This window comes from Phycicoccus endophyticus (genome assembly GCF_011326735.1).
GTDB classification, from domain to species: Bacteria; Actinomycetota; Actinomycetes; order Actinomycetales; family Dermatophilaceae; genus Phycicoccus; species Phycicoccus endophyticus.
This window is the reverse complement of record NZ_JAANCN010000006.1, coordinates 56,178-111,511: the sequence shown is the minus strand read 5'-3', so window position 1 is coordinate 111,511 and position 55,334 is coordinate 56,178. Positions and strand designations below refer to the sequence as shown.

The window sequence follows — 55,334 nt, the reverse complement described above, 5'->3', positions numbered from 1 at the left end:
GGACGTCGTCGAAGAGCACCTCGCGCACGGTGTCGCAGTGCAGGCCCATCTTCCGCTCCGGAGCGCCGAAGGAGAGCCCCTCGGCGTCGGCCGGGACGAGGAGACAGGTGAGGCCGCGGCCGCCGTCGTCGGAGGTGCGCACGAAGGTCGTGTAGTAGTCGGCGTGGCCCGCATGGCTGATCCACGCCTTGCGCCCCCGCACGACGTACCCGTCGCGCTCGCGCGTCGCCCGGGTCGTCATCGCCGCGATGTCCGAGCCGGCGAGCGGCTCGGAGAGGCAGTACGCGCCGAGCTGGCTGCCCGAGAGCATGCCGGGCAGCAGTGCGGCGCGCTGCTCGTCGGTGCCGTGGTGCACCAGCGGGTAGGTGCTCAGGGCGTGGACCGACACCCCGACGGCCACGCTCATCCAGACGCTCGCGAGCTCCTCGACGACCTGGAGGTAGACCTCCGCGGGCTGGTCGTGGCCCCCGTACTCCTCCGGCTGCGGGAGGGCGAGCAGGCCGGCGTCCCCGAGGGTGGCGAAGACCTCCGTCGGGAAGGACTCGCCGGTGGCCGCCGCACGCTCGGCGTCGTCGACGCGGGGTGCGAGCTCCTTGGTGCAGATCTCCCGGGTGAGGTCGATCAGCTCCCGGCCCTCCTCGGTCGGCATGAGCCTCGTCGCTGGCATGCCTGTGAGGGTAGCGAGGTAGTTGGACGTCCAACAATCGGCGGCACGTGAGGGGCAGCCCGCGTGGCCGGCTCACGAGGGGTAGGCGGTCACCTCGGTGGCCTTGACCCCGGCCCACAGCCGCGAGCCCGGCTGGAGGCGCAGGGTGGCGACCGACCCGGCGGTCACCTCGGCGAGCAGGGCCTCCCCGCCGACGTCGAGCCGGACCCGCGCCGACTGGCCGGCAAGCTCGACCGCCACGACCCGCGCCGGCCAGACGTTGCGGGTCGACCCGTGCGGCTCCTGGGGGTAGAGCGCGACGGCCGTGGGGGCGAAGGAGACCCACGAGGCCCCCCGGTGCTCGTGCCCGCCGGTGACCACCGGGCCGACGCCGGTCTCGACGCGGGTGCCGTCCGGTGCCGTGCCCGCGAAGAGGTTGAGGCCGACGACGTGGGCGACGTACGGAGTGCGCGGCCGGGCCACGACCTCGCTCGGCGGGCCGACCTGGACGACCGCCCCGTCCTCGACGAAGACGAGCTGGTCGGCGAGGGTCAGCGCGTCCAGCGGGTCGTGGGTGACGACGACGGTCACGCCGTCGTAGTCGCGCAGGCGGGCGGCCAGGCCGGCGCGCACCTGCGGGCGGGTCGAGGGGTCGAGGGCCGAGAGCGGCTCGTCGAGCAGCAGCAGGCGCGGGTCGGTGGCCAGGGCGCGGGCGAGGGCCACCCGCTGGGCCTGGCCGTGCGAGAGCTGCCCCGGCCGGCGCTCGGCGAGCTCGCGCACGCCGAGGGCGGCCAGCTCGGCCTCGGCCCGGGCGTGGGCCGCCTCCCGGCTCGCCCCGCGGCTGCGGGGCCCGAAGGCCACGTTGCCCCGGGCACTGAGGTGGGGGAAGAGGAGATGGTCGGCCGCGAGCAGGCCGACCGCCCGCCGGGCCGGCTCGAGGTGCAGACGGCCCTCGGCCCACGCCTGCCCGTCCACCCGCACGTGGCCCTCGTCGAGCCGCAGCAGGCCGGCGAGGGCGTGCAGCAGCGTCGTCTTGCCGGCACCGTTGGGCCCGAGCACGGCGACGACGGCCCGGTCCGCGGCCTCGAGGGCGACGTCGACCGCGAAGCCGCCGCGGTGCGCGCGGACCCGGGCGTCGAGCGTCACCGCAGCCACCGCCCGCGCAGCAGGCCGAGGACGAGGAGGGAGACGAGGAGCATCGCGAGGCTGAGGGCGATCGCCGCCTGGGGGTCGTTCTGCAGGGCGACGTACACGGCGAGCGGCGCGGTCTGCGTCGTCCCGGCGAAGTTGCCGGCGAAGGTGATCGTCGCGCCGAACTCCCCGAGCGCCCGGGCCCAGGCCAGCGCCGCGCCGGAGAGGATGCCGGGCCCGGCGAGCGGGAGGGCGACCCGGGTGAAGATCCGCAGCGGCGAGGCCCCCAGCGTCGCCGCGACCGCGTCGTAGCGCTCGTCGACCGAGCGCATCGCCCCCTCGACGGCGAGGACGAAGAAGGGCATCGAGACGAACAGCTGCGCGAGCACGACGGCCGTCGGCGTGAACGGGAGACTGACGCCGAAGGCCTCGAACACCGGCCGGCCGACGACGCCGCGCCGGCCGAAGGCCATGAGCAGGGCGACGCCGCCCACGACGGGGGGTAGCACGACGGGCACCGTCATCAGGGCCCGCAGCCAGGTCGCGACCGCCCCCCGGGCCCGCGAGAGCAGCCAGGCGAGCGGGGTGCCGAGGACGAAGCACAGCGCCACGGTGACGAGCGTGGTGAGGACCGAGAGCCGGATGGCGGGCCACACGACGGGAGCCCGCAGGTGGGTGCCGAGCGCGCCCCAGTCGGTGCGGGCGAGCAGCCCGAGCATCGGCAGCACGACGAGCGCGACCGCGAGCGCGGCGGGGGCGAGGAGGGCCAGGCGGGTCGGCCCGGGCCGGCGCGGCGTCACGGGGCGAGGAAGCCGGCCTTCTCCAGTGCCGCCCGGCCGGCGTCGCCGGTGACGTACTGGGCGAAGCCGACGACGTCGGGGTCGGTGCTGAACCACAGGAGGGGGTAGGTGAGGGTGACGTTGTCGGCGTCGGGGATCTCGACGCCGGTGACGTCGCTGCCGGCGCTCACGACGTCGGAGTGGTACACCATCGCGGCGTCGGCCTCGCCGAGCGTCACCTTGGTCAGGGTCGCCTTGACGTCGACCTCGCGCGAGACGACGTGCGGGCTGATGCCGGCCCGCTCGAGCACCTCGTCGGCCGCCTTGCCGCAGGGCACCGTCTCGGCGCACAGGACGACGTCCAGGTCTCGGTCCGCGAGGTCCTGCAGGCCGGCGACGCCACCGGGGTTGTCCGGCGGGGTGGCGATCTCGACGGTGTTGCGGGCGATCGTGGCCCGCCCGCCGTCCTGCGCCGCGTCGGCCGGCAGCAGGTCGAGGGCGGACTCGCCCGCGCTGGCGTAGACGTCGACCGGCGCGCCCTCGGCGATCTGCTGGGCCAGGGTCGTGCTCGAGCCGAAGCTCAGGGCGACCCGCACGCCGTCGTGGTCCTGCTCGTAGGCCTCGGCGAGCGCGGTGAGCGGCTCGGTGAGCGACGCCGCGGCGAGCACCGTGACGGTGCCACCGGACCCCGCGGAGCCGGTGCCCGAGGCGCCCGTGTCCTCACTCGTCGCGGGCGAGCAGGCGGCGAGCGCCACGACCGCGAGGGCCGGGAGCAGCGTGCGCATGCTCCAGCGGCGGGGGCTCATCGGGAGACCCCGACGACGACGTTGGTCGACTTGATCGTCGCGACGGCCACCGTGCCGGGCTCGAGCCCGAGGTCGCGCACCGCCTCGCTCGACATGAGCGAGACGATGCGGAAGGGCCCGCACTGCAGCTCGACCTGGGCCATGACGGTGTCGGTGAGGACGCGGGTGACGATGCCCTGCATCCGGTTGCGCGCCGACTCCCCGGTGACCGCCCCGACGGGGGCGGGGTTGGCGACCTCCTGCGCGACCGCCGCGAGGTCGGCGCCCTCGACGACGAGCCGGCCGGCGTCGTCGTGCTCGGCGGTCAGGCGTCCGGAGTCGACCATCCGGCGCACGGTGTCGTCGGAGACCCCGAGGAGGCCCGCCGCCTCCGCGATCCGCAGCTGCGTCATGTCGGGGACTATAGCGCCGCATCTGCGACACGGCAGGCGGAACGGCCCCGCGGCTCCGGCGACGGACGTCAGTGGTCGGGCAGCTGCTGACCGCCCGGCGGGCGGTCCGGGTCGCGCAGGCGCTGCAGGGTGGGCCGCTTCGCCGCGCGGGCGTCCCCGGAGGAGGTGCCGCGCAGGCGGCGCTCGACCCACGGCGCGGCGTGCGTGCGCACCCACGCGGCGTGGCCGCGCAGCTCCTCGGCGCGGGTGGCCCGGTCGGCGGGCGGCAGCGGGGTGGCCCACTGCTCGGCGTCGGTCTCCTGGCCGAGTGCGGCGAGCGCCGCGAGGGCCACCCGGCGGTGCCCCTCGCTCGTCAGGTGGATGCGGTCCTCGGCCCACATCCGCCAGTCGCGCAGGGCGCGCATCCCCCAGAGGTTGAGGACGTGGCAGCCGTGGTCCTGGGCGATGGTGAACAGGTTGGCCGTGTGTACGGCGTGCCGCGCACGCAGCGCCCGGAACAGCCCGGCGTCCCGGGTGTCGGTCGGGGTCGCGAGGAGCACGTCGGCGCCGGTCGCCCGGATGCGGACCACGGCCTGCTCGAGGCGGGTGGCGAGGGCGTCGAGGTCGACGGTGGGGCGCAGCAGGTCGTTGCCCCCGCCGACCATGGAGACCAGGTCGGGCGTCATCGTCATCGCCGCGTCGAGCTGCGGGCCGACGACGTCGGAGAGCGTGCGGCCCCGGACGGCGAGGTTGGCGTAGCCGAAGGGCAGGTGCTCGGCCTCGGCGAGCGCGTCCAGGGCGGTGGCCAGCCGGTCGGCCCAGCCGACGTAGGCGTCCGGGTGGGCGGGGTCGGCGTCGGCCATCCCCTCGGTGAAGGAGTCGCCGATCGCGACGTACCGGGTCCACGTCCGGCGGCTCTCGGGGCGGGTCGCGGTCACGGCAGGCGCCAGTCGACCGGGTCGGCCCCGGCCTCGGCGAGCAGGGCGTCGGCCCGCGAGAACGGCCGGGAGCCGAAGAAGCCGTGCTGCGCCGAGAGCGGGCTCGGGTGCGGCGACTCGATGCACGGGACGCCGCGCAGGTGCGGCGCGAGCGAGCGGGCGTCACGTCCCCACAGGATGGCGACGAGCGGGCCCCCACGCTCCACGAGCGCCTCGATGGCCCGCCCGGTCACCTCCTCCCATCCCCGTCCGCGGTGGCTCGCCGGCTTGCCCGGGGCGACGGTGAGGACGCGGTTGAGCAGGAGGACCCCCTGGTCCGCCCACGGCGTGAGGTCGCCGGTCCGGGGGGTGGGCAGGCCGAGGTCGTCGTGCAGCTCGGTGTAGATGTTCGCGAGGCTCCGGGGGACGGGCGAGACGTCGGGGTTGACCGAGAACGACAGGCCCATCGGGTGGCCCGGGGTCGGGTAGGGGTCCTGACCGACGATGAGCACGCGGACGGCGTCCAGCGGCTGCTGGAAGGCGCGCAGGACGTGCGGACCTCCCGGCAGGTAGCCCCGGCCGGCGGCGACCTCGGCGCGCAGGAACTCCCCGAGGCGCGCGACGGTGCCCTCGACGGGGGCGAGGGCGTCGGCCCAGCTCGGGTGCACGAGCTCTCGCAGCGGCTTGGCGGTCGTCGGGGCCGGTGGGGAGGACATCGGCTCCACCGTAGTACGCGCGGGTCGGGGTGGGCCGGCCCGGCGCCGGGTCAGGCGAGCGTCGCGCGGGCGTCCGCGAGGCGCTCCGGGACGACACGGAACCAGGCCCACGTCCCGCGGCGCTCGCGCTCGAGGAGGCCGGCGCCGACGAGGACCTTGAGGTGGTGGGAGACCGTCGGCTGGGCGAGGCCGACGAGCGCGGTCAGGTCGCAGACGCAGGCCTCGCCGGCGGGGGTGGCCCGGATCGCGCTGAGCAGCCGGAGGCGCACCGGGTCGGCGACCGCCTTGAGCAGGGTCGCGCTGCGCTCGGCCTCCTCGGCACTCAGGCCGGCGTCGACCCCGGTGCACGACGTGCCGGCCGCGGGGTCGGGCACGAGCGGGAGCTCTCGGACGGGCATCGGACCCCCTCGGTGAATAGATAGACGTCTATATTGACACATGCCGATGCGTGTGGTCTGCTCGACCCGTCACATCGACGCCCGTCGATCTTCTCATCCGGAGGTGCTCCCGTGCCCGAGCCGTCCAGCCGCGTCCAGCTCGCGCTCAACGTCGCCGACCTCGAGGCGTCGGTGGCCTTCTACTCCACGATGTTCGGCGTGCCGCCCCACAAGCGTCGGCCCGGGTACGCCAACTTCGAGGTCGCCGAGCCCCCGCTCAAGCTCGTCCTCATCGAGACCGGGGCGCGCGAGCGTGGCACCGGGACGACGGGGGCCCTCAACCACCTGGGCGTCGAGGTCGCCTCGCTCGAGGCGGTGGAGTCGGCCCGCGAGCGCTTCCGGGACGCCGGGCTGGCGGCCTTCGACGAGCGCGACACGACGTGCTGCTGGGCCCGTCAGGACAAGGTCTGGGTCGAGGACCCGCACGGCGCCGGGTGGGAGTTCTACACCGTCACCGACGACGACCCCGCCGACCCGCGCCCGGCGAGCGCGGTGGAGGCCTGCTGCTCGTGACCACCTCCCCCGCCGAGGCCCCCGAGCGCGAGACCGTCGCCGCCCGGCTCTCGACCCTCGACCGCTTCCTGCCGGTGTGGATCGCCGCGGCGATGGTGGCCGGGCTCGTCCTCGGCCGGCTGCTGCCGGGGCTCGGCGAGGGCCTCTCGGCCGTCGAGGTCGACGGCGTCTCGCTGCCCATCGCCCTCGGCCTCCTCGTCATGATGTACCCGGTGCTCGCCAAGGTGCGCTACGACCGGCTCGACACGGTGACCGGCGACCGGCGGATGCTCGGGGCGAGCCTGCTGCTCAACTGGGTCCTCGGGCCGGCGCTGATGTTCGCGCTCGCCTGGCTGCTGCTGCCCGACCTGCCGGAGTACCGCACCGGCCTCGTCGTCGTCGGCCTCGCGCGGTGCATCGCCATGGTCATCATCTGGAACGACCTGGCCTGCGGGGACCGGGAGGCGGCGGCGGTCCTCGTCGCGCTCAACTCCGTCTTCCAGGTCCTCGCCTTCGCGGCCCTCGGCTGGTTCTACCTCTCGGTGCTGCCGGGCTGGCTCGGCCTCGAGCAGGCCGGGCTGCAGGTCTCGCCGTGGGACATCGCGCGCTCCGTCCTCGTCTTCCTCGGGGTCCCCCTCGTCCTCGGCTACCTCTCCCGCCGGCTCGGGGAGCGGCGGTGGGGGCGGGCCGCCTACGAGCGGTCCTTCCTGCCGCGGGTCGGGCCCTTCGCGCTGTACGGCCTGCTGTTCACCATCGTCGTCCTCTTCGCCCTCCAGGGCGAGCAGGTGACCAGCCGGCCCTGGGACGTCGCCCGGATCGCGCTGCCGCTGCTGTGCTACTTCGCCCTGATGTGGGGCGGCGGGTACCTGCTCGGTCGAGGGCTGGGGCTGACCTACGAGCGCACGACGACGCTCGCCTTCACGGCGGCCGGCAACAACTTCGAGCTCGCCATCGCCGTCGCGGTGGCGACGTTCGGGGTGCACTCCGGGCAGGCGCTCGCGGGCGTCGTCGGGCCGCTCATCGAGGTGCCTGTGCTCGTCGCGCTCGTCTACGTCAGCCTCGCCCTGCGCCCCCGCTTCCCCGTGCCGCGCGAGCGACAGGCACCGGCCGCCGGCGGCTGACCGGCGGCGCGGCGCTCGGCGCCCTCTCGCGGACGCTGTGCCGCACGCCGGGCACCTCCCGGGGCCCGGCCGGCCGCCCCGGCGACCGCGGCCCGCCCGGCGCCCGGCAGGATGGCGCCCGTGCCGGCCCCACCCGACCCCCTCTCGCCCGTGCCGCCCTGGCGGACCGTCCTGTTCGACCTCGACGGCACGCTCGCCGACACCATCCCGCTCATCGTGGCGTCCTACCAGCACGCCTTCCGCGCCGTCCTCGGCGAGGAGGTCGAGGAGTCCCGGGCGCGGGCGTGGATCGGCCGGCCCCTCCTGCCGGTGCTGCTCGAGGAGAACCCCGAGCACGGCCACGCGCTCGACGCGGCCTACCGCGAGTGGAACCTCGCCAACACCGCCCGCCTCATCCGCCGCTACGAGGGCGTGCCCGAGCTGCTCGGCCGGCTGGCGCAGGCGGGGGTCGCGACCGCCGTCGTCACCTCGAAGCGGCGGGGGACCGCCGCGCTCGCCCTCGAGGGCGTCGGCGTGGCCGGGCTCGTCGAGGTCGTCGCCGCCCTCGAGGACACCACGCGCCACAAGCCGGCCCCGGACCCGCTGCTCCACGGGGCCGCAGCCCTCGGCGCCGACCCGGGTGACTGCGTCTACGTCGGCGACGCCACGGTCGACGTCCGTGCCGCCCGGGCCGCGGGGATGGCCGCGCTCGCCGTTACCTGGGGCGCCGGCGAGCGCCGGGACCTCGCGGCCGAGGACCCCGACGCCGTCGTCGACGACGTCGCGACCCTCGCGGCGCTGCTCCTCGGCGAGCGGCGTCCGCAGCCGCCGCGCGGCGCCCCACCCGCTGGCTCGCCGGGGCTGGTGTGACTGGTGTGACCGGTGGGTCGAACGGGCCGAGCCGACACGCTCCGGGGGCCGGACGGGGAATGACAGTCGTGTCATTCGGTGGCTAGAGTGGGCCCGCAGCCGTCGAGGAAGGGTCGAGTACACACCGTGAACGCCGCGTCCGAACAGGTCACCCCCGCCGTCGACCGGGAGCTGTCCGAGCGCGACCGGGAGATCCTCGCGTTCGAGCGGCAGTGGTGGAAGTACGCCGGCTCGAAGGAGACGGCCATCAAGGAGCTGTTCGAGATGAGTTCCACCCGCTACTACCAGGTGCTCAACGCCCTCATCGACGACCCGGCGGCGCTCGCCCACGACCCGATGCTCGTCAAGCGGCTGCGTCGGCTGCGCGCCAGCCGCCAGCGCGCCCGCTCGGCCCGGCGGCTCGGCATGCAGCCCTGAGCGGTCGCCACCAGACCAGAGACGCCCGTCCGTGAGGGAAGCCGGACGGGCGTCTTTGTGCCCGCGGGCCTCTCAGGGCAGGTCGGGGTCGGGGAACTCGACCGGCCAGCCCTTCTTCGCCAGCTGGGCCCGCACGCGGCGCACGTCATCCTCGGAGGGCATGTCCTGGGTCACCTTGGAGATGAACTCGCCGATGTCGACGCTCGTCGCGGGGGCGACGTCGGCTTGGCGCAGCGAGCGGGCCACCTGCTTGACCTCCTTGTCGGTGAGGCGGCGACGCAGGAGGGCGATGAGCGGGACGTAGTCGGTGGTCGGGATGCCCTCGGGGTAGCCCTCACGCAGCCAGGCGACGATCCGGGCGAGCACGCTGCCCTCGCCCGGGGGCTCGAAACCCTCGAGCTCGTCCTCGTCCGGCGTGCGTCCCGCGAGCGGCCAGCCCCCGGCGGCCAGCGCCGCGCTGACCCGCCGCACGTCGTCGGCACCGGCGCTCTCGTAGGCGCGCTCCTCGATGATCCGCCGCACGTCCGCCTCGGTCACCGGCTCGCCCGCCCGGGCGTGGGCCGCGAGCTCGGCGGCCACGGAGTCGACCTCGGCGGCGGTCAGGTGGCGATGGAGGACCCCGACGACGGCGGGGTAGTCGGTGAGCGGGATCCCGGCCGGGTACCCCGCCCGCAGCCAGTCCAGCGAGCGTCGGACGAAACCACGGTGCGCAGCCATGCCCTCACTCCTTGTCGGCGAAGGTCGGGTAGCCGTGCCCGAAGCTCAGCTCCTTGCCGAGGCCGGACGCGACGATGAAGGCGATGCCGAGCGCGACGGCGAGGAGCACGACCGCCAGGCAGGCGATGCCGAGCACCCGGGCCGAGGGGTGGGGCCGGGTCCCCGGGGTGGCCTCGGCCTCGCCGCCCTCGGCGAGGGCCAGGGAGCGGACCCCGAGCGCGAAGACGGTGGGCAGGCCGGCGCCGAAGAGCAGGCCGGCGGCGAGCACCTTCCAGATGCCGCTGAGGGCGAGGGCGATCATGCGGCGTGCTCCTTCGACGCGGGCGTGGACGGCGTGCCCTGCCAGTCGTCGTTGACGTTCCCCGCGTGCACCGGCGCCCGGCGCGAGCGCAGCCACATGAACGTCGCCAGGGCGAGCAGGACGAGGAAGACGACCGCCGGGCCGGCGGCGCCCCCGAGGGCGTTGCCGAGGTACCACGTGAGCGCCCCGACCACCCCCGCGGCCGGCAGCGTGATCAGCCACGCGACGACCATCCGGCCCGCGACGCCCCAGCGCACCTCGGCACCCCGCTTGCCGACACCCGTCCCGAGGATCGAGCCGGTCGCGACGTGGGTGGTCGAGAGCGCGAAGCCCAGGTGGCTCGAGGAGAGGATGACCGCGGCGGCGGCGCTCTCGGCGGCCATCCCCTGGGGCGAGGCGATCTCGACGAGCCCCTTGCCGAGGGTGCGGATGACCCGCCACCCGCCGATGTAGGTGCCGGCGGCCATCGCGAGCGCGCAGCTGAGCTTGACCCAGACCGGCACGCTCTCGGTGTCGGACCACTGACCGGAGGCGATGAGCGCCAGGGTGATCACGCCCATCGTCTTCTGCGCGTCGTTCGTGCCGTGGGCGAGGGAGACCAGCGAGGCGCTGCCGACCTGGCCCCAGCGGAAGCCGCGCTCGGCGAACCGCTCGGCCACCCCGCTCGTGACCCGGTAGACCAACCAGGTCCCGACCGCGGCGACGAGGCCGGCGATGACGGGGGAGGCCAGGGCCGGGAGGATCACCTTGCCGAGCACCCCGCCGAGCTCGTCACCGGAGCCGGTCCACTTCACCCCGGCCCAGCCGAGACCCGCGACCGTGGAGCCGATGAGCCCCCCGAAGAGGGCGTGCGAGGAGGACGAGGGCAGCCCGAGCAGCCAGGTGAGCAGGTTCCACACGATGCCGCCGACGAGGCCGCAGAGGATGATGAGCAGCAGGGCGTAGCCGTGGTCGCTCGTCAGCTCCGGCACGGGGGCCCCGGAGTCGTCCTGCACCTTGATGACGGCGTTGGTCACCGTGAGGGCGACCTCGACCGAGAGGAAGGCGCCGACGAGGTTGAGGACCGCCGAGAGCAGGACGGCGACCTTGGGCCGCAGCGCTCCGGTGGCGATCGAGGTCGCCATCGCGTTGCCGGTGTCGTGGAAGCCGTTCGTGAAGTCGAAGGCCAGGGCCGTCACGACGACGAGCACGAGGATGAGCGTGGCGGTCACAGTGCAGAAGTAGAGCACCTCCGCCCCCCGGGCGGGAGGGCGCAGGCATCCCCGGCGGCGGAGTTCATCCCCGGTTCACCTTCGCGGCGGGCCGGGCGCCGGCGTTCGCTACCGTGGCCCGATGAGCGCGCTGGACTGGAGCACCCCGGAGGGGCTCGAGGCCATCCGGGACCACCTCGCCGCCGGGATCGAGGGGTGGCGCCCGCCGGTCGCCCACGCCGTCGGCCTCTCGCCGGCGTCCTCGAGCCCGGAGTGGGTCTTCCCGCACGTCAACGCCCCGGGCGGCCGGCACGGGCTGCCGGCGGTCGTCCTCGCGACCATCCTGCGGCACGACGGCTCGACCGGCACACTCCCGCTGGGCCGCGCCGACCTCGAGGCGGCGGTGGCCTCGCTCGCCCCGGCGCAGGCGTGCACCGCCGTCGAGCACCCCAACCTCGCCGCCTGGCGGAGCGTGCTGCGCGAGCTCGAGGGCAACCCCGCCCGGGAGGCGGTCGCGGTCTTCGTCGCCGACCTGGCCGACCCGGTCTCCTCCGAGGCCGACGCCTCGCTGCGGGTGGCCATCGACGGGGCCGTGCCCGAGCTGTGACCCGGGGGCACCCGTTTGCACTCTCGCCCGGAGAGTGCCAATAATGTGTCTTAGCACTCTCACGTCGAGAGTGATAAGTACCGACCGGTCCGGTGAGGGCAGGTGCGCCGACGGTGACGTGAGCCGCGGCCCCGGTCCGTCCGTCGCGGGCACCGCCCGGTCCCACCTTCGATTCGCGTGGGAGGAACCACCCGAATGGCCAAGATCATCGCTTTCGATGAGGAGGCGCGCCGCGGTCTCGAGCGGGGGATGAACACCCTCGCCGACGCCGTCAAGGTCACCCTCGGCCCCAAGGGCCGCAACGTCGTCCTGGAGAAGAAGTGGGGCGCCCCCACGATCACCAACGACGGTGTCTCCATCGCCAAGGAGATCGAGCTCGACGACCCGTACGAGAAGATCGGCGCCGAGCTCGTCAAGGAGGTCGCCAAGAAGACCGACGACGTCGCCGGTGACGGCACGACGACGGCCACCGTCCTCGCCCAGGCGCTCGTCCGCGAGGGCCTGCGCAACGTCGCCGCCGGCGCCAACCCGATGGCGCTCAAGCGCGGCATCGAGAAGGCCACCCGAGCGGTCTCGGACGAGCTGCTCGCGGGCGCCAAGGACATCGAGACCAAGGACCAGATCGCCGCGACCGCGTCGATCTCCGCTGCCGACAACCAGATCGGCGAGATGATCGCCGAGGCCATGGACAAGGTCGGCAAGGAAGGCGTCATCACCGTCGAGGAGAGCAACACCTTCGGGCTCGAGCTCGAGCTCACCGAGGGCATGCGCTTCGACAAGGGCTACATCAGCCACTACTTCGTCACCGACACCGAGCGCATGGAGGCGGTGCTCGAGGACCCCTACGTCCTCATCGCCAACTCCAAGATCGGCTCGATCAAGGACCTCCTGCCGCTGCTGGAGAAGGTCATGCAGTCGGGCAAGCCGCTGCTCGTCATCTCCGAGGACGTCGAGGGCGAGGCGCTGAGCACGCTCGTCGTCAACAAGATCCGCGGCACGTTCAAGTCGGTCGCGGTCAAGGCCCCCGGCTTCGGCGACCGCCGCAAGGCGATGCTCGGCGACATCGCCATCCTCACCGGTGGCCAGGTCATCTCCGAGGAGGTCGGCCTCAAGCTCGACACCGCGGACCTCTCGCTGCTCGGCCGGGCCCGCAAGGTCGTCGTCACCAAGGACGAGACGACGATCGTCGAGGGTGCCGGTGACAACGACCAGATCCAGGGGCGGGTCAACCAGATCCGCGCCGAGATCGAGAAGTCGGACTCCGACTACGACCGCGAGAAGCTCCAGGAGCGCCTCGCCAAGCTCGCCGGCGGCGTCGCCGTCATCAAGGCGGGTGCGGCCACCGAGGTCGAGCTCAAGGAGCGCAAGCACCGCATCGAGGACGCCGTGCGCAACGCCAAGGCGGCCGTCGAGGAGGGCATCGTCGCCGGTGGTGGCGTGGCCCTCATCCAGGCCGGTGCCAAGGCGTTCGCCAACCTCCAGCTCGAGGGCGACGAGGCCACCGGCGCGAACATCGTCAAGGTGGCCGTCGAGGCTCCGCTGAAGCAGATCGCGGTCAACGCCGGTCTCGAGGGCGGCGTCGTCGCGGAGAAGGTCGGCAACCTCGAGCCGGGCCACGGCCTCAACGCCGCGACCGGCGAGTACGTCGACCTCGTCGCGGCCGGGGTCATCGACCCGGCGAAGGTCACCCGCTCGGCCCTGCAGAACGCGGCGTCCATCGCGGCGCTGTTCCTCACGACCGAGGCGGTCGTCGCCGACAAGCCCGAGAAGGCCGCTCCGGCCATGCCCGGTGGCGGCGACGACATGGGCGGCATGGGCTTCTGAGCCCCACCCCCACCTCCTGACCCGGCAGCCCGCCGGCGCCAGGTGGTGGACGCCAGACGGCAGACGGCAGGCTCCCCTCCTCCCCGTCCCCGATTCGACCAATAGGTCACATCAGGGACGGACCGGGAGGGGCGCCTGCCGTTTCCGTGTCCCCCCGAAGCCGCCCCCGGCGTCACTGATTCGACCAATAGGTCACGTCAGGCACAGTCGGGGTGAGTGGGTACGAAGCCGCTCCGGCGTTACTGATTCGACCAATAGGTCACGTCAGGCACAGTCGGGGGTGCGGATGCCTGGCGTTTCGTGTCGTTGACGTGACCTATTGGTCGATTGGGGGACGGAGGGAGGGGGTGACGCGGGGGGCCGGGTGCTGGGGAAGAGGGGGCCGGGTGCCGGGGAAGAGGTGGCCGGCAGGGGTGTGGGGACGTCCGGGTGTGGGTGCGTCGATAGACTGCCCGGTGCCCGCAGCCCCCTGCCCGATGGAGCATCCGTGACCGTCCAGGCTCTGGACCTCAGCGACACCGAGCACGACGCGTTCGTCCGCGACCACCCCAACGGACACCTCATGCAGACCACCGCGTGGGGGCGGGAGAAGGAGCACACCGGCTGGAGCTGGCGCACCGTCGCGGTGGGGCGCGAGAGCGAGGAGGCCCGGGAGGTCACCGGCGTCGCCCTCCTGCTCTTCCGGCGCCTGCCCGTGCTGCCGTTCGCCCTGTGCTACCTGCCGCGGGGCCCCGTCCTGGACTGGTCGGACGAGGAGACGCTCGACGCGCTGCTCGACGAGGTCCGGCGGGTCGCCGCCGAGCACCGCGGGGTGACCCTGCGCATCGACCCGGCGGTGCGCGCCTCCGACCCGTGCTGCCGGGACGCCCTCGAGCGCCGCGGGTTCGCCCGGACCGACCCCGGGGAGGACGCCGCGCGCACCCTGGCCCAACCGGCCCTGCGGATGGTCACGGACATCTCCGACATCGAGGCCCTCCACCAGGCGCTGCCCCAGGGCACCCGATGGAGCATCCGCAAGTCCGCACGCTCGGGGCTGGTGTACGAGTCGGTCGGCCGGGAGAAGATCCCGGCGTTCTACGAGCTCATGCGGGCCACCGGCGAGCGCGACGGCTTCGGCATCCGCAGCCTGGAGTACTTCACGACGCTCTACGACCTGCTCAGCCCGACCGGGGACATCACCGTCTCGCTCGTGCGCCTCGACCCCGCCCAGGCCGTCGAGGGGGCGCGCGCGACGAAGGCGGAGTCACACAAGCAGCTGGCCGCCCTGGAGAAGAAGCCGGACTCGGACAAGCGGGCCCGTCAGAAGGAGAGCCTGACGCAGAGCATCGCCAACGCCGACGAGCTCATCGACACCTACGAGGCGATGGTCGAGGCCGGGTCCGAGGGGCCCTACCTCGCCGGGTCGGTCTTCGCGACCAACGGCACCCGCGGCAGCTACCTCTACGCGGCCTCCTCCAACGAGCACCGCAACCTGCGGCCGAACTACCTCATGGTGTGGCAGCTCATGCAGGACGCGAGCGCCCGGGGCGTGCGCACCTTCGACTTCGGCGGCATCGACGCCTCGGAGGGGCTCGAGGAGTTCAAGCGGCAGTGGGAGCCCGAGCGGGTCGAGTACGTCGGGGAGTTCACCCAGCGGCTGCGCGGGGCCACCGGATGGCTCGTCGAGCGCGCCGTGTCCCTCTACAAGCGCCGCTGACCCCGAGAGCACCGAGAAGCCCGTGAGCACCCCACTCCTGCCGCCCGAGCTGGCCGACCAGCCCTTCCTGCCCGTCGTCGTCGGCGGCCACGTCGGCGCCTACTCCCTCGTCCGGGCCTTCCACGAGGGCTACGGCGTGCGCTCGGTCGTCGTCGCGAGCGTCGGCACCTGGGTGACCGACCACTCCTCGGTCCTCGAGCTGCTGCCGTGCCGGGACGCCGTCGACCCCGAGGTGCTGCTCGCCACGCTCGAGGAGGCGCTCGGCGCCACCACGCTGCCCAAGCTGCTCCTCGCGACCTCGGACTCGCTCGTCGAGACCGTCGTCGCGCTGCGCGGCCGGCTCGGTGCGGACTGGCGCATCCCGTACGTCGGGACCGGCCCGCTGGAGCGCGCGACCCGCAAGCACACCTTCGACGAGGTGGCTCGGGCCGCGGGCGTCAGCGTGCCGGCCACCCGCTCGCTCGACCTCGCCGACCCCGCGAGCGTCGAGGTCGAGCCCGGCTTCGGCTACCCGCTGGTCGTCAAGCCGACGACCCCCGCCGCCTGGGCGGCGGTGAGCTTCGAGGGCCAGTCCAAGGTGCACACCGTTCGGTCGCACGCCGAGCTGTCCGCGCTGCTGCGGCATATCCGGGATGCCGGCTACCACGACGAGCTGGTCGTCCAGGACCTCATCCCCGGCGACGACACCGGGATGCGCATCCTCACCTGCTACTGCGACCGCAGCTCGCGGGTCCGGTTCGCCGCCTACGGCCGCACGCTCCTCGAGGAGCACTCGCCGGGCCTGCTCGGGGTGCCCGCGGGCATCCTCACCGGACGCGACGGCGAGACCGTCGCCCAGGCCGGGCGGATCCTCGCCGAGCTCGGCTGGGTCGGGTACGCCAACTTCGACCTCAAGTACGACCCGCGGGACGGCTCGACGAAGTTCTTCGAGCTCAACCCGCGCCTCGGACGCTCGAACTACTACGTCACGGGCACCGGGCACAACGCGGTGCGCTACTACGTCCAGGAGTGGGTCGAGGACGCCCTCCCCGACGGCGACGACCTCGTGGAGACCACCGAGGAGACCGTGTACTCGATCGTCCCCGTGCGCACGCTGCGGTGGGCGCTGCGGCCACACCCCGAGCTGTGGTCGCAGGTGCGGCGGGTCATCGACGCCGGCGGCCTGCGCAACCCGCTGCACTACCGTGCCGAGCGCGACCCCCGTCGCTGGGCGAAGGTGCTCGCCGGCGGTCTCAGCTACGACCGCAAGTTCCACCGCTACTACGACCCGCAGGCCGCCGCCCGCTCGGCGGGCTGAGGACGTCCGGCCCGGTCCGCAGGGACGGCCGGCTCAGCGGCGGACGAGCCGGCCGGCGCGCGAGGTGACCGCCCCGACCATGTCGTCGACCTGCCGGATGCGCAGCAGCCGGGCGAGGACGTAGAAGACGAGGACGAGCACCGCCCCCCCGGCGGCCAGGCCGAGCGCCTGCTCCCGCCAGGGCCCGTCCCGGTGCGCCACGAGGGAGGCGACCGCCCACCCGGCGACCCCCGCGAGGCCGGCGGCCACGGTGAGCCGCACCCACAGCCGCAGGACGGGCCGGAAGCCCAGGCCGTGCAGCTGGCGGCGGGCGAGCGCGACGAAGACCACCGCGTTGACCAGGCTGGAGAGGGTCATCCCCAGGGCCACGACGGCGACGACGTAGCGCGGCGGCGTGAGGTACATGGCGACGAGCGCGACGAGGATGTTGCCGCCGGCCATGAGCCCGACGAGCCAGAAGTTGGTCCAGCCGTCGCCCCGGGCGAAGCAGTAGCGCTGCTTGAGCGCGGTGATGCCGAACGGCAGGGTCCCGAGCGCCATGAGGGCCAGGACGAGCGCGACGTCGGCCGGCTCGTCGATCCCGTGGGCGGGGTCGTAGCGCAGGCCCGGGTAGAGCGTCGCCGCCATCGGGCGGGCGAGGGCGACGAGCGCCGCGGTCGCGGGGATGACGAGCACGGCCGGCCCCTCGAGCCCCCGGCGCAGCCAGTGCCGCATCCCGGCCAGGTCGCCGTCGTGGTGGGCGCGCGCCATCTGCGGGTAGAGCGCGGTGACGATCGAGACCGTGATCAGCGAGTGCGGCAGGATGAACAGGCTGTAGGCGTACTGCTGCACCGCGTTGCCCGCGACGTGCTCGGCCTGGCTGGCTCCGACGGTCATCGCCCGCGTCTGGACCAGCCCGGAGACCTGGGAGAGGACGAGCGCGGCGATCGTCCAGCCGGCCATCGTGCCGACCTCCCGGAAGCCGTAGCCCCGCCAGCCGAAGCGTGGCCGGTACCGGAAGCCCATCCGGTACAGCGGCACGGCGAGGGAGACCCCCTGGACGGCGATGCCGAGGGTCGTGGTCCCCGCGAGCACCCAGACCATGGCGGGGGTCCAGGTGCGGATGGAGGCCTGCTGGCCCCACTCCAGGAGGAACCACGCCAGCCCGGCGATCTGGACGACGTTCGCCCACGCCGGCGCCCACGCGAACGCGGTGAAGCGGCCGTAGACGTTGAGCACCTGGCCGAGGACCGAGTACAGCCCGTAGAAGAAGATCTGCGGCAGGCACAGGTAGGCGATGTACGTCGTCAGCGACAGGAACTGCGGGTCCTTGTTCGCGCTGAGCAGGTCGACGATGAGGGGGGCCGCGAGCAGCATGAGGAGGGTCGAGCCGCCGAGCACGAGCAGCGAGAGGGTGATCAGCCGGTCGCTGTAGTCCCGCCCGCGGTCGGCGTGCGACATCGCCCGGGTGAACGCGGGGATGAGGACGGCCGAGAGCAGGCCACCGTTGATCAGGACGTACACCTGGGTCGGCAGCGAGTTGCCCACGGTGAAGGAGTCGGCGGCGAGCGCGCCCCCGACGACGGCCGTGAGCATCGCGGTGCGCACGAACCCGAGCACCCGGGACCCGAAGGTCCCGACGGCCATGACCGTGCTGTTGCGGGCGACGCTGCCCCCGGAGCCCTGCCGGGGCGGCGAGCCGCCGTCCTGCTGGGACATGGACCTCCGAGCCGGCCTCGGCGCGTGCCGTGACCCCGTGACGTGGGCGGTGTGCGGTCGGCCAGTCTAGATCGCCGCACGGGGGGACAGTGCAGGATGGGGGTCATGAGCCATCCCGCCGCCGGCGACGACCATCCGCTCGTCCTCGGGCCCCTCCTGAGGTACGTCGACGCCACCTCGGCGACGGTGTGGGTCCGCACCGCGCGGGCCGCCTCGGTGAGCGTCCGGCGTGCCGGGCGCACGTGGAGCGCCCCGACGTTCGGCGTGCACGGGTCGCACTACGCGCTCGTCGTCTGCGAGGGCCTCGAGCCCGGCAGCGACGACCCCTACGAGGTGCTCGTCGACGAGGAGCCCGAGTGGCCGCTCGAGGGGGCGCCGCCGAGCCGCATCCGCACCCTCGACCCGGGCCGGCTGCCCTCGTTCGCCTTCGGGTCCTGCCGCACGACGGGCAGCCACGACGCGGAGGGGGTCGCCGAGCACGGGGTCGACGCGCTGCGCAGCCTCGGGGTGGCCCTGCGGGACGACCCGGGGGCCGGCTGGCCCGACCTGCTCCTGCTCCTCGGGGACCAGGTCTACGCCGACACCACCCCCAACCCGCAGCTGAAGGAGTTCATGCGCTCGCGGCGCAGCCTCAAGGAGCCGCCCTACGAGGAGATCAAGGACTACCCGGAGTACGACGAGCTCTACCGGCTCACCTGGGCCGAGCCGGTCGTGCGCTGGCTGCTGTCGACCCTCCCGTCGGCGATGATCTTCGACGACCACGACATCCGCGACGACTGGAACACCTCGTGGGCCTGGCGCCGCGACATCCGGGCGACGAGCTGGTGGCAGGAGCGGATCGTCTCCGGGCTGGCGTCGTACTGGGTCCACCAGCACATCGGCAACCTCTCACCGGCCCAGCTCGCCCGCGAGGAGGTCTACCGCGGGGTCCTCGAGCATGCCGCGTCCGGCGCCGCGGGAGAGCTCGACCTCACCGAGGCCCTCGAGGCGCTCGCGACCCGCGCGGACGCCGAGCCCGAGACCTACCGGTGGAGCCACACCCGCGAGCTCGGCGACTGTCTCCTCGTCGTCCTGGACTCGCGGGCCGCCCGCGACCTGCAGCCCGACCACCGCTCGATGCTCGACCCGGTCGAGACCCGCTGGCTCGACGACACCCTCCGTGGCGGCTACCGGCACGTCTTCGTCGGGACCTCGCTGCCCTTCCTGCTGCCGCCGGGGCTGCACGACTTCGAGGCCATCGACGAGGCCGTCGCCCAGGGAGCCTACGGTCGGCCCTTCGCGCATCTCGGCGAGCAGCTGAGACGCAGCGTGGACCTCGAGCACTGGGCGGCGTTCAACTCGGGGTTCGACGAGGTCTTCGAGATGGTCATGGACCTCGCGCGCGGGCACCGCGGCGAGGCGCCGGACAGCATCACGTTCCTCTCCGGCGACGTCCACAACTCCTACTTCGCCGAGGTGAGCGACGTCGGCCAGTACGGTGCGCGCTCCCGGGTGACCCAGGCGGTGTGCTCACCCATCCGCAACCCCATGCCGCGGGGGGTGCGGGTGATGATGTCGATGCTCGCGCGCTCGCTCGTGCGGCCGATGCGATGGCTGCGCGCCCGCTCCGAGCGGGCACCCGACCCGGCCTACCCGTGGACGGTCACCGAGGGGCCGTGGTTCGACAACAACGTCGCGCTGTGCCGGGTGCTGCCCACCGGTCTCGAGCTGACGTGGGTGACGGGCATGGTCGAGGGCACCGACCACGACCACCCCTGGCTGCGGGTGGTGTCCACGGTGCGGCTCGACCCACCGGGCTAGGAGAACATCCGCACCGCCTGGGCCTCGGTCTCCGCGTACTGCGTCCCCGCGGCGCCGAGGACCTGGCCGATCGAGTCCAGCGAGTCGCGCACCTGCTGCTGTGTGGCACGCCACTGCTCGACGACCCCCTGGAACTGGGCCGACGCGGTGCCCGTCCAGGCGTCCTGGAGCCCGGTGAGCCGGGCGAGCATGACCCCCACCTGGCCCTCGATCTCGGCGCTGATGCGCGCGACGTCGCCGGACGCGGCCGCGATGCGGTCGGTGTCGACCTGGAACTGTGCTGCCATGAGGGAACCTCCTGCCCGGCCGGCCCCGGTGGCCGGCCCGTCGCCACGACGCTAGGCGCTGCGCGGCCCGGCGCCGCAGGGTTTTCCACAGGGGGAGGGCGTCTAGGCTCGGTGGGTGGCCATCCTCGTCGACCCGCCCGCGGTCGAGGCGTACGGGCGCCGCTGGTCCCACCTCGTCAGCGACGCCAGCCTCGAGGAGCTGCACGCCTTCGCCCAGGGCTGCGGCCTGCCCCGCCAGGCGTTCGAGGGCGACCACTACGACGTGCCCGAGGAGCGTTACCCGTCCGTCGTCGCGGCGGGCGCCCGGCCGGTCAGTGCCCGTGAGCTGCTCGCCGCGCTGCTCTCCAGCGGGCTGCGCATCCGCAAGCGCCGGGGCGACAAGGGCGTCGCCCGGGTGCTCGGCGTGGGCTTCCCGGACGGCACCCGGGCGGACGTCGACCTCATCCGCTCCCCCCGGGAGGTGCCGCCGGCCCGGGTCTTCGCCGCGATGACCTTCGTGCGGGACGCCGCGGGGCACCATCTCGTCGTGCACTCGGTGCGCCGGGACCAGTGGGGTCCCCCCGGCGGATGGCGGGAACCGCCGGAGACGGTGCGCGAGAACGCCGTCCGTGAGCTGCGGGAGGAGACGGGCCTGGTCGTCGACGTCGGGGAGCTGCGACCGGTGGGGTACGAGCGGTTCCACCACCGGGGCGACGGCCGATGGCGGCCCGGCCAGGACCTCATGCAGCTCTACACGGTGCACCTTCGCGCCGAACGGCCCCCGCTGCTGCCCGGTGCGGCGGACGTCGACGGTCGCCGGTGGGTCACCTGGCCGCAGCTGCGGACCCTGTGCGGCGAGGACTTCTACTGGCCCGTGCTCGAGGCGACGCTCAGCCCGCCAGCCGGGTGAGCTCGCGCGCGAGGTTCTCCCGGGCCGCCGGCTCCCACCTCCCGCGGGCGTACGGGGTGCGGAACACGTGCCGACGGGCCAGGAGCGGTCGCAGCACCCGCGTGCGGCCCGCGGCGTACACGGGCGCCGCGAGGTGGGCGTACTCCGCACGCACCTGCGCGCAGTAGGCGTCGAACCGGGCCACCGGGGCGGCGAGGACCCACAGGTCGGCGTCGTGGAGCACGGGCCGTGCCGGGTCGGGTGGGTCGGCGGGCAGCTCGTGGCGCGCGGTGTCGAGGACGAGGGTGCCGACCCGGCCGACCAGCACGTCCTCGGCGCCGAGACCGGTGAGGACGTGCCCGGCGAGGTCGGCGCTCGCGCGCTCGTTGCCCTCCGGGTCGGTGACCGAGTAGACCGCGTCGTGGAACCAGGCCGCGAGCCGTGCGGCGTCCCGGCCCTCGGGGCCGAGGTGCTCGGCGCGGGCGAGCCGGTCGACCGCGGCGAGGACCTCGCCCAGGTGGGTCACGCCGTGGTAGTGGCGGTGCGGCTCGCGCCAGCGGCGGGCGAGGTCGGCACCGGCGGACGCGACCAGGGTGGCGTCGGCCTCGGGCAGGGCGGCGCGGCAGTCCGCGGCCCAGCGAGCCTCCACGCTGTCCACCGCGCCACTGTGGCACAGCCGCGCGCCGGGGGCGGCTCAGGTGCGCGTGCGGACCCGCTCCCAGGCTCGCGCGTACCGGCTGCCGGTGGCGAGCAGGAGCAGCCCGGCGGCGATGAAGGCGACCGAGCGGACGACGCCGTCGAGGGCGGCCAGGTCGAAGAGGAACAGCTTGGTCACGGCGACGGCGCTGAGCAGCAGGCCGCTGCGCAGCGCGAGGTCACTCGTCGACGGACGGGCCAGCGAGTGCAGGAGGAGGCCGGCGGCGGCGCCCACCCAGGTCACGGTGGCCAGGGCGTGACCCGTCGTGAACCCGGTGCCCGGCCCGCCGAGACGCTCGCCCACGAGGGTCGAGATGCTGACGAGCACGGTTGCGGTGCTGGCCAGCCCGACGACCCACCCGATGACGGTGGCCACCCGGCGGGTCTCGACGGGCAGCTCGGTGGCCCTCGAGGCCGCCCACCACCCGACCGCGACGACACCGGCGGCGAGGACGCTGTCGAGGGCCGCGACCGCCAGGTCGTGGTGGGTCGCGAGCTCGGCCGACACCATGGCGACCGGGTGGCCGAGCCAGCCGAGCAGCGCCACCGCCGAGACGCCGGCACCCAGGCCGAGGGCGACCCGCGAGCGGCTCCCGGCCGCCACCGCGAGATGCCCGAGGGCCAGCGCCAACAGCCCGGTGCCCGCGAAGCCCCGCGGTGCACCGTCGAGCACCGCGAGCACGGCCGCCACCGCGCCGCCGGTGGCGACCGAGACGACGAGGTGGCCGGCGACCGGCCCGGCAGGTGGCCGCGAGAGCGCCGCGGCGGCCAGAAGGAGGACGACGGCGATGACGGCGTAGGCCAGGGTGCGGGTCGAGCCCGGCTGCGCGCTGCCGACGGCGAGCGTGCCGACGGTGACCAGGGCGAGGGCCGCGCTCGCGGCGAGGTCGTCCGCGTCTCCCCGGACCGACACCGCCGAGGTGGCGAGCGTCGTGCCGAGGACGAGAAGGGCCACGAGCAGGAGTGCGCGGTGCTCGGTGGCCCCGGACCCGACACCTGCTCCGGCGAGGAGGGAGAGCGCGACGGGGACGGTGCGTGTGACGGTCAGCCACGGGGCCCGCCGGCCCGCCCCCGCCCACCACCCGACGAGCGCGAGGATGCCGAGGACGGCCGAGAGCAGCCACCCGGGCCTCCCCACCACGACGGGCGCGAGCGAGCCGGCACCGGCGACCATGAGGACCGCCAGCAGCTCGCTGGCCCACCGCCGGGCGACCGCCAGCCCGGCGACCGCCACGACGAGGCACAGCACGAGGCCCGGCACCGCCGGGAGCCAGCCGTAGGCCGTGGTGGCGGCGACGACGTCGAGGTAGGCGGCTGCGGCGCCGGTCGCGACGAGCGCCACCGGCGCGCTCCCGACGGGACCGCCGGTGCTCCGGTCGCGCGCCCCTCCGCGCACGCCGAGACCACCGAGCAGCACCGCGAGGAGCGCGCCGGCGCTCACCCGGGCCCCCGGCCCGAACCAGCCGTGCCGGACCGCAAGGACGAGCAGCATCGCCACCCCCGAGAGGGTGACGACGGCGCCCGCCACCGCGAGGGCCCGCGTGACGGCCCCGTCCCGCTGGTACCACGGGACGTGCGGGAGCGCCGGGCCCGTGGGAGGCGGCAGCGCCGGACCGCCCGCGTGTGGTGCGGACGGCCCGGCGTCCGCCCCGGTCACCGGCCCCCCTACGGCCGGCGGCGGGACGGGTCGGGCCTCGCGGCCCGACGGCGCGGCGGGTGACGCAGCCGCCCGCAGCGCCGGGTCGGGGCCGCCGGTGGCGGCACCCACCGGGGCGGGCGCCGCGTGCCCCTCCCGGTCGAGGTCGACGCGCAGCCGGGCGAGCCCGTTGCCCACGGCGTACATCCGTTGCATCGCGTCCGCGAACTCGACCTCGAGCCGCGCCACGTCGTCCCGGTGCGTCATGCCACCAGCCTCGGGCAGACGCGAACGGGGCGCCTGAGCACGGCTACTCAACCGTGCCCGGGCGCCCCGGACGGGGTGGTCTGCTCAGTCGGTGGTGTCCGCGGCGGCCGCCAAGGTGGCCTTGACCTCGATGCTCTCGCCGTCACGCAGGACGGTGAGGGTCACCGTGCTGCCGACCGACTGCTCCCGGACGTACCCGACGAGCGACTCGGCGGAGTCGACGGGGTCGCCGTCCAGCGCGATGATGACGTCGCCCTTCTGCAGGCCGGCCTTCTCTGCCGGGGTGCCCGACTCGACCTGGGCGATCTCGGCACCGGCGCGGGTCGCGGAGCCGTCGGAGGCGGTGCCGTCCTGCGGGTAGACCCCCAGGTAGGCGTGCTGGGCGGTGCCGGTGTCGATGAGCTGCTCGGCGATCGAGCGGACCTCGGTGACCGGGATCGCGAAGCCGATGCCGATGCTGCCGGACTGGCTGCTCGAGGACCCGAGTGAGGCGATCGAGGAGTTGATGCCGACGAGCTGGCCGGAGGCGTTGACGAGCGCCCCGCCGCTGTTGCCCGGGTTGATCGCCGCGGAGGTCTGGATCGCGTTCGTCACGACCGGCTCGGACTGCTGCTGCTGGTAGCCGCCGTTGAACGGGTCCTGCTGCTCGGACTCGGACTCGGTGGTCACCGGGCGGTTCAGCGCGCTGACGATGCCCGTGGTCACCGTGCCGGCGAGGCCGAGCGGGTTGCCGACGGCCATGACGGGGTCGCCGACCTCGAGCTCGTCGGAGTCGCCCATGGCGATCGGGGTGAGGTCGCTCGGGGCGTTGTCGATGGTGATGACCGCGAGGTCGGTCGAGGAGTCGGTGCCCTTGACCTGCGCGGAGAAGGTCCGCCCGTCGCTCAGGGTCACCTGGAGGCTCTGGGCGCCCGAGACGACGTGGTTGTTCGTCACGACGTGGCCGGAGGAGTCGATGATGACGCCCGAGCCCTGGGCCTCGCCGTTGCTCAGGGTCGCGGTGATCGCGACGACGCTCGGCGCCACCGCGTCGGCCGTGGCCGCCCAGTCCGGGGCGGAGGCGTCGGCCTGCTCGACCGGTGCCGTGTCCGTGCCGCGGCCCAGCTGGGTGGTCGAGGACGCCGTCGACGTGGTCGAGGCGCCGTCGTCACCCAGCCGGGTCGCGGCGTAGGTGCCGCCCGAGGACAGGAGGGCGGCGAGCACCGCGACGCCGACGAGCTCGGCGACGCGGCGCCGTCCGGTCCCGGAGGAGGGGGTGGCCGGGGAGCCGGACGACCCCGCCGACCCGGCCGGCCCCGACGGAGGGGGAGGGGCGGCCGGGTCGGACGGGGCGTTCTCGGGGTGCTGGGCGGGAGGGAGGGGCTCGGTCGACGTCCCCGGTGCCGCGGGGGCGGCGGGCTCGCCGCCGGGGTTGTACCACTGGGGGGCGGTCCAGTCCCCGGTCCTGCGGCCGGTCGTGTCGGGGTGGTCGTTCATCGCCGGTGTCGCTCCTTCTGCTCGGCTACGTCCCCGAGTCAACGCCCCCGAGGTGGACGCCCGCTGGTCACCGGCTGAGAGTCCGCTGTGGGAAACGGACGACGAACGTGGCGCCCCCGCCGGGGGTCTCGGCGACGCCCACCCGTCCGTGGTGTCCGGCGACGATGGCGGCGACGATCGCCAGGCCCAGGCCGGTTCCGCCGCCGGCGCCCCGCCCGCGCGAGGGGTCGGCGCGGAAGAAGCGTTCGAAGACCCGGGTGGCGATGTGCGGGGGGACGCCGTCGCCGTGGTCGCGGACCTCGAGGCAGGCCTGGCCCTCCTGGGTCCCGACCGCGACCTCGACCGGCGTCCCGGCGGGCGTGTGCCGCAGGGCGTTGGCGACGAGGTTGGTCACCACCTGACGCAGCCGGGGCTCGGACCCGAGCACCGGGGTCGGCTCCACGGGTCCGCCGAGGCCGACGAGCGCGATGCGCCGCTCGGGTGCCCGCGCGCGGGCGTCAGCGACGGCGTCGGCAGCGAGGACGGTGAGGTCGACGTCGCTCGGCTCGACCTCGGGCTCCTCGTCCAGCCGGGCGAGGGTGAGCAGGTCCTCGACGAGCGCGCTCATCCGGTCCGACTCGGCCTCGATCCGCTCCATGGCCGCCCCGACCTCCTCCCCGTCCCGCACGGCGCCCTGGCGGTAGAGCTCGGCGTAGCCGTGGACGGTGGCCAGCGGCGTGCGCAGCTCGTGGGAGGCGTCCGCGACGAACTGGCGCATCCGCTCCTCGCTCGCCTCCCGGACGGCGAAGGAGGACTCCACCTGCGCGAGCATCGCGTTGAGGCTGCGCGAGAGCGAGGTGACCTCGTCGTCGGCCTGGCGGACGGGGACCCGCTGGGTGAGGTCACCGGCGGCGATGGCAGCCGCGGTGTCCTCGATGCGGCGCAGCGGCCGGAAGGCGCGGCGCACGGCGAAGTGGCCGAGGACGACGGACAGGACCAGTGCCGCGGTGCCGAGCAGCCCCGTGGAGACGAGCAACCGGGTCACGGTGTGCGAGACGGGCTCCAGCGGGGCTCCGACGGCGACCACTGCGTTGCTGTCGGCGACCCGGGCGGCGATGAATCGCCACTGCACGGCGCTGCCCTGGGACCCGACGGTGAACGGCTGCTGGGTGCGCACCCGAGCATCCGTGGGGTCGAGGAGCGGGAGGTCCGGCTCCGCGCTCTGGTCCTCCGGGAGCCGGGTGACCTGCCCGCCGCCGCTCTGCAGGACGAACGCGTAGCTCGTGGGCAGGGTCTGGTCCGAGCGGTTCTGCAGGTCGGCGATGGCCTGGGTGGCGACCGGGTTGAGGACGCTGCGCAGCTCGGCGTCGACGCGGGCGTCGAGGTCGCTCTTGAGCAGGTAGGCGGTGACCATGCTCGTGAGCAGCAGCGCCGCGCCGACGAGCAGCCCGACGATGAGCAGCAGCCGGGTGCGCAGCGGCACCGCCTCGAGCCGGTGCAGGAGCCGGGGAGGGGTGCGGGGGGAGCGCCCCATCAGGCGTCGGGGGGCAGGCGCAGGACGTACCCGACCCCGCGCTTGGTGTGGATCAGCGCCGGGGAGCCCTCGAGGTCGATCTTGCGGCGCAGGTAGGAGATGTAGGACTCGACGATGCCCGACTCGCCCCGGAAGTCGTAGTCCCAGACGTGGTCGAGGATCTGCGCCTTGGACAGCACCCGGTTGGGGTTGAGCATGAGGTAGCGCAGCAGCTTGAACTCCGTCGGGCTGGTCTCGATGACCCGGCCGGCGCGGCGGACCTCGTGGGAGTCCTCGTCGAGCTCGAGGTCCTGGAAGCGCAGCACGGTCCGGCCGTCGTCGACGTCGCCCCGGGTGCGTCGCAGGACGGCGCGGATGCGGGCGACGACCTCCTCGAGCGAGAACGGCTTGGTGACGTAGTCGTCGCCGCCGACGGTGAGCCCCTTGATCTTGTCGTCGACCGAGTCGCGGGCGGTGACGAAGACGATCGGCAGCTGGCGCCCCTGGTCACGCAGCCGGCGGGTGACGGTGAAGCCGTCCATGTCCGGGAGCATGACGTCGAGGACACACAGGTCGGGCTGGTGGTCACCGGCCACCTGCAGGGCCTCCGAGCCGCTCGCCGCGGTGGCGACGTCGAAGCCGGCGTAGCGCAGCGAGGTCGCGAGCAGCTCGCGGATGTTGGGCTCGTCCTCGACGACGAGCAGCCGCGCCTCGGGGGAGGGGGATGCGCTCACGGCTCCCAGTCTCGCCCCCGAGCCTGGGAGCCCGCTGGACGTGGGCTGGGCGTGCCGTGGGCGCCCGCCGGCCTCAGGGGCTCGTGGAGAACGACGCGGCGGCGAGTCCGACGATGGCGAGGAAGCCGAGGATGCACAGCCCGACGGCGGCGGCGAAGGCGATCCACCCGAAGCGGGCCATCCGACGCGCCCCCTGCGGGTCGGCGGAGTGCTTCGCCAGGCCGATGATGCCGAGGACGAGCGCCGGCACGAAGAGCAGCCCGACGATGAAGACGATGCCGACGAGGACGGCGAGCCCGGAGACGATCGTCAGCACGAGGGCGCTGGTGTTCGTGCCCGGCGCCGCGGGCGCGCCAGCGGCGCCGTACGGAGCCGGGGGGCTCGGGTAGCCGGCGACGCCGTAGGGCGAGCCGGTCGGGGAGGCGCTGCCGTACGGGGACGGCGGCGCAGGCGGGAGCGTCTCGGCGGTGGCTCCCGGCGGGGGAGGGGGCGGGGGCACGTCGTGGCCCGAGGCGGCCGGTGGCGCGAACGGGGCGGTGCCCGGGTCGACGACCTGGGTCTGCTCGGCCGGCGGCGTGCCGGCCTCGTCCGCGGCGTCCGGCTCGGCGTCGCGCAGCGGAGGCGGGGCGGTCGGGTCGCGGTAGTCGTCGGAGCTGCTCACGGTGTCGGTCCCCTCGGCATCGGTGCGCGGCCCGGTCCGGCCGCCTCGTGCAGAGTAGCGGCCCTGTGCGCGCCGCGTCGGCCGTGTCAGGATCGGGACATGAGCCGCGCACTGCCTCAGGTCGAGCCGGACCCCTCGCTGCCGGAGGAGGTCACGGTCTACGAGGTGGGCCCCCGCGACGGGCTGCAGAACGAGAAGGCGACGGTGCCGACCCAGGTGAAGGTGGAGTTCGTCCGCCGGCTCGCCGCCGCCGGGCTCGGGACCATCGAGACGACGTCCTTCGTCGACCCGCGCTGGGTGCCGCAGCTCGCCGACGCCGAGGAGCTGCTCGGCCTGCTCGGCGACGAGGGGAGGGGTGCGCGCCGGCCGGTCCTCGTGCCGAACGTCCGCGGCCTCGACCGGGCGCTGGCAGCGGGCGTGGGGGCGGTCGCGGTCTTCGGCAGCGCCACCGAGACCTTCGCCCGCAAGAACCTCAACCGGGGGCTCGAGGAGTCCGTGGCGATGTTCGCGCCCGTCGTCGAGCGGGCCCGCGCGGAGGGTCTGTGGGTGCGGGCCTACGTCTCCATGTGCTTCGGCGACCCCTGGGAGGGGCCGGTCCCGGTCGCCCAGGTCGTCGACGTCTGCCGACGGCTCATGGACCTCGGGTGCGACCAGCTCTCGCTCGGGGACACCATCGGGGTCGGCACCGTCGGGCACGTCCACCGGCTGCTCGAGGCCCTCGCCGCCGTGGGGATCGGGCCGGAGCGGGTCGGGGTGCACTTCCACGACACCTACGGCCAGGCGCTGGCCAACACCCTCGCGGCGCTGCGCGACGGCGTCACGGTCGTCGACGCCTCGACGGGCGGGCTCGGGGGCTGCCCCTACGCGAGGTCGGCGACCGGCAACCTCGCGACCGAGGACCTCGTCTGGGCGCTCGAGGGCGCCGGGGTGCGGACCGGTCTGCGGCTCGACGCGCTTGTCGAGACCTCCCGGTGGATGGCTGAGCGCCTCGACCGGCCCTCACCGTCACGCGTCGTGCGGGCCCTCGCCGGCGGCTGACCCGACCACCGGCGGAGGGCCGTGGACGCCGTTGACCTCGGGGGTCACCGTGCGCTCCAGCGCGAGCGCCAGCAGCGCCACCCCGACGAGGCAGCCGAGCAGGACGGCGACGAACACGCCGCCGAGGTGCCGCTCGAGCAGCGCGCCGGCCGCGACGGGCGCGGTGACCGCGCCAACCTGGAAGGCCATCGCGGAGACCGCGTTGTAGCGACCACGGTCGCGGTCGTCGGCGAGGTCGTTGACGATGGCCGGGACGGTGGGCTGCAGCAGGGTCTCGCCGAGCCCGAAGACGACGTGGAAGACGACGACGCCGACCGCGGCCGCGGCGGTGCCGGCGACGAGCCCGGTCGCCCCGAGCAGGGACCAGGCCAGCGCCCACAGGGCGACGAGCACGAGGAAGACCCGGGTGCGCCGGCGGCCGTCGATCCGGCGCAGCACGAGGAACTGCAGCAGGACGATCACCGCGGTGTTCGCCGCGAAGGCGAACCCGATGGTGCGGGTGGAGACCTCGCTCACCTGGCGGGCGAAGGCGGGGAAGCCGGCCTCCATCTGCCCGTAGCCGACGAAGCTCGACAGGAACGTCAGCGCCGTGACCCACCACACCGCGGGCCGGCGGAGCACGACGAGGTAGCTGCCCGTGCCCCCGCTCCCGCCCCCGGGGTCGGGCGGCGGGCGGCTGGCGACGTGCCGCAGGGGCCCGAGGAGGACGGCGACCGGGACGAGGACGCACACGGCGTCGGCGAGGAAGATGGCGGTGAACGTGCCCGGCCGCTGCACGTCGGTGAGGAAGCCGCTGAGGACCCCGCCGACGCCGATGCCGAGGTTGACGAGGGCGAAGTTGACCCCGAAGTACTGGGTACGCAGCCGTCCCTCGACGAGGCCGGCGATCATCGCGTTGAAGGCCGGCCAGCCGACCCCGAAGCTCACCCCGAGCAGCGTGACGGCCGTGACGAACGCGGGCATCGTCGTCGCGAACGCGAGCACCGCGGCCCCGAGGACCTGCGCGAGCAGGCCGGCGACGACGACCGGGCGCGCGCCGAGCCGGTCGGTGAGGATGCCGACCGGGGCGGTGACGACGAGCGCGACGGCCGCGATGAGGCCCATGAGCAGGCCGGCGACGTCGAGGTCGACCCCGCGCACCTCGTGCAGGTAGATCACCGTGAACGGCAGGGTCATGCCACGGCCGAGGGTGGAGACCGCCGTCGTCGAGAGCAGCCACCGCCCGGGGCGGGGGAGGGCCCGCCAGAACCCCCGCACGGTGAGGTGTGGGCCGGGCGCCGACCCTGCCACCGCCGCCGCGTCGAGGTGGCCACCGGGCCGCTCGTCCGGACCGGTGGCGGGCGGCTCGGACACGGCAGCAGGCTGCCACGGGCCACCGACACCCGGCGAGCGGGTTTCGCCCCCGAGCCGTCGCGCCGGGGCGCTCCCGTCACCGACGACCGGGGCGGGCGAGAACCCATGGGCGCCGTGGCGCCCGGAGCGGTTAGCCTTGTCGCTGGTGCCCGTGCGGGCGCCGAGGCAGCAACCGACGGATGAGGTGGACGGTGCCGACTGGCAAGGTGAAGTTCTTCGACGCCGAGAAGGGCTTCGGCTTCGTCTCCGACGAGGCCGGCGAGGGGGACGTGTTCGTCCCCGCCTCAGCGCTGCCCGCGGGCGTCACCGGTCTCAAGAGCGGCCAGCGGATCGAGTTCGACGTCGCCGAGGGGCGCCGGGGCGCCCAGGCGCTCTCCGTGCGCCTGCTCGACCCGGCCCCGTCGGTCTCGGCCAACCGCCGGGTGCGCGACCGCAAGCCGACCGAGGAGATGGTCGTCATCGTCGAGGACGTCATCAAGCTCCTCGACGACGTCTCGGAGTCGCTGCGCCGTGGTCACTACCCCGACCGCGCCCACGGCAACAAGGTTGCCCAGGTGCTGCGCGCCGTGGCCGGGGACCTCGAGCTGTGAGCGCCGCCTCCGCCGCCGTGCGGCCCGACGCCACCCTGCGCGGTGCCGTCGAGGTCGCCCGTGCGGCGCTGCTCGACGTCGCCGAGCCCGGCGCCGTCGGTGAGCACCTCGGGATGGTCATGGAGGCCGAGCGGCTCGCCACCCACTACTTCGCGTGCGAGTCCCGGGCCTACCGGGGCTGGCGCTGGGCGGTGTCCGTCGCGCGCGTCGCGCGTTCGCGCACGGTCACGGTCTGCGAGACCGACCTCGTCGCGGGGGAGGAGGCGTTGCTCTCACCGACGTGGGTGCCCTACGCGGCGCGGCTCGCTCCCGGCGACCTCGGGCCGGGCGACGTCACGCCGTACGTCGACGCCGACCCCCTGCTCGAGGAGGGTTGGGAGGCGACCGGCGAGGAGGACGTCGACGCCGTCGCCCTGTGGGAGCTCGGCCTCGGCAGGCCGCGGGTGCTCTCGGCCGAGGGCCGCGACGCGGCGGCCCGGCGCTGGTACGAGGGCGAGAACGGCCCTTCGGCGCCGGTCGCGGCCAAGGCGCCGATGCCCTGCTCGAGCTGCGGGTACCTGCTGCCCATGCGGGGGGCCCTGCGCGCCGTGTTCGGCGCGTGCGCCAACGCCTGGTCCCCGTCCGACGGGCGGGTCGTCAGCCTCGACCACGGCTGCGGGGCGCACTCCGAGGCCGATGTCGAGCCGCCGGCCCCCGAGCAGGTCCTGCCCCCGATCCTCGACGACGACTCCCTCGAGGTCTCCTGACGTCCGCGGCGGCGGCCGGTGGTCAGCCGCCCGCGGCGGCACCCCGGCCCCGGCGCACGTACCAGCCGGCGAAGGCCCCGATGGCCAGGCCGCTGACGCACGCCCAGGGCCACCACGACCGCTCACCGGTGTGCAGCGCCGGGACCGCGAGGGTCACGACGAGGGCCAGCGCCCACAGCGCGCTGCCGACGAGGACGACCGTCATCGGCGGCAGGTCCGGGGGGTCGACCGGCGCGGACTCGCCGAGGGCGCCGTGGTCGCGCTCGTGCGGGGCGGGCTCGCTCACCGGGCCAGCGTAGCCATCTGCTCGTCACACCCCTGAAACCCGCCCGGGCCGGGCCACCACTACCCTGCTCGCCATGGCCGAGACCACGACGACCGCCGGGCACACCGGGCGGGCACCCCACGGCGCCCTCGAGCGCTTCTTCCACATCCACGAGCGCGGCTCCACGGTGGGCCGCGAGGTCCGCGGTGGCGTGGCCACGTTCTTCACGATGGCCTACATCGTCGTCCTCAACCCGCTCATCCTCGGGTACGTCCAGGACGCCGACGGTCGCTTCCTCGGCGGTGGCGACGCGCCGAACCTCGCCGCCATCGCCGCGGGGACGGCGCTCGTCGCCGGCGTCCTCACCATCCTCATGGGGGTCGTCGCCAACTACCCGCTCGCGCTCGCGACCGGCCTGGGCCTCAACGCCTTCGTCGCGTACTCCGTCGCCAGCCAGATGACCTGGGCGGACGCGATGGGCCTCGTCGTCCTCGAGGGGCTGATCATCCTCGTGCTCGTCCTCACCGGCTTCCGGCAGGCGGTGTTCCACGCGGTGCCCGCCCAGCTCAAGGTCGCCATCTCCGTGGGCATCGGGCTGTTCATCGCCCTCATCGGCCTCGTCGACGCGGGCTTCGTGCGGCGGGCCGCGAGTGGCAGCGTGCCCGTCGAGCTCGGCGTCGGGGGGCAGCTGGCCGGCTGGCCCACGCTCGTCTTCGCCCTCGGGCTCGTCCTCATCGTCGCGCTGTGGGTGCGCCGGGTGAAGGGCGCGATCATCATCTCGATCATCGCGATGACCGTCGTCGCCTTCGTCATCGAGGCGATCGCCAAGGTCGGCCCGACGGTCACCGGCGTCGACGACGCCGGCAACAACATCGTCAACCCGCTCGGCTGGAACCTCAACGTGCCCGCCTGGCCGGACACCGTCGACCCGATCAGCTTCGGGACCCTCGGTGAGTTCAGCCTGCTCGGCTCCTTCTCGCGGGTCGGCATCGTCGCCACCGTGCTGCTCGTCTTCACCCTCATGCTCGCCGACTTCTTCGACACCATGGGCACGATGACCGCCATCGGCGCCGAGGCCGGGCTGCTCGACGAGGAGGGCAACCCCCCGAACACCGAGCGCATCCTCGTCGTCGACTCGCTCGCGGCGGCCGCCGGCGGTGCGGCCGGTGTCTCGTCGAACACCTCCTACATCGAGTCCGCCTCCGGTGTCGGCGAGGGCGCCCGCACGGGCCTGGCGTCCGTCGTCACCGGTGTGCTCTTCCTCGTCTCGGTGGTCTTCGCGCCGCTCGTCAAGGTCATCCCCAACGAGGCCGCGGTGCCCGCCCTCGTGCTCGTCGGGTTCCTCATGATGCAGCAGGTCAAGGAGATCTCCTGGGACGACCTCGAGATCGCCGTCCCGGCCTTCCTCACGATCATCCTCATGCCCTTTACGTACTCGATCACCGTCGGCATCGGTGCCGGCTTCGTCGCCTACGTGCTCATCAAGCTCGTGCGGGGCAAGGTGGGTCAGATCCACCCGATGATGTGGCTCACCGCGGTCCTCTTCCTCGTGTACTTCTTCATCGACCCGATCACCCAGCTCGTCTCCGGCTGAGGCGCTCCGGCCACGACGCCCGCTCCCACAGCGTGGGGGCGGGCGTCGTCGTGGGCGGCACCCGTCGGTGCGTGGAATAGTTAGCCACGGTAATGAGTTGTGCTAACTACCGATGACGACCACAGCTGGAGACCCCCGTGCCCGCATCCTCTGCGACGATGACCCGTGCCCAGAAGGACCGCCTGACGAGCGACCTGCGGATGGTGTGCATGCGGGTCTCGCGGCGGGTGCGCTTCGAGAGCACGACGGAGGTCGCCCCGCACCAGTTCTCGGTGCTGGCCCGGCTCGAGGACGGTCCGCGCACCCCGAAGGAGGTCGCGGACATCGAGCAGGTGTCGGCACCGAGCATGAGCCGCACCGTGTCCGGGCTCGTCGAGCGTGGGCTCGTCGACCGGGCCGACGACCCGACCGACGGGCGCCAGGTCATCCTGTCCCTGACCAAGGCCGGTCGGCAGACCATCCGGGAGACGCGCCGGCGCCGCGACCAGTGGCTCGCGACGCGGCTCGAGCGGCTGACCGACGACGAGCGCGCCCTGCTGTGCCGGGCCACCGAGCTCCTCGAACGCGTGGCCGCCGAATGAGCCCCACCTTCACCTCGCTCGAGGTCCGCAACTACCGGCTGTGGTTCCTCGGTGGGTTCGTCTCCAACGTCGGGACGTGGATGGGCCGGGTCGGGCAGGACTGGCTCGTCCTCACCGTCCTCACCGCCGGGTCCGCGACGGCCCTGGGGATCGTCACCGGGCTGCAGTTCCTCCCGTTCCTCCTCCTCGCGCCCTGGTCCGGGCTCATCGCCGACCGCTTCCCGCGGCGGCGCATCCTCCTGCTCACCCAGACGATGCTCGCCCTGACGAGCCTCGTGCTCGGCGTCCTCGCCGTCACGGGCACCGCGCGGCTCTGGCACGTGTACACCATCGCGCTCGTCCAGGGCGTCACGACCGCCATCGACAACCCGGCCCGGCAGGTCATCGTCTCCGAGATGGTGCCGCCGGAGAAGCTCGCCAACGCGGTGGCGCTCAACTCGGCGTCGTTCAACGCCGGGCGGCTCATCGGGCCCGGGCTGGCCGGGCTCGTCATCGCCTGGTGGGGGACCGGTGAGGCCCTGCTGCTCAACACCCTGACGTTCGTCTTCGTGCTCGGTGCGCTCGCGATGCTCAGCGTCTCCGAGCTGCGCTCACCGGCCCGGGCCACCGGCCGCGGCGGCATCCGGGAGGGGTTCGCCTACGTCCGGCACCGCCGGGACATCCAGCTCGTCATGCTCCTCGTCTTCGTGCTCGGGACGTTCGGGCTGAACTTCCAGATCACCACCGCGCTCGTGGCAACCCAGGTCTTCGACAAGGGGGCCGGGGAGTACGGGCTGCTCGGCTCGGTCATGGCCGTCGGCTCGCTGAGCGCGGCGCTGCTGTCGGCCCGGCGTCGGCGCCCGCGGCTGCGCGTCCTCCTCCTGGCGCTCGTCGGCTTCACCCTCGCCGCGGCCGCCGCGGCGGTGGCCCCGTCGTACTGGACCTTCGCCGTCGCGCTCGTGCCCGTCGGGCTCGCCGCCCTGACCGCGCTGACCACCGCCAACGCCATGGTCCAGACCCGCGTCGCACCGGAGATGCGCGGACGGGTGATGGCGCTCTACATGGCGATCTTCATGGGCGGCACCCCGGCGGGTGCGCCGATGATCGGCTGGGTCTCCGAGCAGCTCGGGCCCCGGTGGACCATCGGGGTCGGCGCGCTGGCCGTCGGCCTCTCCCTCGTCGTGGTCTCGGTCTGGCTAGCCCACGCCGAGAACGTGCGGGTCAGCTACGAGTCCCAGCGCCGCCCACGGGTCGACGTCTCGACCGCCCCGCTGCCCCGGGAGCGTGAGGACGCGCGCGTACCGGTGCCGGAGGCGGCGCGGTGACCGCGCGCGGCCCGGGGATACTGACGAGGTGACCCCGAACTTCCGACGGCGGATGACGCTCGGCGTGCTCGCCGTCCTCGTCCTCGTCGCGGTCCTCTACGCGGTGGCCCGCTGAGGGCCCCTCAGGAGAGGTGGTCGACGACGTACTCGACACACGCGGTGAGCGCCGAGACGTCGTCGGGCTCGACCGCCGGGAAGCAGGCCACGCGCAGCTGGTTGCGGCCGAGCTTGCGGTAGGGCTCGACGTCGACGACCCCGTGGGCGCGCAGCGTGCGCGCCACGGCGGAGGCGTCGACCGACTCGTCGAAGTCGACGGTCGCGACGACCCGGCTGCGGTGGTCGGGGTCGGTGACGTACGGCGTCGTGTACTCGGTCTTCTCGGCCCACTCGTAGAGCCGGCCGGAGGAGTCCGCGGTGCGGGCGGTCGCCCACTCGAGGCCGCCGTTGCCGTTGAGCCACTCGACCTGGTTCGCGAGCATCGCGAGGGTCGCGACCGCCGGCGTGTTGTACGTCTGGTCCTTGCGCGAGTTGTCGATCGCCGTCGGCAGGCTGAAGAAGTCGGGCACCCAGCGGCCGGCGGCGCTGATCTCCTCGACCCGGGCGAGCGCGGCCGGCGAGAACAGGGCGAGCCAGAGCCCGCCGTCGGAGGCGAAGGACTTCTGGGGCGCGAAGTAGTACACGTCGGCCTCGCGGACGTCGACCGGCAGGCCGCCGGCCCCCGAGGTGGCGTCGACGAGCAGGAGGGCGTCGTCGTCGGCGCCCTCGACCCGGCGCACCGGGCACATGACACCGGTGGAGGTCTCGTTGTGCGCCCACGCGTAGACGTCGACGCCGGCCTCCGCCGTCGGCTCGGGGCAGGTGCCCGGCTCGGACGTGATGACCGTCGGCTCGCCGAGGAAGGGGGCCTTGCGCGTCACGGCGGCGAACTTCGAGGAGAACTCGCCGAAGGACAGGTGCTGCGCGCGGTCGCGGACGAGCCCGAAGGCGGCGATGTCCCAGAACGCCGTGGAGCCGCCGTTGCCGAGGACGACCTCGTAGCCGTCGGGGAGGTCGAAGAAGGTGGCCAGCCCCTCACGCACGGACTTGACGAGGTTCTTCACCGGCGCCTGGCGGTGCGAGGTTCCGAGGACGGTCCGGCCGATGGCGGAGAGCGCCTCCACCTGCGCCGGACGGACCTTGGAGGGTCCTGACCCGAACCGGCCGTCGGCGGGCAGCAGGTCGGCGGGGATGGTGACGGGTGCGTCGCTCACGTGTCTCTCCGTGGTCGGTCGGGCGCCGGCCGGGCCGGCGCGGCGGGGCGGTCTCACCCCGCTCGTGGCCGGGCCGTCGACGGCGACCGCGGCCGGCACCATCCTCACAGGCCGTGTCCGGGGAGCGGACGCCGGGTCCACCAGATGGGCGCCCGGTGACCGCCGCCCTCAGGAGGCGCGGAAGCCGGCCACCTCCGAGAGCGGCCGCGGCCCCGGGCCGACGTAGCGCGAGCTCGGCCGGATCAGCCGCCCGGTGCGCTTCTGCTCCAGGACGTGGGCCGACCAGCCGGCCGTGCGCGCGCAGACGAACAGCGGCGTCATCATCTCGGCGGGGACCTCGGCGAAGTCGAGCAGGACGGCCGCCCAGAAGTCGACGTTGGTCTCCATCCGGCGCTCCGGGTGGCGCTCGGCGAGCTCGGCGATGGCGGCCTTCTCCAGCTCGAGCGCCACCTCGTAGCGGGGGGCGCCGAGGCGCCGGCAGGTCTCGCGCAGCACGGCGGCGCGCGGGTCGTAGGCGCGGTAGACCCGGTGCCCGAAGCCCATGAGCCGCTCCCCGCGCTCGAGCACGGAGCGGACGTAGCGGGTCGCGTCGCCCATCTGCTCGACGCCTTCGATCATGTGCTGGGCCCGCGACGGGGCGCCGCCGTGCAGGGGGCCGGACAGCGCGCCGATGGCCCCGGAGAGGCAGGCGGCGACGTCGGCGCCGGTCGAGGCGATGACCCGCGCGGTGAACGTCGAGGCGTTGACCCCGTGCTCGGCCGCGCTGATGAAGTAGGCGTCGATGGCCTCGACGTGCTTGGGGTCGGGCTCACCGCGCCAGCGGATCATGAACCGCTCGGGGATGGTGCGGCCCTTGTCGACCTCGGACTGGGGCACCATCGGGCGGTCCTGGCCGTGGGCGGACTGGCCGATGAACGAGATCGCCATGACCGAGGCCCGCGCGAGGTTGGCGCGCGCCTCGTCGTCGTCGATGTCGAGCAGCGGCTTGAAGCCCCACACCGGTGCGAGCTGGGCGATCGCCGACTGGACGTCGACCCGGATGTCCCCGGTGTGCACGGGCAGCGGGAACGGCTCGGCGGGCGGCAGGCCCGGGTCGAGCTTGCCGTCGACGAGGAGCCCCCAGACCTGCCCGAAGGAGACCGTGCCGACGAGGTCGTTGAGGTCGACGCCGCGGTAGCGCAGCGCTCCACCCTCCTTGTCCGGCTCGGCGATCTCGCTCTCGAAGGCGATGACGCCCTCGAGACCGGGGTAGAAGTCCGGGTCCGTGGTGGTGGCGGTCATGGGCATCCCCGTTTCGCTCGTCGCCGGTGTCGGGCGGGTTCATTGTGCCCGCCGGCCGTCCCGGGGCGCACCGGCGGGGGCCGGCGCGCGCCTGTGGGCCTCCCCGGGGACGCCCTGCGGGCCAGGGGGCCTCAGCCGGCCCGCGGGTCGCGCACGGCCATGTCGGGCGAGCCTGCGTCGCGGACCTCGAACAGGTCGGTGGCCTCGATGAGCCTGCTCAGCTTCGCGTAGCCGTAGTTGCGCGAGTCGAAGGAGGACTGGTTGGAGATCCGCTGCCCGACGGTGCCGATCTTCGCCCAGCCCGAGTCGTCCGCCGCGCTCTCGACCGCACGCCGCAGCAGCGCGACGAGCCGGGTGTCCCGCCGCAGCTGGGTGCGGGTGGCTCGTTCCGGTGACGTGCTCGCCGACTTCTTGGCCGTCGTGGCCGCGCGCTTGGCCGCCGCCTTGGTCGCCCCGCCCTCGGCGGCCGTCCCGCTCTCCGGCGTGCCGGCGGCGCTCGTCGTGCGCCGCGAGCGTGCGGTGCGCGCGCTCGCGGGCTGCTCGCCGGTCTCCGCGGACCCGTCGGCCTGGCCGCTCGGCGCCGAGAGCCGGTCGAGGACGAGGAAACGGGTGCAGGCGCTCTGGAACGCCGAGGGCGTCTTGGCGTCGCCGAACCCGTAGACGGCCACCCCGTGCTCGCGCAGGTGCATGACCAGCGGGGTGAAGTCGGCGTCGGAGGACACGACGGCGAAGGCGTCCGGCCGCTGGGTGTGCAGGATCTCCACGGCGTCGACGGCCAGGGCCATGTCGCTGGCGTTCTTGCCCTTGGCGGGGTCGAACTGCTGCATCGGACGGATCGCGTTCTCGTGGAGGACCTCCTGCCAGCCCTTGAGCTCGGACTTGGTCCAGTTGCCGTAGGCGCGGCGGATCGTCGTCTCCCCGAGAGCGGCCAGCTCGTTGAGGATGACGTCGAGCCGGCGCGCTCGGGCGTTGTCGGCGTCGATGAGCAGGGCGATCCGTGCGGAGTCGGTCATGCCGCGAGGCTAGCCCGCGGCGGCGACGCCGTGCAGCACGCCATGGGGCGCCCCGGGGTCGGCCCCGGTGCCTCGGCGTGGACGCCCCCCGAGCGCGGGGTGCGCGTGGGCGATGATGCGCCTGTGCTGCGCTCGCTCCTGCCGGACCTCACCCCCTTCCGGCGCAGTGCCGACTACCGCCGACTGTGGACGGGCTTCACCCTCTCCAACGTCGGCTCGCAGATGGCGGTCGTCGCGATCGGCCTGCAGGTGTACGACCTGACGGGGTCCACCGCGTCGGTCGGCGTCGTCGGTCTGTTCGCCCTCGTGCCGCTCGTCGTCATGGGGCTGTACGGCGGTGCGCTCGCCGACCACCACGACCGCCGCCTCGTCGGCCTCGTCTCGACGCTCGTCGCGTTCGGCGCGAGCGTCGTCGCGGCCGGGCAGGCGTGGGCCGGGCTGTCCTCGGTCACCCTGCTCTACGCCGTCGTCGCGCTCTGGAGCGGGGCCTTCGCGGTCTCCTCGCCGGCCCGCTCGAGCATCTACCCACGCCTGCTCGACCCCGAGCTGCTGCCGGCGGCCAACGCGCTGTCGGTCTTCGCCATGAACACCGCCCTCACCGCCGGCCCGCTGCTCGCCGGGGTCCTCGTCGACTGGGGCGGCTACCGCGCGGCGTACACGACCGACGCGGTGCTCACGCTCGCCGCGCTGAACAGCCTGTGGCGGCTGCACCCGGTGCCCCCGGACCGCGGCGAGGGGGAGGTGGCCCGCCGGGTGGGCCTGCGCTCGGTCCTCGACGGGTTCGCGTTCCTGCGGACCGCGCCGAACGTGCGGATGACGTTCGTCGCCGACATCGCTGCGATGCTGCTGGCCCAGCCGCGGGTGCTCTTCCCGGCCGCGGGGGCGGTGATCCTCGGCGGCGGGGCCTCCACCGTCGGGGCGCTGTACGCCGCGGCGGCCGTCGGCGGCATCGTCGCGATGACGTTCTCCGGCCGGCTCGGCGGGGTGCGCCGGCAGGGCACGGCGATCCTCGTGAGCGTCGCGGGGTGGGGGGTCGGCATCAGTGGGCTCGGCGTGGCCCTCCTCGGGGCCGGGGGAGCGCTCACCCGCGAGCAGGCCCTCGTCGGTGCGCTGCTCGCGATGGGGTTCGCCGGGGCGGCGGACTCGGTGAGCGCGGTGTTCCGGACGACGATCCTGCAGGCGGCCGCACCGGACCGGATGCGGGGACGCCTCCAGGGCGTCTTCGTCGTCGTCGTCGCGGGGGGCCCGCGGCTCGGTGAGCTCGCCGGCGGTGGGGTGGCCGAACGCCTCGGGGAGGGCTGGACCGCCGTCTGGGGAGGCGCCGCGTGCGTCGTGGCGGTGGTCGTCCTCGGCCTCGTCCAGCCCGGCTTCGTCCGCTACGACGCCCGCCACCCCACCCCCTGACGCCCGGGCAAGGGCCCGGTGCCCGCCGGCGTCGGTGGGCCTAGGGTGACGGCATGGACCCACGGCGCCTCGACTACACCGGCGAGGGGATCGGCGAGGACGAGCTCCTGGCCACCCCCTACGCGCAGGTCCGGGCCTGGGTGGACGCGGCCGTCGCGCGCTCGTCGTCCGCACCGGACGTCGTCGAGCCGCTGGCGGCCGCGGTGGCCACCGTCGACGCCGAGGGCCGGCCCAACGTGCGGACGGTCCTGCTGCGCTTCCTCGACGAGCGCGGCCCGGGCTTCGTCACCGCCCTGACCTCGACCAAGGGCCGGGAGATCGCGGACAACCCGCGGGTCGCGGCCGGGCTCACCTGGCCGGCGATGTACCGCGCCGTGCGCTTCCGCGGGGTCGCGGTCGAGCTCGACCGCGACGAGGTCGCCGAGTACTGGCGCTCGCGGCCGTGGGGGTCGCGGATCTCCGCCTGGGCCTCGCAGCAGTCGCAGCCGGTGTCCTCTCGCGCGCAGCTCGAGGCGGCGGCGCGGGCACGCGCCGAGCAGTTCCCGGACCACGGTGGTGCCGACGACGTGCCGGTGCCCGACTTCTGGGGCGGGTACCGCGTCGTCTGCGACGAGGTCGAGCTGTGGGGTGGCCGCCGGGACCGGCTGCACGACCGCATCGTCTACCGCCGGGTCGGCGAGGGCGACCTCGGGGACGCCCTCTCGTGGGAGGTCTCGAGGCGCCAGCCGTGAGCGCGTGCGGTCACCCGCCGAGCTCGGCGAGGTGGCCGGCCGCCTTGCGACGCACGGACGCCGAGCGGTGGCCCGTCTGCACCTCGAGCAGCGGCACGACCCGTGCCCGCTCGAGCAGCCCCGCCCGCACGAACCCGACGAGGGTCGCCATGGACTGGGCCGCGACGATCCAGTCGACGTCGGTGCTCGTGAGCCGCTCCCGCAGCCAGGCGACGGCGGTGGCGCGCCGGGAGGCGGTGAGCGGGAGCTCGCCGAGCAGCTGGGCGACGTGCCACTGGACCGACGGCTGGTCGCTCCCGGTCAGCTCGGTGAGGACCCGGTGGATGTACGGAACCCCACGGTCGGGGTCCTCGCGGACGAGCTTCTCGAAGGTGTCGACGGCCCGCATCCGCACCCAGGCGTCGTCGTCGGCGATGCACGCGAAGAGCTCCCCGGTGCGCGCGTCGTCCGTCCGCAGGTGGGCGAGCACCTCACCGGCCCGACCGAGGGCGTTGGTGTGGCCGCCGGCCGCGAGCACCTGCGCGAAGGGCTCCATGTCCCGAGGGTAGGGCGCGCGTCGGGCCCACGGCGCGAGCGCGGCGCCCTCACGAGGGGAGGCGGTGGACCTTGTGCGGTGCGGCCTGGGCCCGGGGCTTGAGGACGAGCAGGTCGACGTTGACGTGCGCCGGACGGGTGGCCATCCACACGACCGCGTCCGCGACGTCCTCGGCGACGAGCGGGCCGGGCACGCCGGCGTACACCTGCTCGGCCCGTTCGCGGTCACCGTCGAAACGGGTCAGCGCGAACTCGTCGGTGTGCACCATCCCCGGCGCGATCTCGGTGACGCGCACGGGCTGGTCGTAGAGCTCCAGGCGCAGGGTCTCGGTCATGACGTGCACGCCGTGCTTGGCGACGGTGTAGCCACCGCCACCCTCGTACGCGAGCAGGCCGGCGATCGACCCGACGTTGACGACCACCCCGTCGCCGCCGGCCGCGACGAGGGCGGGCAGGAGGGCCTTGGTGACCCGTAGCGTGCCGAGGACGTTGGTGTCGTACATCTGCTGCCACCGCTGCACGTCGGCCTCGGCGACGGGCTCGAGGCCCAGCGCCCCGCCCGCGTTGTTGACCAGGACGTGGACCCGCTCGCCGGCGACGGAGGCCAGCCGGGCGACGGCGTCGTCGTCGGTGACGTCGCAGGCCACCGGGACGCCGTCGACCTCTCGGGCCAGGGTCTCGACCCGGTCGGCACGTCGGGCAGCGCACACGACGCGGTAGCCCCAGGCGGCGAGCAGGCGGGCGGTGGCGGCGCCGATGCCGCTGCTCGCCCCGGTGACGACGGCCGTGGGCCGCGGGGCTCCCGGCTCGCTCACGGCTGCTCCCGTGGCCGGACCCGGGTGGGGTCGACGGCCAGCCAGGTCGCCACGCTGCGCCCGAGCAGCTCGCCCTCGCTCGTGTGGACGCTGCTCGCCGAACGGTGCTTGCGCCCCTCGGCTCCCCGCGGCCACGCCGTGACGACGAGCTCCTCGCCGGGCGTGGGCACGCGCCACACCCGGGCCGTCATCGTGCCGAGGACCATGGGTCGCCCGGCGACACCGGCCGACCACCCTCCCGGGCAGTCGAGCGCGGCCCAGACCATCGGGCGGTCGACGTCCTGCGGTGCCCGCCACGTCGTGGCATATCGCCCCGTGCCGTCCGTCAGGGGGCCGGGAGCCAGCCGCAGCCCGTCGCCGGGCTCCCGGTCGGTGCCGCAGACGAAGCACGTCGGGAAGGGGTGGGCGTGCCGGCCCTCGAAGCGCTGCTCGGCGGCGCGTGCGGCCTCGAGCGGCGCGGGGGCCGGGAGTGGCTGGTCCAGCTCGGCGACGCTCGCGGCGGTCGCGACGAGGACGTCGCCGTCGAGCAGGCGCAGCGTGGCGCCCGCGGCGAGCAGCTCCCCGGAGTCACCGACCACCGGGAGCGGCCGGTCCAGCGGGGGCGGGGCGTTCAGGCGTACCGTCACCGCGGGGTGCTCGCCCGTCGTGCGGACGTGCCCGGCCAGCGTGCCGCTGACCCACCCGCCGTTGCCGGAGTCGGGCGGCCCACGGAAGCGGCGGGGGACGGTGATCTCCACGCCGGCCAAGGTACCCACGTCGCCCCGCCCCGACCTGTGGCGTCGGTCACGCCGGGGACGTATCTTTATGTCAAGTATCTTGAGGTCGAATGAAAGGAGGACCGGTGAGCGAGCCGTTCTCGCTGCGCGGCGTCGCGGTGCCCGCGTTCGGGCCGACGGCCCTGTGGTCGGTCGGTCTCGGCGCCACCCAGCCCGTCGTGGCGCTCAGCGCCCGCGACCTCGGCGCGACCGTGGCCGTGGCGGCCCTGTTCGTCGGCATCGGGACGGTCAGCGAGCTGGTGTCCGCGGTGCCCTCCGGCGTGTTCGTGGACCGGGTCGGCGAGCGGCGCGCCCTCGTCCTCGCCGGCCTGGCGGACGCCGCGGCGGCCCTGCTCGCCCTGTGCGCACCCTCGCTGTGGGTCCTCGGCCTGGCGGTCGCGCTCTCCGGCCCGACCGGTGCCGTCTTCCTCCTGGCCCGGCAGTCCTACCTCACCGCCGCCGCTCCCGAGGCCGTGCGGGCCCGGGCCATGTCGACCCTCGGCGGGGTGGCCCGGGTCGGTCTGTTCGTCGGCCCGCTGCTCGCCGCGCCTGCCGTCCACCGCTTCGGCGCCCAGGCGGCCTTCGCCGTGGCCGTCGTCGCGGGCGTGCTCGCTGCGGGGGTGGCGGCCGCCTCACCGGACCTCACGGCCCACGACGGCGGTGCCCGGCCGGACCGCAGCGCGGACCGGGTCCCCGTGCGCGAGGTCGTGCGCCGCCACCGCGGGGTGCTGCTCACCGTCGGGCTCGGGGTGCTCGCCCTGGGGCTGGCCCGCTCCTCGCGGGTCGTCGTCGTCCCGCTGTGGGCCGAGAGCATCGGGCTCACCGCGGCGCAGACCTCGCTCGTGTTCGGCGCCGCGGGGCTCGTCGAAGTCCTCCTGTTCTACCCGGCCGGCTCGCTCATGGACCGCCGCGGCCGGGTGTGGGTGGCGCTGCCGGTGACCGTCCTGCTCGGCCTCGGTCTGCTCGTGCTGCCCCTGACGGCGAGCCTCGCCGCCGTCGGGAGCGTCGCCGTCGTCATGGCGGTGGGCAACGGCCTCGGCTCGGGAATCGTCATGACGCTCGGCGCCGACGCCGCGCCCGTGCACGGGCGCGCGCCCTTCCTGGGGGTCTGGCGGTTGCTCTCGCTCGTCGGGCACAACGGGGCCGCGGTGCTCGTCGGGGCGGTCGCGGCGCTCGCCTCCATCGGGGCCGCGAGCGTCGTCGTCGGCGCGCTCACCCTCGCCGGCGGCGGGTGGCTGCTGTGCTGGCTTCCGCGCTACGACCCGCGCCGGCGCGGCCGCGATGTCCTCCCGGCAGATTAGGCTGGCCTACGTGACCGACCTCATCGACACCACGGAGATGTACCTCCGCACCGTCTTCGAGCTGGAGGAAGAGGGCATCCCGCCTCTGCGCGCGCGGATCGCCGAGCGGCTCGGGCACTCCGGGCCCACCGTCTCCCAGACGGTCGCCCGGATGGAGCGTGACGGCCTGCTGCACGTCGCGGGCGACCGGCACCTCGAGCTGAGCGAGCTGGGGCGCACCCTCGCCACCCGGGTCATGCGCAAGCACCGGATCGCCGAGCGGCTGCTCGTCGACGTCATCGGGCTGGAGTGGGAGCACGTCCACGAGGAGGCCTGCCGCTGGGAGCACGTGATGTCCGAGCGGGTCGAGCGCAAGATCCTCGCGATGCTCCCCGACCACCGCGAGTCCCCGTACGGCAACCCGATCCCGGGGCTCGAGGAGCTCGGCGAGCTCGGCGACCCCGTCGACTTCCGCTCCGGGCTGCTCACCCTCGAGGAGGTGGCGGCGCTCGAGCCGGTCTCGGTCGTCGTCCGGCGCATCGGGGAGCCGGTGCAGACCGACCACGAGGCCCTCGCGCTGCTCACCAGCGCCGGGCTGCTCCCCGGCGAGCCGGCCCGGGTGCGCCGCGAAGGTACCCGCGTCGTCGTCTCCCGGGAGGACGCCGAGGAGTCCAGCGGGGTCTCGCTGCCCCGCGACATCGCCGGGCACGTCTTCGTCGCCCCGTCCTCGACCACGGGCGGTCCGGACACCCCGGCCGCCGCCGTGCGCGTTATCGAAACGTGACACGCGACGGCGCGGTGCCGTACGGTGTCGCCTGAGTCCGCCCACCCCCGGAAGTCGACCCCGCACGTGTCCTCTCTCGTCCCACCCGCTCGTCGGGCGCCCGGCCGCCGCCGGGCCCCCGGCCGTGTCAAGCGCCTCCCCGAGGGCCTCGGCCGGCCCGGCGCCTCCGTTGCGGCCAAGTCGGCCGCCGGCTTGTGCGTCCTCGGTGGCGCCGCCCTCGCCCTCACCGGTCCCGCCGAGCTCGCCGATGCCGGCACCGACACCGCCGCAGCCGTCGCGCTCACCGGGCGGGTCGCCCCGAGCGCCGCCTCGCGCAGCGAGGCCCGCCGCTCGGTGACGCCGGCGGTCTCCGCACCCGTCGGCGCCGCCCCGGTCCGGTCCGACACGGTCGGTGTCACAGGCGTGACCGCCGTCGCCCTGCCGGAGACCACCGACACCGCGGACGCCGGCGCCGACGCAGTGGGCTCGGTGGGCGACCCCGCCGCCGACGCCTCCACGGCCCGCTCGAGTGCGGCCGCGTGGTCCGGGACGCTCACCGGCCGGTGCACGACGATCGGGCTCATCACCAACGCCCAGCGCCTGTGCTCGGCCGTCGACCTCGCCTACGGGCCGCCGACCATCGGCGGCCGACGGGCGACCAACGACGAGCACGGCACCGGGCAGGCGGTCGACTTCATGATCGCCAGCGCGGCGCAGGGCGACGCCATCGCCGCCTACGTCCAGGCGCACGTCGCCGAGTTCAACGTCAAGTACGTCATCTGGCAGCAGCGGTACTGGGAGCCCGGCGGTGCGTGGCGGACGATGTCCGACCGCGGGAGCACCACGGCGAACCACTACGACCACGTCCACGTGACGGTCAACTACTGAGGTCTGCGCCCCCCAAGAGCCTCCTGAGAGGCGGCGCCGTCATCGTTTTGTGACCTTCCGCAGGGCCCTGTTACGGTCGTCTCGTTCGTCGCCCCGGACGACGGACACCAGTGACGGGACCGCCGAGTCCTGCCTCCGTCACTGGGTCATCTCGCACACGTCCGCTGGCAGGAGCGGGGGAACCACTTCGGAGCCACGGCCTCGGCCGCGGCCCCTCGGGGTGAAGCCGGACGGTCTCGCGACCGGACCGGCCGGGCAACCTCAGCCCGAACCCGACAGCTCACCTCGTAGGCACTGAGAGGTTCACTGTGTCCGAGCACACCCGCGCTGGGCGACACCGCCACGGCGCCCGCTACAACCCCGTCGCCGAGCTGTCCTCGATCGTGCGTACCGCCGGCGAGACCGGGGCCCGTGTCTCCGCCGTCCTCGCCGCCTCCGGCGGGCTCGTCGCCACCTTCGCCCTCCCGGCGCAGGCCGCGGTGCGCTCCTCCGCCAGCCCCACCACCTCGGCCGCGAGCGCCGCCCCCTCCGCCGGCCACCGTGCGTTCAGCGCCGCCCCGGCCGTCGTCGCCCCCGAGGCCGCCGCGCCGGTCTCCGCGGCGCCCGCCGTCGGTGTCAGCGGCGTCGAGGCGGTCGCGAAGCCCGAGCCCGAGCCGGAGCCGGTGGTCCAGGCGGTCGCCGAGCGCACGGTGACCACCGCGAGCCGCTCCACCGAGCTCGAGGCGCCCGCCACCGAGACGACCACCGAGGCGCCGGCCGTCGAGACCCCCGCGCCCGTCGCCCCGTCGGCGAGCGGCGTGGTCAACATCGCCCGGCAGTACATCGGCATCGCCTACTCCTACGGCGGCACGAGCCCGTCGACCGGCTTCGACTGCTCCGGGTTCACCCAGTACGTCTTCGGCCAGGCCGGGGTCTCGCTCCCGCGCACCGCCTCGGAGCAGCAGGCGGCGGCGACGCCGGTCAGCTCCCCGCAGCCGGGCGACCTCGTCTTCTTCGGCTCGCCCGCATGGCACGTCGGCATCTACGTCGGCAACGGGATGATGATCGACAGCCCGCGCCCGGGGAAGTCGGTCCAGGAGCGAGCGATCTTCTCAGGAGTCAGCGGCTACGGCCGCTTCTGAGCCGCTCCACGACCGCCCAGTCGGCGACGCCCCGGACACCCCCTGCAGTCCGGGGCGTCGCTCTGTGTCGTCCGGGAGGCCAGCGCCGGTGGTTTGCCGCATAATCCAGGGACCGACCGGCACGGACGAAAGGGCCACACGATGCTCGTGCGCACGGTGAGCTTCCTGGCCGCCTTCGTGCTCGCCCTCGTCATCGGGCGGCACACCACCCTGCCCGAGACCGGCCTGGCGCTCTTCTGGCCCGCCTCCGGGGTCGCGGCACTGTGGGGGCTGCTCGCCGCCCACCGGCGCGAGGTGCTCCTCGTCGGTGCCCTCGTCGGTGCCGTCTCCGGGATGGGCAACGCGCTCACCGGCCTGCCGCCGGCCACCGCGGTCTGGCTGGCTCTCGCCAACGCCTCCATCGCCGTCGGCTGCCGCGCCGTACTTTCCTGGCTGCGGCACCGCAGCGGCACCGATGCCCCCGTCAACGTCCTGACCCGGGTCGACGACTTCTACCGGGCGTTGCTCGCCGGGATGGTCGGGACAACGGTGAGCGCGGTCTTCGGAATGGTCGGCCTGGCGGCCGGCGGCACCGAGCTGACCTGGTCCGCGCTCATCGGGTGGATCGTGCGCAACATGGCCGCGATCGTCGTCATCGCGGTCCCGGGCCTCGCGCTGCGGGACACGGCGCACCAGGTGCGGCTCGCACGGCTCGTCGAGGCGCTGCCGGTCTATCTCGTCACCGGCGCCGTCATGTGGCTCGTGTTCGCCCCCGGCCAGACCCTGCCGCTCGCCTTCGTCCCGTTCGCCGCCATCGTGTGGGCCGGCCTGCGCCTGCCCCTGCCGCTCGCGACGATCCAGGGCATCCTCGTCTCGCTCGAGGTGCTCGTCCTGGTCTCCCGGCACCGCGGCGGCCCGTTCGGTGCCGTGAGCGACGACTACCACCTGGCACTCGTCCTGCAGGGCTTCATGGCGATGGCCGTGGGCCTGGCGATCGCCATCGCCACGGTCCAGTGGGAGCGCAGCCGGCTCCTCCACGAGAGTGCGGCGGCCGCCCGCGCGGCCCGGGCCCAGGCGGACGACCTCGAGGTGATCACCTCGACGATCCCCGACGCGGTCATGGTCGTCGGCCGCGACGGCCGGATCCTGCTGCACAACGAGGCCGCGCTGCAGTGGCTGCCGCCGGCCCGGGACGGAGCGGTTCCCTCGTTGTCCGCCCTCGACCCCTACCGGCTGGACGGCGCCCCCTTTCCGGAGGCCGAGCGGCCCACGCGCCGGGCCCTGCAGGGCGAGCGGGTCCGTGGCGAGGTGCTGCGGATGGAGGACATCCAGCTCGCCGAGATGCGCACCGTCTCGGTCGACGCCGTCCCGCTCAACGAGGAGGTCGGTGGGCCGCCCGAGCGCGTGCTGCTCGTCATCCGTGATGTGTCCGAGGAGTACGCCAGGTTGCATGCCCTGCTCGCCGAGCGGGAGCGCACCGAGCGGCTCATCTCGGACGCCCCGCACGGCGTCGCCGTCCTCGACCTCGAGGGGCGAGTGGTCCAGGTCAACGACTCGCTGGCCACCCTGTTCGGGCGCCCGGCCCGCGCTCTCGTCGGGCGGCTGTTCGCCGACCTGTCGCCCACCCACCGCGAGCCGATGGTGCGCCACCTGGCGCGCACCCTCGAGGACCCCGGGAGCCTCCTCGTCGGTGACTGGACCATCGTCGCCCCGGAGGGGAGCGAGGCCCACGTCTCGCTGACCAGCCGGGTCCTCGAGACGGCCGACGGGGTGCCGGACGTCGTCCTCGTCAACGTCGTCGACTTCTCCGAACAGCGCCGGTACGAGGAACGGCTGAGCTACCTCGCCGACCACGACCCGCTGACCGGGCTCGTCAACCGCCGACGATTCGACGCCGTGCTCGACGCGCAGCTGCGGCGGCGCTCTCCCTACGAGCCCGACGGCGCACTCCTCCTGCTCGACCTGGACCACTTCAAGGAGGTCAACGACACGATGGGCCACGGCGTCGGTGACGAGCTCATCGTCGGCGTGGCCGGCCTGCTCGACCGTTCGCTGCGCTCGAGTGACGTCGTCGCCCGGGTGGGAGGCGACGAGTTCGCGATCATCCTCCCGGACGCCGACCAGGCTGCGGCGCGCCGGGTCGCGTCGAGCGTCATCGAGTCCGTCCGCGACTTCACCCGCACGCTCGACGGCGTGCGCCGACGGGTCACCGTGAGCATGGGCGTCGTGACCTTCGCGGAGGCCGCCGAGCAGGAGGTCGACGTCCTCGCGCTCGCGGACATGCTCCTCTACGACGCCAAGGAGGGCGGACGCGACCGGTTCGCCGTGCTGTCCTCCACCGCCGCCAAGTCGCACACGGGAGCGCGCCTGGAGGTCAAGGGGCGCATCGAGGCCGCGCTCGAGGAGGACCAGTTCGAGCTCTACCTCCAGCCGCTGCTCGACCTGCGCACCGAGCGGGTCGCGGGCGCCGAGGCGCTGCTGCGGCTCGTCGACGGCGGCCCGCCGCTGTCGCCGGACCGCTTCGTCCGGGTGGCCGAGCGCACCGGGCTCGCGGTCGAGCTGGACTGCTGGGTGGTTCGGCACGCCGTCGAGCTCCTCGCTCGGATCCACGAGCAGGTGCCCGACTTCGGTCTCGGGGTCAACCTCTCGGGCCGGTCCATCGGGAGCCCCGTAGTCGAGCGGACTCTCGTCGACGCCATTCGCCAGCACCGCATCCGCGGCGACGCGCTCGTCATCGAGGCGACCGAGACCGCCGCGGTCGCCGACGTCCCGGCCGCCCGCTCGTTCGCGCAGCGCCTCGCCGAGCTCGGCACCCGGGTCGCCATCGACGACTTCGGCGCCGGCTTCGGGTCCTTCTACTACCTCAAGCACCTGCCGTTCGACATCGTCAAGATCGACGGCGAGTTCGTCCGCGAGTGCCACACCTCCGCGGTCGACCGCGCCATCCTCGCCTCGATCGTCGGCATCGCCCGGGACCTCGGCAAGGAGACCGTGGCCGAGTTCGTCACCGAGCAGCCGGTCCTCGACGTCGTCTGCGAGCTCGGCGTCGACTACGCCCAGGGCTTCCACATCGGCGAGCCGGTGCCGTTCGAGGAGTTCCGCGCGCGACACCTGCCCGGAGGCACCTCCGGATGGCGGACCGACGTCGCCGCGTCCTCGACACCCGAGATCGTGCCGTGAGGCGTCGCAAGTCCGGCCTGGAGCGAGGCGTGGGCCTCGTCGTGCTCGGGATGGCCCTCGGTGCGGCCACGATGCTGTGGTTCGGGCTGACCCTCGATGGCCAGGAGGCACGGACGCCGCCGACCGAGGGGCTCCTGTTCGGTGTCTGGCACGTCCTCTACGACACCCAGGCCCCACCCCCTCGGATGCTCGTCGTGGCCGTGGCGATCGCCCTGCTCCTCGCGGCCGCGGTGGCCGCCGCCGAGAACCGGATCGCCACCCGCTACCGGCGCTCCGAGGACGCGCGCGCCGCCCCGCTGGCGCCGAAGATCGTCATGGCGAGGACCGCAGGCGTCTACCACGGGCCGGTCACCGTCACCGTGCTCATCCCGGCGCACAACGAGGGCGACCGGATCGCCGCGACGCTGGACTCGCTCACCACCGCCGCGGACGCGCCCGACCGGATCGTCGTCGTCGCGGACAACTGCACCGACGACACCGAGGAGATCGCCCGCCGGACGGGTGCCGAGGTGCGCCCGAGCGTGGGTAACACCCACAAGAAGGCTGGGGCCCTCAACCAGGCGCTCGCCACGCTGCTGCCCGAGCTCGGGGAGAACGACTGCGTCATGGTCATGGACGCCGACACGGTCCTCGACCCGGGCTATCTCACCGAGGTCCGCCGCCGGATGACGGCCGACCGTGCGCTCATGGCCGTCGGCGGCCTGTTCTACGGGGAGGAGGGGGCCGGCCTGCTCGGCCAGATGCAGCGCAACGAGTACAGCCGCTACAGCCGTGACATCCGGCGGCGGCGGGGACGCCTGTACGTGCTCACCGGGACCGCCTCGGTGTTCCGCTCGGCCGCCCTGCGCGAGGTGGCGGCGCAGCGCGGGGCCATCCTCCCGGGCAGGGCCGGGGACGTGTACGACACCGCGGCCCTCACCGAGGACAACGAGCTGACGCTCGCCCTGAAGTCCCTCGGCGCCCTCATGGTCTCGCCACAGCAGTGCTCCGTCGTCACCGAGGTGATGCCGACCTGGGGTGCCCTGTGGGCCCAGCGGCTGCGGTGGCAGCGGGGGGCGCTGGAGAACCTCGGCGCCTACGGCATCACCCCCCAGACGCTGCGGTACTGGGCCCAGCAGCTGGGCATCGGCTACGGGGTGGTGGCGCTGTCGGCCTATGCGGTGCTCATCCTCCTCATGATCGTCGCCCTCGACGAGGTCGTCGTCTTCCCCTTCTGGATCAGCATCGGGCTGGTGTTCGTGGTCGAGCGGGTCGTCACCGCCTGGTCCGGCGGCTGGCGGGCCCGGTTGGTCGCTGCGGTTCTCGTCCCCGAGCTGGTCTACGCCTGCATGCTCAACGGGGTGTGGATCCGTGGGGTCCTCGACATCCTCCGCGGTCGGCAGGCACAGTGGAGCCACGTCACGCGCACGACCGGGGGGAAGGTCCAGGTCGAGGGGGGTGACGGATGAGAGCCGGCCTGCTGCTTCCGGAGTCGGTGCTCTCGAGCGACTGGTTCGCCGTGCTCGCGGTCTTCGTCGCCGTCAACACGGTGATGTACGTCGGCCTCGCCGTGGCCAAGGTCTTCCCCAAGCTCTACCCGCGCGACTGGTTCTCCCGGCGCTACACGCGCGCGCAGACCCGCTCCATCCACCCGGACGCCACCGAGTCCGCGCCGCCGGCCCGTCGTTCACTGCGCCACTGAGGCCGCGGACGGTCAGCGGCGAGCACGTTCCAGGGCGTCCTGGAACAGGCTGAGCAGCCGCTCGGAGGTCAGGACGAAGCGGACGAGGTCCAGCCCCGGGTGGGCCCGGACGTCGGCCGCCGCCGTCGTGGTGAGGACCCCTGCCACCTCGGTGGGGTCCCAGCCGAAGGCGCCGGCGCTCACCGCCGGCACGCCGACGGTGCGGGCCCCGAGGCCACGAGCCACGGCGAGGCTGTTCGTCAGGCACGCGGCGAGCAGGGCGGGGTCGCTCTGGCCGCGGTGCCGGTTGGGCCCGACGGTGTGGACGACCCACCGGCACGGCAGGTTGCTGGCGCCCGTCGCGACCGCCTCACCCGCGGTTAGCCCGTCCGGGTGGGTCGTGCGCCGCAGCCGCCGGCACTCCTGGAGCAGCCCGGGCCCGGCGGCCGCGTGGAGGGCGCCGTCGACCCCGCCGCCGCCGAGCAGGCTCGGGTCGGCCGCGTTGACGACCACGTCGAGCCGCTGGGTGGTCAGGTCGCCGCGGACGGCCTCGACCACCGTCTCCTGTCCGGGGCACCGGTGCACGCCCGCAGTCTGCCGCAGGCCGTGCCCCGCAGGAGCGGGTGTGCCTTCCCCGCGGCCGAGCCGCCGTCCGGTTGACTGGGGCGATGCCAGCGCTCGACGGTCGACGGTCGCGCCGGGTCCTCGCGGCCCTGGCCTCACCGGTGACCCAGACCGACGCGGTCCAGGTGCTCAAGGCGACGGTGGCCGCGGTCCTCGCGTGGTGGCTCGCCGACGCCGTCCTCGCCCTGCCGCAGGCCTTCCTCGCGCCGTGGGTCGCCCTGCTCACGGTGCACGCGACCGTGCACCGCACGGTGTGGCGCGGCGGCGAGACCGTGCTCGCCGTGGGCCTCGGGGTCGTGCTGTCCTTCCTCATCGTCCGCTACCTGGGGGCCTCGACCTGGTCGCTCGCTCTCGCGGTGCTCGTCGGTCTCGTCCTGGCCCGGCTCCCGTGGGTGCGGCACGAGGGGGTGACGGTCGCGACCACGGCGCTGTTCGTCATCACCACCGGAGAGGAAGGGTCGGTGGAGCGCGCGGTGCACCTGCTCCCGGACCGCCTGCTCGACACGGTCATCGGCGTCGCCGTGGCTCTCGTGGTCAACCTGCTCGTCCTGCCGCCGCTGGACGACCGCAGCGCGCAGCGTCAGGTCGACGACGTCGACCGCCGTCTCGGGGAGCTGCTGACCGACATCGCCGACGAGCTCGCCCGTCCGTGGTCCCAGGAGCTCGGCGAGCAGTGGGTCGAGCGCACCCGCTCGATCGACGCGGACATCGACCACGCCTGGTCGCTCGTGCGCTTCTCCCAGGAGAGCCGGTGGCTCAACCCCCGCCGTCGACGTCACCCGGGCGGCGTCCCCGAGGGTTTCGCGGACGTCCTGCGTCGTCTCGAGGAGGGGGTGGCCCAGGTGCGCAGCATCGCGCGGCACCTGCGCGACTCGGCCGAGGAGTCCCAGGACTGGGACCCCCGCTTCCGCGACCGGTTCGTCCCGCTGCTCGCGGAGGTCGGCCGGCGGGTCGCAGACCCGGAGGCGGAGGTCGGCGCGCTGCGCGCCGACCTGCGCGACCTCGTCGACGAGCTGTCCGGCGAGGACCTCGCCGGGCTGATGTGGCCGCTCTACGGTGCCCTGCTCGCGAACCTGCGGATCGTCGTCGACGTCGTCGACGACGTGGCGTCCGCCAGCCCTGTGCGGACCTGAGGCACGGGGCGTCCGCGGGCCACACATAGCCTGTTGACAGACTGCGCTTACCCTCGCCGCAGGATCGGTCCATACCGTCCGCGGGCGTGAGGAGATTCTCAGCGGGCGCTGCCCGACGTCCGTGGGCCCGTCGGCTGGTCGCAGTGGTCGGGGCGGTGGCGCTCGTGGCGGTGGGCGCGGTCGCCGGCTGGTGGTGGAGCTCGCGCGACACCACCGCGTCGGCGGCGTCCGTCGAGCGCACACAGCTCGTGACCGTCTCCCGGGAGACGGTCAAGCAGACGGTCTCGGCCAGCGGGACGATCGAGCCACGCACGCAGTCCACGGCGGCGTTCACCGCCTCCGGGACCGTGACCGCGGTCTCGGTCGGGGTCGGGGACCACGTCGACAAGGGCGACGTGCTGGCGCGGATCGACGACGACGACCTCGAGGACGCGGTGACCCTCGCCCGCGCCTCGGTCACCGCCGCCCAGGACCAGGCCGACAGCGCGTCGAGCACCCAGGAGGTGGCCTCCGCGGACGCGCAGCTGGCGAGCGCCCGCAGCCAGCTCGCCGACGCGAAGGAGGCGCTCGCGGGGGCGACGTTGCGCGCCTCCATCGGGGGGACCGTCGCGAGCGTCGGCTACAGCACCGGAGACACGGTGGGCTCGGGCAGCTCCTCGAGCAGCGGGACGGCGAGCGAGGGGAGCGCGTCAGCCGCGGGGGGTACGACCGACCAGACGAGCTCTTCCTCCTCGAGCGGCATCGAGATCGTCAACACCTCGACCTGGGAGGTGCAGGCCACGGTCTCCAGCAGTGACCTGGCCGACCTCGAGAAGGGCCTGCAGGCCACGGTGACCCCGACCGGTGCGGACGACACCGTCTTCGGCACGGTCCGCAGCGTCGGCGTCGTCGCGTCCTCCTCCTCCTCGGGTACGGCCGAGTTCCCCGTGGTCGTCGACCTCACCGGGACGCCGAGCGACCTGCACGCCGGCACGACGGCCACCGTGGCCATCACCGTCAAGCAGCTGACCGACGTGCTCACCGTGCCCACCCAGGCGGTCCAGACCGAGGACGGCGCGACGACCGTGCAGGTCAGCCGGGACGGCACCGTGACGAGCGTGCCCGTGACCGTGGACGGCGTCTACGGGACCTCCACCGTGGTCTCCGACGGGCTGAGCGAGGGCGACGAGGTCGTCGTCACCGTCCGCGGCTTCGGCGGGGGTGGGTCCTCGGGCTCCGGACGCTCGGGTGAGGACAGCGGTGACGGTGCTCTCCCCGGTGGCGAGATGCCCGGCGGGGAGATGCCCGGCGGTGGCTTCCCCGGCGGCTCCGGCGGCGTGCCGGGCCAGGCCCCCGGAGGGGCGTCGTGAGTGCCGAGCAGCTCGGCCCGGCGGCCATCCTCGAGCTCGTCGGCATCGGGAAGACCTACCGGTCCGGGATCTTGGAGGTCGAGGCGCTGCGCGGGGTGGACCTGCGGGTCGACGAGGGTGAGTTCGTCTCGACGATGGGCCCCTCGGGCTCGGGCAAGTCCACCCTCATGCACA

Annotated in this window: 57 protein-coding genes and 1 riboswitch (2 of these 58 cut by a window edge); of the genes, 29 read left to right on the top strand and 28 right to left on the bottom strand. The window is 74.3% G+C overall.

The annotated features are described in order from the left end of the window. The 8 genes from G8D98_RS08650 to G8D98_RS08615 form a co-directional block, all read right to left on the bottom strand. Window positions 1-667, bottom strand: the 5' portion of a protein-coding gene (locus G8D98_RS08650) for an acyl-CoA dehydrogenase family protein (RefSeq protein WP_166101740.1). 488 nt of this gene lie to the left of the window's left edge; the window shows 667 of its 1,155 coding nt (coding positions 1-667); the start codon lies at window positions 665-667; the stop codon falls past the left edge of the window. Window positions 668-739: 72 nt separating this feature from the next. Continuing rightward, window positions 740-1,792, bottom strand: coding sequence for a sulfate/molybdate ABC transporter ATP-binding protein (locus G8D98_RS08645; RefSeq protein WP_166101738.1), 1,053 nt, complete (start codon window positions 1,790-1,792; stop codon window positions 740-742). Beyond that, on the bottom strand, window positions 1,789-2,577 hold the full coding sequence (locus tag G8D98_RS08640; protein ID WP_229661831.1) for an ABC transporter permease: 789 nt from the start codon (window positions 2,575-2,577) through the stop codon (window positions 1,789-1,791). The genes G8D98_RS08645 and G8D98_RS08640 overlap by 4 nt, the downstream gene beginning before the upstream one ends. After that, window positions 2,574-3,362, bottom strand: a complete 789-nt coding sequence (gene modA / locus G8D98_RS08635) for a molybdate ABC transporter substrate-binding protein (protein WP_166101735.1) — start codon at window positions 3,360-3,362, stop codon at window positions 2,574-2,576. The genes G8D98_RS08640 and modA overlap by 4 nt, the downstream gene beginning before the upstream one ends. Then, a complete protein-coding gene (locus G8D98_RS08630; RefSeq protein WP_166101515.1) occupies window positions 3,359-3,754 on the bottom strand; it encodes a TOBE domain-containing protein in 396 nt (131 codons plus the stop codon). The genes modA and G8D98_RS08630 overlap by 4 nt, the downstream gene beginning before the upstream one ends. Before the next feature lie 68 nt (window positions 3,755-3,822). Next, window positions 3,823-4,671, bottom strand: a complete 849-nt coding sequence (locus tag G8D98_RS08625) for an SGNH/GDSL hydrolase family protein (protein ID WP_229661832.1) — start codon at window positions 4,669-4,671, stop codon at window positions 3,823-3,825. Continuing rightward, a complete protein-coding gene (locus G8D98_RS08620; RefSeq protein ID WP_166101733.1) occupies window positions 4,668-5,366 on the bottom strand; it encodes a uracil-DNA glycosylase in 699 nt (232 codons plus the stop codon). The genes G8D98_RS08625 and G8D98_RS08620 overlap by 4 nt, the downstream gene beginning before the upstream one ends. A 50-nt stretch (window positions 5,367-5,416) precedes the next feature. Then, window positions 5,417-5,764 (bottom strand): ArsR/SmtB family transcription factor, encoded by a 348-nt coding sequence (locus G8D98_RS08615; protein ID WP_187566703.1) that lies wholly within the window; start codon window positions 5,762-5,764, stop codon window positions 5,417-5,419. A gap of 111 nt (window positions 5,765-5,875) precedes the next feature. On the opposite strand from G8D98_RS08615, the gene G8D98_RS08610 reads away from it, so the two are divergent. The 4 genes from G8D98_RS08610 to G8D98_RS08595 all read left to right on the top strand — a co-directional run bounded on the left by G8D98_RS08610 (window position 5,876) and on the right by G8D98_RS08595 (window position 8,682). Continuing rightward, on the top strand, window positions 5,876-6,316 hold the full coding sequence (locus G8D98_RS08610; protein WP_166101727.1) for an ArsI/CadI family heavy metal resistance metalloenzyme: 441 nt from the start codon (window positions 5,876-5,878) through the stop codon (window positions 6,314-6,316). Continuing rightward, window positions 6,313-7,416 carry an ACR3 family arsenite efflux transporter gene (gene arsB, locus G8D98_RS08605; RefSeq protein ID WP_166101724.1) on the top strand — a complete coding sequence of 368 codons (1,104 nt, stop codon included), beginning with the start codon at window positions 6,313-6,315 and terminating at the stop codon, window positions 7,414-7,416. Before G8D98_RS08610 ends, arsB begins: the two co-directional genes overlap by 4 nt. Before the next feature lie 120 nt (window positions 7,417-7,536). Further along, on the top strand, window positions 7,537-8,265 hold the full coding sequence (locus G8D98_RS08600) for an HAD family hydrolase (protein ID WP_229661833.1): 729 nt from the start codon (window positions 7,537-7,539) through the stop codon (window positions 8,263-8,265). Window positions 8,266-8,391: 126 nt separating this feature from the next. Continuing rightward, window positions 8,392-8,682, top strand: a complete 291-nt coding sequence (locus G8D98_RS08595) for a DUF3263 domain-containing protein (protein WP_187566705.1) — start codon at window positions 8,392-8,394, stop codon at window positions 8,680-8,682. A gap of 72 nt (window positions 8,683-8,754) precedes the next feature. Here the strand turns inward: G8D98_RS08595 and G8D98_RS15345 are convergent, their stop codons facing one another. The 3 genes from G8D98_RS15345 to G8D98_RS08575 are packed head-to-tail and all read right to left on the bottom strand — an operon-like array spanning window position 8,755 to window position 10,911. Then, window positions 8,755-9,399, bottom strand: a complete 645-nt coding sequence (locus G8D98_RS15345) for a DUF3349 domain-containing protein (RefSeq protein ID WP_205859740.1) — start codon at window positions 9,397-9,399, stop codon at window positions 8,755-8,757. 4 nt (window positions 9,400-9,403) lie between these two features. Next, entirely contained in the window at window positions 9,404-9,700 is a 297-nt protein-coding gene (locus G8D98_RS08580) for a hypothetical protein (protein ID WP_166101714.1), read from the bottom strand. After that, window positions 9,697-10,911, bottom strand: coding sequence for an inorganic phosphate transporter (locus G8D98_RS08575; RefSeq protein ID WP_205859739.1), 1,215 nt, complete (start codon window positions 10,909-10,911; stop codon window positions 9,697-9,699). The genes G8D98_RS08580 and G8D98_RS08575 overlap by 4 nt, the downstream gene beginning before the upstream one ends. A 121-nt stretch (window positions 10,912-11,032) precedes the next feature. Here G8D98_RS08575 and G8D98_RS08570 point away from each other — a divergent pair, with 121 nt between their 5' ends. The 4 genes from G8D98_RS08570 (at window position 11,033) to G8D98_RS08555 (ending at window position 16,314) form a co-directional block, all read left to right on the top strand. Next, the gene (locus tag G8D98_RS08570; protein WP_166101712.1) at window positions 11,033-11,497 is read left to right on the top strand and encodes a hypothetical protein; all 465 of its coding nucleotides are present in this window, start codon (window positions 11,033-11,035) and stop codon (window positions 11,495-11,497) included. Between the two features lie 195 nt (window positions 11,498-11,692). After that, on the top strand, window positions 11,693-13,321 hold the full coding sequence (gene groL / locus G8D98_RS08565) for a chaperonin GroEL (RefSeq protein ID WP_166101710.1): 1,629 nt from the start codon (window positions 11,693-11,695) through the stop codon (window positions 13,319-13,321). A gap of 487 nt (window positions 13,322-13,808) precedes the next feature. Further along, window positions 13,809-15,017 carry a lipid II:glycine glycyltransferase FemX gene (locus G8D98_RS08560; RefSeq protein ID WP_166101708.1) on the top strand — a complete coding sequence of 403 codons (1,209 nt, stop codon included), beginning with the start codon at window positions 13,809-13,811 and terminating at the stop codon, window positions 15,015-15,017. 22 nt (window positions 15,018-15,039) lie between these two features. Then, entirely contained in the window at window positions 15,040-16,314 is a 1,275-nt protein-coding gene (locus G8D98_RS08555) for a carboxylate--amine ligase (protein ID WP_229661834.1), read from the top strand. 33 nt (window positions 16,315-16,347) lie between these two features. On the opposite strand, the gene murJ is transcribed toward G8D98_RS08555, so the two are convergent. Continuing rightward, complete coding sequence (gene murJ, locus G8D98_RS08550; protein ID WP_166101706.1) at window positions 16,348-18,012, bottom strand: murein biosynthesis integral membrane protein MurJ; 1,665 nt, start codon at window positions 18,010-18,012, stop codon at window positions 16,348-16,350. A gap of 105 nt (window positions 18,013-18,117) precedes the next feature. Between murJ and G8D98_RS08545 the strand changes: the two genes are divergently transcribed. Further along, window positions 18,118-19,812: an alkaline phosphatase D family protein gene (locus G8D98_RS08545; RefSeq protein ID WP_166101703.1), complete on the top strand. Its 1,695-nt coding sequence runs from the start codon at window positions 18,118-18,120 to the stop codon at window positions 19,810-19,812. On the opposite strand, the gene G8D98_RS08540 is transcribed toward G8D98_RS08545, so the two are convergent. After that, complete coding sequence (locus G8D98_RS08540) at window positions 19,809-20,099, bottom strand: WXG100 family type VII secretion target (RefSeq protein ID WP_166101701.1); 291 nt, start codon at window positions 20,097-20,099, stop codon at window positions 19,809-19,811. The two genes, G8D98_RS08545 and G8D98_RS08540, sit on opposite strands and share 4 nt — an antisense overlap. A 115-nt stretch (window positions 20,100-20,214) precedes the next feature. On the opposite strand from G8D98_RS08540, the gene G8D98_RS08535 reads away from it, so the two are divergent. Then, entirely contained in the window at window positions 20,215-20,988 is a 774-nt protein-coding gene (locus tag G8D98_RS08535; RefSeq protein WP_166101698.1) for a DUF4031 domain-containing protein, read from the top strand. Here G8D98_RS08535 and G8D98_RS08530 read toward each other — a convergent pair. The 6 genes from G8D98_RS08530 to G8D98_RS08505 all read right to left on the bottom strand — a co-directional run bounded on the left by G8D98_RS08530 (window position 20,969) and on the right by G8D98_RS08505 (window position 27,929). After that, window positions 20,969-21,625 (bottom strand): HD domain-containing protein, encoded by a 657-nt coding sequence (locus tag G8D98_RS08530; RefSeq protein WP_166101695.1) that lies wholly within the window; start codon window positions 21,623-21,625, stop codon window positions 20,969-20,971. The two genes, G8D98_RS08535 and G8D98_RS08530, sit on opposite strands and share 20 nt — an antisense overlap. A gap of 36 nt (window positions 21,626-21,661) precedes the next feature. After that, entirely contained in the window at window positions 21,662-23,566 is a 1,905-nt protein-coding gene (locus G8D98_RS08525) for a DUF2339 domain-containing protein (RefSeq protein WP_166101693.1), read from the bottom strand. An 84-nt stretch (window positions 23,567-23,650) separates the two neighbouring features. Further along, entirely contained in the window at window positions 23,651-25,042 is a 1,392-nt protein-coding gene (locus tag G8D98_RS08520; protein WP_166101690.1) for a S1C family serine protease, read from the bottom strand. 67 nt (window positions 25,043-25,109) lie between these two features. Continuing rightward, window positions 25,110-26,555 (bottom strand): sensor histidine kinase, encoded by a 1,446-nt coding sequence (locus G8D98_RS08515; protein ID WP_166101687.1) that lies wholly within the window; start codon window positions 26,553-26,555, stop codon window positions 25,110-25,112. Next, window positions 26,555-27,268: a response regulator transcription factor gene (locus G8D98_RS08510; protein WP_166101685.1), complete on the bottom strand. Its 714-nt coding sequence runs from the start codon at window positions 27,266-27,268 to the stop codon at window positions 26,555-26,557. Before G8D98_RS08510 ends, G8D98_RS08515 begins: the two co-directional genes overlap by 1 nt. A 73-nt stretch (window positions 27,269-27,341) precedes the next feature. Next, window positions 27,342-27,929, bottom strand: a complete 588-nt coding sequence (locus G8D98_RS08505) for a hypothetical protein (RefSeq protein ID WP_166101682.1) — start codon at window positions 27,927-27,929, stop codon at window positions 27,342-27,344. Window positions 27,930-28,028: 99 nt separating this feature from the next. Between G8D98_RS08505 and G8D98_RS08500 the strand changes: the two genes are divergently transcribed. Beyond that, on the top strand, window positions 28,029-28,967 hold the full coding sequence (locus G8D98_RS08500) for a hydroxymethylglutaryl-CoA lyase (RefSeq protein ID WP_166101680.1): 939 nt from the start codon (window positions 28,029-28,031) through the stop codon (window positions 28,965-28,967). Here the strand turns inward: G8D98_RS08500 and G8D98_RS08495 are convergent. Next, window positions 28,935-30,320, bottom strand: a complete 1,386-nt coding sequence (locus tag G8D98_RS08495) for an MFS transporter (RefSeq protein WP_229661835.1) — start codon at window positions 30,318-30,320, stop codon at window positions 28,935-28,937. The genes G8D98_RS08500 and G8D98_RS08495 overlap by 33 nt on opposite strands. A 191-nt stretch (window positions 30,321-30,511) precedes the next feature. On the opposite strand from G8D98_RS08495, the gene G8D98_RS08490 reads away from it, so the two are divergent. After that, the gene (locus G8D98_RS08490; protein WP_187566713.1) at window positions 30,512-30,910 is read left to right on the top strand and encodes a cold-shock protein; all 399 of its coding nucleotides are present in this window, start codon (window positions 30,512-30,514) and stop codon (window positions 30,908-30,910) included. Next, the gene (locus tag G8D98_RS08485) at window positions 30,907-31,656 is read left to right on the top strand and encodes a DUF3027 domain-containing protein (protein ID WP_166101674.1); all 750 of its coding nucleotides are present in this window, start codon (window positions 30,907-30,909) and stop codon (window positions 31,654-31,656) included. Before G8D98_RS08490 ends, G8D98_RS08485 begins: the two co-directional genes overlap by 4 nt. 22 nt (window positions 31,657-31,678) lie before the next feature. On the opposite strand, the gene G8D98_RS08480 is transcribed toward G8D98_RS08485, so the two are convergent. Next, entirely contained in the window at window positions 31,679-31,942 is a 264-nt protein-coding gene (locus tag G8D98_RS08480; protein WP_205859738.1) for a DUF2530 domain-containing protein, read from the bottom strand. A 73-nt stretch (window positions 31,943-32,015) separates the two neighbouring features. On the opposite strand from G8D98_RS08480, the gene G8D98_RS08475 reads away from it, so the two are divergent. The 4 genes from G8D98_RS08475 to G8D98_RS08460 all read left to right on the top strand — a co-directional run bounded on the left by G8D98_RS08475 (window position 32,016) and on the right by G8D98_RS08460 (window position 35,515). Continuing rightward, the gene (locus tag G8D98_RS08475; protein ID WP_166101672.1) at window positions 32,016-33,515 is read left to right on the top strand and encodes an NCS2 family permease; all 1,500 of its coding nucleotides are present in this window, start codon (window positions 32,016-32,018) and stop codon (window positions 33,513-33,515) included. 158 nt (window positions 33,516-33,673) lie between these two features. After that, the gene (locus G8D98_RS08470) at window positions 33,674-34,096 is read left to right on the top strand and encodes a MarR family winged helix-turn-helix transcriptional regulator (protein ID WP_187566715.1); all 423 of its coding nucleotides are present in this window, start codon (window positions 33,674-33,676) and stop codon (window positions 34,094-34,096) included. After that, window positions 34,093-35,400 carry an MFS transporter gene (locus tag G8D98_RS08465; RefSeq protein WP_166101670.1) on the top strand — a complete coding sequence of 436 codons (1,308 nt, stop codon included), beginning with the start codon at window positions 34,093-34,095 and terminating at the stop codon, window positions 35,398-35,400. The genes G8D98_RS08470 and G8D98_RS08465 overlap by 4 nt, the downstream gene beginning before the upstream one ends. Next, on the top strand, window positions 35,360-35,515 hold the full coding sequence (locus G8D98_RS08460; RefSeq protein WP_166101668.1) for a hypothetical protein: 156 nt from the start codon (window positions 35,360-35,362) through the stop codon (window positions 35,513-35,515). Before G8D98_RS08465 ends, G8D98_RS08460 begins: the two co-directional genes overlap by 41 nt. Window positions 35,516-35,522: 7 nt before the next feature. On the opposite strand, the gene serC is transcribed toward G8D98_RS08460, so the two are convergent. The 3 genes from serC to G8D98_RS15470 all read right to left on the bottom strand — a co-directional run bounded on the left by serC (window position 35,523) and on the right by G8D98_RS15470 (window position 38,944). Beyond that, on the bottom strand, window positions 35,523-36,650 hold the full coding sequence (gene serC, locus G8D98_RS08455) for a phosphoserine transaminase (RefSeq protein ID WP_166101666.1): 1,128 nt from the start codon (window positions 36,648-36,650) through the stop codon (window positions 35,523-35,525). Between the two features lie 168 nt (window positions 36,651-36,818). After that, the gene (locus G8D98_RS08450; protein WP_166101663.1) at window positions 36,819-37,931 is read right to left on the bottom strand and encodes a citrate synthase 2; all 1,113 of its coding nucleotides are present in this window, start codon (window positions 37,929-37,931) and stop codon (window positions 36,819-36,821) included. Window positions 37,932-38,062: 131 nt separating this feature from the next. After that, a complete protein-coding gene (locus tag G8D98_RS15470; protein WP_166101662.1) occupies window positions 38,063-38,944 on the bottom strand; it encodes an NYN domain-containing protein in 882 nt (293 codons plus the stop codon). 123 nt (window positions 38,945-39,067) lie between these two features. Between G8D98_RS15470 and G8D98_RS08440 the strand changes: the two genes are divergently transcribed. Beyond that, window positions 39,068-40,348 carry an MFS transporter gene (locus G8D98_RS08440; RefSeq protein ID WP_308788815.1) on the top strand — a complete coding sequence of 427 codons (1,281 nt, stop codon included), beginning with the start codon at window positions 39,068-39,070 and terminating at the stop codon, window positions 40,346-40,348. A 53-nt stretch (window positions 40,349-40,401) separates the two neighbouring features. Continuing rightward, window positions 40,402-41,079: a pyridoxamine 5'-phosphate oxidase gene (pdxH, locus tag G8D98_RS08435; protein ID WP_166101659.1), complete on the top strand. Its 678-nt coding sequence runs from the start codon at window positions 40,402-40,404 to the stop codon at window positions 41,077-41,079. 10 nt (window positions 41,080-41,089) lie between these two features. Here the strand turns inward: pdxH and G8D98_RS08430 are convergent, their stop codons facing one another. Genes G8D98_RS08430 through G8D98_RS08420 form a run of 3 tightly spaced genes read right to left on the bottom strand, consistent with a single transcriptional unit; the run spans window position 41,090 to window position 43,165 of the window. Further along, window positions 41,090-41,614 (bottom strand): HEAT repeat domain-containing protein, encoded by a 525-nt coding sequence (locus G8D98_RS08430; RefSeq protein WP_166101656.1) that lies wholly within the window; start codon window positions 41,612-41,614, stop codon window positions 41,090-41,092. A 49-nt stretch (window positions 41,615-41,663) separates the two neighbouring features. Then, window positions 41,664-42,428 carry an SDR family NAD(P)-dependent oxidoreductase gene (locus G8D98_RS08425; protein ID WP_166101653.1) on the bottom strand — a complete coding sequence of 255 codons (765 nt, stop codon included), beginning with the start codon at window positions 42,426-42,428 and terminating at the stop codon, window positions 41,664-41,666. Then, window positions 42,425-43,165, bottom strand: coding sequence for a hypothetical protein (locus G8D98_RS08420; protein ID WP_205859737.1), 741 nt, complete (start codon window positions 43,163-43,165; stop codon window positions 42,425-42,427). Before G8D98_RS08420 ends, G8D98_RS08425 begins: the two co-directional genes overlap by 4 nt. Before the next feature lie 104 nt (window positions 43,166-43,269). Here G8D98_RS08420 and G8D98_RS08415 point away from each other — a divergent pair, with 104 nt between their 5' ends. From G8D98_RS08415 to G8D98_RS08385, 7 genes are all read left to right on the top strand, one after another. After that, a complete protein-coding gene (locus G8D98_RS08415; RefSeq protein WP_229661836.1) occupies window positions 43,270-44,484 on the top strand; it encodes an MFS transporter in 1,215 nt (404 codons plus the stop codon). 10 nt (window positions 44,485-44,494) lie between these two features. Next, window positions 44,495-45,247 (top strand): iron-dependent transcriptional repressor DtxR, encoded by a 753-nt coding sequence (locus G8D98_RS08410; protein ID WP_166101649.1) that lies wholly within the window; start codon window positions 44,495-44,497, stop codon window positions 45,245-45,247. A 66-nt stretch (window positions 45,248-45,313) separates the two neighbouring features. Then, window positions 45,314-46,114, top strand: a complete 801-nt coding sequence (locus G8D98_RS15465) for a VldE C-terminal domain-containing protein (RefSeq protein WP_166101646.1) — start codon at window positions 45,314-45,316, stop codon at window positions 46,112-46,114. 146 nt (window positions 46,115-46,260) lie between these two features. Then, window positions 46,261-46,420, top strand: a riboswitch (cyclic di-AMP (ydaO/yuaA leader). A 2-nt stretch (window positions 46,421-46,422) separates the two neighbouring features. Beyond that, entirely contained in the window at window positions 46,423-47,235 is an 813-nt protein-coding gene (locus tag G8D98_RS15605) for a C40 family peptidase (RefSeq protein WP_166101644.1), read from the top strand. Window positions 47,236-47,376: 141 nt separating this feature from the next. After that, window positions 47,377-50,394, top strand: coding sequence for a bifunctional diguanylate cyclase/phosphodiesterase (locus G8D98_RS08395; RefSeq protein WP_166101641.1), 3,018 nt, complete (start codon window positions 47,377-47,379; stop codon window positions 50,392-50,394). Then, window positions 50,391-51,842, top strand: a complete 1,452-nt coding sequence (locus G8D98_RS08390; RefSeq protein WP_229661837.1) for a glycosyltransferase family 2 protein — start codon at window positions 50,391-50,393, stop codon at window positions 51,840-51,842. The genes G8D98_RS08395 and G8D98_RS08390 overlap by 4 nt, the downstream gene beginning before the upstream one ends. Continuing rightward, window positions 51,839-52,075 carry a hypothetical protein gene (locus G8D98_RS08385; protein WP_229661838.1) on the top strand — a complete coding sequence of 79 codons (237 nt, stop codon included), beginning with the start codon at window positions 51,839-51,841 and terminating at the stop codon, window positions 52,073-52,075. The genes G8D98_RS08390 and G8D98_RS08385 overlap by 4 nt, the downstream gene beginning before the upstream one ends. A 12-nt stretch (window positions 52,076-52,087) precedes the next feature. On the opposite strand, the gene G8D98_RS08380 is transcribed toward G8D98_RS08385, so the two are convergent. Beyond that, on the bottom strand, window positions 52,088-52,639 hold the full coding sequence (locus G8D98_RS08380; RefSeq protein WP_229661839.1) for a macro domain-containing protein: 552 nt from the start codon (window positions 52,637-52,639) through the stop codon (window positions 52,088-52,090). An 83-nt stretch (window positions 52,640-52,722) separates the two neighbouring features. Here G8D98_RS08380 and G8D98_RS08375 point away from each other — a divergent pair, with 83 nt between their 5' ends. The 3 genes from G8D98_RS08375 to G8D98_RS08365 all read left to right on the top strand — a co-directional run. Then, window positions 52,723-53,811 carry an FUSC family protein gene (locus G8D98_RS08375; protein ID WP_166101638.1) on the top strand — a complete coding sequence of 363 codons (1,089 nt, stop codon included), beginning with the start codon at window positions 52,723-52,725 and terminating at the stop codon, window positions 53,809-53,811. Window positions 53,812-53,897: 86 nt separating this feature from the next. Further along, entirely contained in the window at window positions 53,898-55,160 is a 1,263-nt protein-coding gene (locus G8D98_RS08370) for an efflux RND transporter periplasmic adaptor subunit (RefSeq protein ID WP_166101635.1), read from the top strand. Next, a protein-coding gene (locus tag G8D98_RS08365) for an ABC transporter ATP-binding protein (protein ID WP_308788816.1) crosses the window boundary here: on the top strand, window positions 55,157-55,334 show its beginning. Its footprint extends 536 nt past the window's final position; only the first 178 of its 714 coding nucleotides appear in the window; the start codon lies at window positions 55,157-55,159; the stop codon falls past the right edge of the window. Before G8D98_RS08370 ends, G8D98_RS08365 begins: the two co-directional genes overlap by 4 nt.

Bases quoted from the DNA above. Each gene is read 5' to 3' on its own strand.
- G8D98_RS08545 (WP_166101703.1), top strand. From the start codon at position 18,118: ATGAGCCATCCCGCCGCCGGCGACGACCATCCGCTCGTCCTCGGGCCC.
- G8D98_RS08375 (WP_166101638.1), top strand. From the start codon at position 52,723: ATGCCAGCGCTCGACGGTCGACGGTCGCGCCGGGTCCTCGCGGCCCTG.
- murJ (WP_166101706.1), bottom strand. From the start codon at position 18,012: ATGTCCCAGCAGGACGGCGGCTCGCCGCCCCGGCAGGGCTCCGGGGGC.
- G8D98_RS08500 (WP_166101680.1), top strand. From the start codon at position 28,029: ATGAGCCGCGCACTGCCTCAGGTCGAGCCGGACCCCTCGCTGCCGGAG.
- G8D98_RS08580 (WP_166101714.1), bottom strand. From the start codon at position 9,700: ATGATCGCCCTCGCCCTCAGCGGCATCTGGAAGGTGCTCGCCGCCGGC.
- G8D98_RS08525 (WP_166101693.1), bottom strand. From the start codon at position 23,566: ATGACGCACCGGGACGACGTGGCGCGGCTCGAGGTCGAGTTCGCGGAC.
- G8D98_RS08515 (WP_166101687.1), bottom strand. From the start codon at position 26,555: ATGGGGCGCTCCCCCCGCACCCCTCCCCGGCTCCTGCACCGGCTCGAG.
- G8D98_RS08395 (WP_166101641.1), top strand. From the start codon at position 47,377: ATGCTCGTGCGCACGGTGAGCTTCCTGGCCGCCTTCGTGCTCGCCCTC.
- G8D98_RS08540 (WP_166101701.1), bottom strand. From the start codon at position 20,099: ATGGCAGCACAGTTCCAGGTCGACACCGACCGCATCGCGGCCGCGTCC.
- G8D98_RS15470 (WP_166101662.1), bottom strand. From the start codon at position 38,944: ATGACCGACTCCGCACGGATCGCCCTGCTCATCGACGCCGACAACGCC.
- pdxH (WP_166101659.1), top strand. From the start codon at position 40,402: ATGGACCCACGGCGCCTCGACTACACCGGCGAGGGGATCGGCGAGGAC.
- G8D98_RS08450 (WP_166101663.1), bottom strand. From the start codon at position 37,931: ATGACCGCCACCACCACGGACCCGGACTTCTACCCCGGTCTCGAGGGC.
- G8D98_RS08430 (WP_166101656.1), bottom strand. From the start codon at position 41,614: ATGGAGCCCTTCGCGCAGGTGCTCGCGGCCGGCGGCCACACCAACGCC.
- G8D98_RS15345 (WP_205859740.1), bottom strand. From the start codon at position 9,399: ATGGCTGCGCACCGTGGTTTCGTCCGACGCTCGCTGGACTGGCTGCGG.
- modA (WP_166101735.1), bottom strand. From the start codon at position 3,362: ATGAGCCCCCGCCGCTGGAGCATGCGCACGCTGCTCCCGGCCCTCGCG.
- G8D98_RS08465 (WP_166101670.1), top strand. From the start codon at position 34,093: ATGAGCCCCACCTTCACCTCGCTCGAGGTCCGCAACTACCGGCTGTGG.
- G8D98_RS08475 (WP_166101672.1), top strand. From the start codon at position 32,016: ATGGCCGAGACCACGACGACCGCCGGGCACACCGGGCGGGCACCCCAC.
- G8D98_RS08615 (WP_187566703.1), bottom strand. From the start codon at position 5,764: ATGCCCGTCCGAGAGCTCCCGCTCGTGCCCGACCCCGCGGCCGGCACG.
- G8D98_RS08620 (WP_166101733.1), bottom strand. From the start codon at position 5,366: ATGTCCTCCCCACCGGCCCCGACGACCGCCAAGCCGCTGCGAGAGCTC.
- G8D98_RS08630 (WP_166101515.1), bottom strand. From the start codon at position 3,754: ATGACGCAGCTGCGGATCGCGGAGGCGGCGGGCCTCCTCGGGGTCTCC.
- G8D98_RS08570 (WP_166101712.1), top strand. From the start codon at position 11,033: ATGAGCGCGCTGGACTGGAGCACCCCGGAGGGGCTCGAGGCCATCCGG.
- groL (WP_166101710.1), top strand. From the start codon at position 11,693: ATGGCCAAGATCATCGCTTTCGATGAGGAGGCGCGCCGCGGTCTCGAG.
- G8D98_RS08520 (WP_166101690.1), bottom strand. From the start codon at position 25,042: ATGAACGACCACCCCGACACGACCGGCCGCAGGACCGGGGACTGGACC.
- G8D98_RS08385 (WP_229661838.1), top strand. From the start codon at position 51,839: ATGAGAGCCGGCCTGCTGCTTCCGGAGTCGGTGCTCTCGAGCGACTGG.
- G8D98_RS08470 (WP_187566715.1), top strand. From the start codon at position 33,674: ATGACCCGTGCCCAGAAGGACCGCCTGACGAGCGACCTGCGGATGGTG.